Origin of the sequence: Leptolyngbya sp. GB1-A1 (assembly GCF_039962475.1) — a bacterium.
Taxonomy (GTDB): Bacteria; Cyanobacteriota; Cyanobacteriia; order Elainellales; family Elainellaceae; genus Leptolyngbya_A.
The window spans coordinates 57,672-115,342 of record NZ_JAMPLI010000014.1 but is presented as its reverse complement, the minus strand read 5'-3'; the positions used below and the strand labels follow the sequence as shown (position 1 = coordinate 115,342).

Genomic DNA, 57,671 nt, shown 5'->3' with positions numbered 1-57,671 from the left:
GTCTCTGGAAGCTGCTCGCACTCTGACCAGCAACGCTCAACAGCTGGTCGACAGCGCAGCTAATGCAGTGTATCAAAAGTTCCCCTACACGACTCAAACTCAGGGATCTAACTTCGCTGCTGATGCTCGCGGTAAGGCTAAGTGCTCTCGCGATATCGGCTACTACCTCCGCATGGTAACCTACTGCCTCGTTGCAGGTGGTACGGGTCCCATGGATGAGTACCTGGTTGCTGGTTTGGACGAAATCAACCGCACCTTTGACCTGTCTCCGAGCTGGTATGTGGAAGCTCTGAAGCACATCAAGGCTAACCACGGTATCACAGGTCAAGCTGCTGTTGAAGCAAATGCCTACATCGACTACGCGATCAACGCTCTAAGCTAATTGATCGTGCAGCCCGGAAAGGTATGCGGTTGCTGGTTGTTTGCTAGCGATGGTTTATCTTTCCGGGCTTAGTGTATCTACAGGTATTCGAGTATTTGAGAATGTTCGTCTATCTGAAGATATTTAGGGGAAAGGGATGAGGAATGGAGGATGAAGGGCAAGCCTGCTCGGAACCCCAAACGATCGGCTCTATTTTCCTTCAATTAGAAAATGCTGTATTGCCTTTTTAAAATTTAACTCGCAATTTGTTTCATTTTCCTTTCCTTCTTCGTTCCTTAGCCTCGTCTTGCTTGTTGGCATTCTCGCTCTGTTAAGACAGAACAGATAAGTTGGAGGAGATAACCTATGGCTGTGACAACAGCAGCGTCCCGGTTGGGCACGTCGGCATTTAGCGATTCGGCACGGGTAGAACTGCGTCCTACTTCGACCAGGGAGGATGTAGAAAATGTGATTCGTGCCGTCTATCGGCAGGTGTTGGGCAACGATTATTTGATGAAGTCAGAGCGTCTGACCAGTGCAGAGTCTCTGCTGCGCGATCGCAAGATCTCAGTGCGAGAGTTTGTGCGCTGCGTGGCGAAGTCAGAACTGTATAAAGAGAAGTTCCTTTACCCCAACTTCCAGACGCGCGTGATCGAACTCAACTACAAGCATTTGTTGGGTCGCGCTCCTTACGATGAGAGCGAAGTGATCAATCACCTGGATCTTTACGAGAACCAGGGATTTGATGCTGAGATTGATTCCTACGTTGATTCGGAAGAGTACCAGTCGAACTTCGGCGAGAATATTGTGCCCTACTACCGGGGCTTCGATGTTCATACCGGGTCGAGAACGGTAGGTTTTAACCGGATGTTCCGTTTGTATCGTGGCTATGCCAACAGCGATCGTGCCCAAACCGAGCGCAACAACTCGCGTCTGGCACGGGAACTGGCGCAAAATAAAACTTCGTCGATTATGGCTCCTTCGAGCAGCAACGGCGGTTGGTCCCACTATCGGGCATCAAACGATGTTGCGCCTGCAAAGTGCCTAGGCGGCTCGGTTGCAGGTGACGAAGCCCGGATGTATCGCTTGGAAGTGGCGGGACTGCGAGGCTCTGGCTATCCCAGTGTTCGGCGTAGCAGCACAGCATACCTGGTTCCCTACAATCAGATGCTTCCCAAGATGCAGCAAATCCACCGTCAGGGCGGCAGGATTGTGAGCGTTTCGCCTGCGTAATCCGTCTGTCAGGCTAGCATAGCGTGTTGGGCGATGGGTTTTAGGGTCGCTTTTCCCATTGCTCTGGTTTATTCCTCAGGTGAGCCGCTGCTTTGGAGAAAAGGGGTTTAGCCTGTCGCTCTGCACGCACTTCAGCTTTTATTTCAACAGCTCATTCAGGAGGTATTCGACTCATGTTTGGACAAGCTGCGGTTGGTGGTTCAGCAAATAGCCCCTCTGGAAGCCGGATGTTCCGTTATGAGGTGGTCGGTCTGCGTCAAAACGAAGAAAACGATCGCAATAACTATTCGATTCGTCGGAGCGGCAGCGTGTTTATCACTGTGCCCTATAACCGGATGAACGAAGAAATGCAGCGCATTTTGCGAATGGGCGGCAAGATTGTCAATATCGAGCCTTTGTCGGCAGAAGAGTCGGCGCAGGCGTCGGCAAATTAATTGGGCAGCGGCAGTCAGCCTGCCGTTTCCCCAGTGGGGGAGGTGCTTTGCAACGATTCAGCTTTAAGGGTCTTGATCTCACTCGTTAAGCTAAATCGCTTCTAGGCGGGCAGTTTGCCTGCATATTGGTGCGTGTTTCATGCTGGAATCTTCAATCGATCGGAATAATCCTTCTGAGCCCGGCGGCTCCCCAGGCGACCTCACAATCGAACAGGCAATTGCTAATTTGACCCATCCTGACCTGAGCTTGCGGTACTACGCTGCCTGGTGGCTGGGCAAATTTCGCGTTAAAGAGCCTGCGGCAGTCGATGCGCTCGTTACAGCCTTACAGGACGAGTCCGATCGCACCGAGTTGGGCGGCTATCCGCTGCGACGAAATGCGGCAAGGGCATTGGGTAAGCTAGACGATCGACGGGCGGTTCCGGGGTTAGTAGCGTGTTTGTCCTGCGAAGATTTTTATGTTCGCGAGTCAGCCGCACAGTCTTTAGGAATGCTTGGCGATGCGTCGGCAGTTCCAGCTCTGTTGCCACTTTTGCAAGGCGGTCTGGAGGCGGCTCAGCCTGTTCCGGGTCGTCCTCACTTGGCAGAACCGATCGAGGCAGTCATGGAAGCTCTGGGGGCACTCGCGCCCGGAACCCCGTGGCAGCAAGAAGCAATCGACTTTATTCAGCCTTTCCTAGCTCATTCGCTGGGACGAGTACAGTATGCCGCTGCCCGCGCCATGTATCAGCTCACCGATGAGGCGCAGTATGGCGATCGATTGGTCGCTGCCCTTTCCGGAAGCGATATCAATTTGCGTCGCGCTGCGTTGTCTGACCTGGGAGCGGTAGGCTATCTGCCTGCGGCTGAAGCAATTGCCACGGCTGCCGCTGAAAATAGCTTCAAGCTGTTCTCGTTGAAAGGCTTGCTGGAACATCAGGTTCGATCGGGAGCTGCTCTGTCGCCGGACGCGCTGAAACTGATGGATTTGATGGACAGTTTGCTGTAGCAAGCGGGATATCCTCCCTACAACAAACCTGTCAAATTGGCTCACTCGTTTAAGTCTCTATTCCCGATTCCTCACCTTTTCTGATGTTTTCTTGCCCGATGACAATCTCTAACTCCGTTAATGTCCAGCCGCTGATTGATGCGATCGATCAGGCAGATTCGCCCGAACGATTGGTTGGTGCGGTGCAGGCATTGGCAGCAGCCCAGCAGGAGGCAGGCATTCCGACGCTGATTCGCGCTCTGGGATTTAATAATCCGGGGGCTGCGGCGATCGCAGTGCGGGGTCTGGTGCAAATGGGTGCGATCGCGGTTCAGCCCTTGCTCAATCTGGTGGACGACTACAACTATGGTGCAAGAGCCTGGACGATTCGGGCACTAGTAGGTATTGGCGATCCGCGTGCGCTAGAGGTATTGCTGGCGGCAGCTGAAGCAGATTTTGCGCCGAGTGTGCGGCGGGCTGCAACTAGGGGACTCGGTTCTCTTTGCTGGGACTGGCTCCCTGAAGACAACAGGGCATCGGTTCAAGAACAGGTGATGACCTCGCTGATAAAAATTAGCCAGGACTCCGACTGGTCTTTGCGCTATGCAGCAATCGGGGCACTAGAGGTACTGGCAGGTGCAGCCAATTCTTTGCATCCGGCGATCGAACAGCAGTTGCGGCAAATTGCGGAGCAGGATGCAGATTTAGCAGTACAGGCAAGAAGCCAGAAAGCACTCCAGGAACTGGTAGGCAAGTAGCTAATTTCCACTCCCTACTCCCCCTTTCCTACTCCCCCCTTTGTACACAAAACACTAGGTTAAACAATGTCGATCCCTCTTCTCAAAGTTACTCCTAAGACCCAAAATCAGCGCGTGGAGGGCTACGATGTCCCCGATGAGGACGACCCTACCCTTTACCGCCTGAGCTACGCCATCTCGGACACTGACGTAAACGAGATCATCTGGGCAGCTTATCGGCAGATTTTTAGCGAACATCTGGTTCTGGAAAGCTATCGCCAGCCTGCGCTGGAATCTCAGTTGCGGAACCGGGCGATTTCAGTGCGAGAGTTCATTCGAGGGCTGGGCAAGTCGGACGTATACCGCGATGAGATTGCCGACCTGAACTCGAACTATCGCATTGTCGATCTCACCTTCAAGCGGTTTTTAGGACGGGCATCCTACAGTAAAGATGAGCAGATTGCTTGGTCGATCGTGATTGCTACCAAAGGACTGCACGGCTTTATTGATGCAGTGGTGGACAGCGACGAGTACAGGCAAAACTTTGGCGATGATGTGGTTCCTTATCAGCGTCGCCGGATGGAAGGTCGCCCGTTTAACCTGACCAACCCGCGCTATAGCGACTACTGGCGGAACCGAATGCTGGAAATGGAGCTGCAAACTCGCTCCTACTACCAGGTACGGCAGTATCAATCCGGCAACCTCGATCGCAAAGTTATTCGTCAAGCAGTGTCGCCGATGTTCTTTAACATGGCGCAGTCGCTCCTGATTCCGCAGCAGGATTCGCAGCGGGACGTGGCGCGGGCAACTTCCAGCACGATTAAGGTTCCTGATTCGAGCCGCAGTGCAGGTGAAGTAAAGCCGACGGTGAAGGCAACCAATGTGGCATTGCCCTACCGCTATCTGTACAACATGCCAAAGGTTTAGAGGAGTTTGTAGGTGGGTGGCAAGACGGTTGAGATCCCTTAAATCCTGCTTAAAAAGGGAGAACTTTGAGCCGTACAGCCTCCTATTTGCTTAAGGGCTATCTGCATCAGGTAATTACCTCTTTATAAAAGGGGGACTAGAAGGGATCTTCAGCCCTTCTCACATCCACCCGCCTTTCCTCATCGGCTCTCATCATTTACTTTTATTCCTTTATTTCCTCTTTAGTAACACCATGACCATTCCTCTGCTTGAATACACCCCCTCCTCACGGAATCATCGAGTTCCGGGCTATGAGGTTCCTGGTGAAGACACGCCCTACGTCTATCGGCTTGAAGACTGCACAGATAACACGGATCTGGAAGCAATGATCTGGGCAGCTTATCGTCAGGTTTTTAGCGAGCACGTTATCCTGCGCAGCAGCCGTCAGAGTGATCTGGAGTCTCAGCTCAAGAATCGATCGATCACCGTACGCGACTTTGTACGAGGTCTGGCAAAGTCAGAAACCTTCCGCAGATTGGTAGTGGAAACAAACTCCAACTATCGGATTGTGGAAGTGTGCCTGAAGCGATTGCTGGGTCGTGCTCCCTATAACGAAGACGAGAAGCGTTCCTGGTCGATCAAAATTGCCACGCTTGGCTTTGATAGCTTTGTGGATGCGCTGGTAGACAGCGAAGAGTACAGCACCAACTTCGGCGACACGACCGTTCCCTATCAGCGTCGTCGCTACAAGGATCGTCCGTTTAACCTGGTGACACCCCGCTATGGCGACTACTGGCGCGATCGCCTGGAAACCGAGCGGTATAAGTGGGGCGATGTGAAAAACTTCCTGGACATGGCGCGATCGATCAAGATTACGCCGAAGCAAATGACTCCGGTGAGTACCAAGAATATTCAAATTCCTGATACCAGCCGCGACACCAAACTCCAGGACACGCGGGTTTCGATTAGCACCACAGCGGGCTTTCCGGTACGGTAAAGGGTGAAATAGAGCAGTTTGAGCACCAGTCAATTGATTCAATTCATCGATTAATTGAATTGATGGATAGGGTTGAAGACATGGAAAGCGGAACGATCGCATGAATCATTCTGCGAATCAAACACTCTGACCTTTTCCTGCTCCAAGTTACTCGTTTGCTGAATCAATTCTGTCAGGGTAGTTTGCGGACTGCCCCGACCTAAGGGATAAACGTCCCCGAATATCACACCTGCACTCAAGAACGTCTTTGACTGAATCTCTTGCCTGCTGCCTGGAGAAACTGAATTCGATCGCCGCAAGAGATTTCTACTGCTCCTCCGACATCGAACATTTAGACTCGTTCATTGCAGTTCATTAGGAGAATCGGTATGACTTTGCCTCTGCTTGAGTATAAGCCCACTACCCAGAACCAGAGAGTTTCCAGCTTTGGAACGGCTGACCTGAACGAGGACACTCCTTATGTTTTTCGCCTGGAAGCCGCAACCACACCTATTGAGCAAGAAGCTCTGATTCGCGCTGCCTATCGGCAGGTGTTTAATGAGCAGGAAATGCTCCAGTTTAACCGTCATGTTGCGCTGGAAACGCAGCTTAAGAATCGATCGATCAACGTGCGCGATTTCATTCGGGGACTGGCAAAATCTGAGCGGTTTTATCGGCTAGTGGTTGAACCAAACAATAACTATCGCCTGGTCGAAATCTGCCTGAAGCGATTGCTGGGACGTGCGCCCTACAATAGCGAGGAAGAAATCGCCTGGTCGATACAAATTGCGACGAAGGGCTGGCATCAGTTTGTTGATGCGCTAATTGACAGCGAGGAGTATACTCGCACCTTTGGCGATATGGTCGTTCCTTATCAGCGGAAACGCTTAAGCGATCGCCCCTTTAGCTTTACGCCTCGCTATGGAGCCGATTACCGGGACAAACTGCCCCAGCCAAAGCCATACGTGCCAACCCCTCGGTTTGAGCTGGATTTCGATCGACCCTTTGACCTGGCTCGATTCCTAGCAGGGATTAACTGGGGGCGTGTGAGTGGAGTGCTGCTGCTGCTGGTTCTGGTTTGTACGATCACGCTGCTCGCCTCCAGTCTGACAGGAGCAATTGGCTAAAGCCAGAGAAGCGGCTAAGGCTATTCATTTCGCGCCATTCCACGGGATAATAAGCCAAGGGAAGCTGCGCCGCACAGCCCCAAAATGAGATAACCCGATTTTGCACATCACGATTACACAAGGGAGATCTAGCATGGCATTGCCCTTGCTTAAATACAGACCAACCACACAAAATCACCGTGTTGAGAGCTTTGGCACGGCAGATCAAAACGAAGATACACCTTACATCTATCGCCTTGAGGATGCTGCCTCCGCTTCGGAGATGCAGGAAGTGATCTGGGCTTCCTACCGTCAGGTGTTTAGCGAGCATCAAACGCTCAAGTTCAACCGTCACTCTGCGCTGGAGTCTCAGCTCAAGAACCGGGCGATTACGACACGCGATTTTATTCGTGGCTTAGCCAAGTCTGAGCGGTTTTACAGCCAGGTCGTTGAGGTCAACGATAACTATCGTCTGGTCGATATCTGCCTGAAACGGCTGCTCGGTCGTTCTGCCTACAATGAGGACGAAAAAATCGCTTGGTCGATCAAAGTGGCAACGCTGGGCTTCTATGGCTTTATTGATGCACTGCTCGACAGCGAAGAATATACCCAGGCATTTGGCGACAACACCGTGCCTTACCAGCGCAAGCGGATGGAAGGTCGTCCGTTTAATCTAGTGACTCCCCGCTACGGTGAGGGCTTCCGCGAAACCGTAGGAACCGTCAAGACCGACTGGCGTTTTGTGGTGGAGAAGTTTTACAACCGCAAATTCCAGGAGCGTCAGTTGCAGGAAGGCGATCCGCGCAAGTATCGCGACATGGCATCTTCGATCGGTGCAAAAGGGAACTATTCCCAATCTTTGCGGGCATCGGATATCGACTACTTGAACAAAGTGCCCTACCGCGGTAAACGCTAAGGTGTTGCGTTGAACTGATCACTCGCCGATCGTTCTGATTATTTATTTGCTGGGTCTGGCTACTCTCTAGATTCGATCGCCTTTTGTAATCTACAGAAGGTTTTTGAGTCAGGGAGCAGCGAGACCCAGTTCTAGTTTTAGCTCTAGTTTAGAGATTTGCAGCAAATCACAAAAAGCAGCAGACCTAAAAAAGGGGCAGTTGCCCCATTCATAAATCACAAATTGCACGGATCAGTAGAAGGACAAAATCAAACCCAAACAAATTTATTCATTAGGACTGGTGGTGCATTTGCTGATCGATGTAAAAATTTAATGCTTCTCGTCCCATTTGTTTACCAATGCGTGACCAGAGGAATCCTCCAGCAAGCGGGGTTACGAGCAGCGTAATGATCCAGGCAAACACGGTTGATACCCCAACAGTCATGAGGGTGGCTGCCAGCCCAACCCCTATACCCAGCAAAACGCCCGCAAAGGGAAAAGCTACCTGAAGCCGAATCCAGCGCGAGAAAGACCCAACATTGGGGTTTTTGTACCAGCGTCCCATTTCGGCGCGAACCGATGCAGCGAAGGCTAAGCCGGATGTGAGGCAAATAAATAAACCGGCTGCCAGCAGAAAATAGGGAGGTTCGGAGAGTTTGGCACTAAAGAAGTTTTCAAGCTGATTAGGGTCAACAAAGGAATTCATAATGCAATACCAACACAGCAAAATAAGGTTGACAAAGGCAGAGTGAAAATTTCAATGGGGTGGGCAGCTGTTCACTAACCCACCCTGCTTAGACCCGTGAGCGATCGGTAATTGCTGGCTGTTCTACTTAGATCAGCACTTCAGATCAACCCACTGAACCAATCAACAAAACACAACAAGCGAAAGAATTAATCCTGAACCATCCGCTGTTTGTTTTGTTGTCTTTTTTAGAATCTGGAACCCGGTCGCGTGGATTCAGTTTCACGATGGACAGTTGCCTGACGAGATTTGCGCGTCAAGCCAATTAGTCCCAGCAGACCGAGTAAGCCTAACCAGCCCAGGTTGTTATTTCGATCGCCACGGACGTTTCGATAGGTCGTGGTCGTCGTGGTTGTCGTTGGACTTTCAGTTACAGGGCTGGGAGAAGCCGTCGGTGAAATAATCACCGTGGTCGAAGAATTGCCGGGCGTTGTGCTGGTCGTGCCGGAGCCGGAAGTGGTTCCAGAGGTTCCGGTCGTTTCGTTCGTTCCGGGTATTCCAGAGGTTCCGGTGGTTCCGGTGGTTCCGGTACCTGTTGTGCCAGTCGTTCCCGTGCCAGAGGTTCCTGTATCAGAAGTGCCAGAAGTCCCAGAAGTGCCAGACGAACCGGGAGAAGTCAGCGTTCCGGTGGATCCAGGTGCGATCGAGGGGCTATTGGTTGAGCCGCCCGTCCCGGTTCCGGTTGCCCCAGTCCCTGTTGAGCCAGAAGTGCCAGAAGTCCCAGTCGTTCCTGGTGAGCCATAGGTGCTACCTGCTGTCCCGGCTGAGCCAGAAGTGCCAGAAGTTCCGGTCGTTCCTGTTCCGGTCGTTCCTGTTCCAGTTCCAGAGGTTCCAGTCGTTCCTGTTCCAGTTCCAGAGGGTCCGGTGGTTCCCGTAGTGGTTGCCGTTCCAGAGGTTCCGGTGCTACCTGCACCACCTGAGGTTTGTGCCAGCCCAGTAGTTGTGAGCGGAAATGCGAGTAATCCGATCGCAAACGTACTGACCCAAACTTGATTTTTTAGATTCGTTCGATTCATTGCTGTCTTTTTCCTCTTGTCAATCTTCGTATCAATCGCCGGATTGATTGCGGTTTAGTTCAGCGATTTGATCGACGCACAAATTCCTGACTCAAGCTGAAAATTTGCCGATACCGCAGCTTTTTCACGTTGAATTAAAGTTCAACCTTTCTACGATTGCAATCAAAATAACAAAACCGATCGCCTCATACGTCTACCGAGAGAACTGCATGGTTAAGCGATCGGTTATATCAAAAGGAACACTACTGTACACCAGAGCGATGTACTGATAGTTGAGCAAGGGAATTTACATGTCTTCTACGGAACCCTCGACTCTAGAAGTATCTAGATTGCGCTCTTCGCTGCGAATGCGCTCACTGCCGCGGAACACCTGAGTTTGCAGTGCAGGCGGCATTTCTGTGCCCAGTGCTGCCGCAATTTGCTCAGGCGGCTTATTTCGACTGTCAGCTCGCAGGTAGTTGCCGTCGTGAATTGCTGAAATTGGCTTCATTTTATGGGTGGTGGTGTAGTAACGATGCGTTTGACCTTTCACCCCACGTTCCTGCACCGTTTCTGCCGAAATTTTCTTTCGCAGTTTGATGATCGCATCCATGATTGCTTCTGGGCGCGGCGGGCAACCGGGAATATAGACATCGATCGGCAAAATCTTGTCTGCTCCACGAATCGCTGTTGGCGAGTCTGCGCTAAACATCCCACCTGTGATCATGCAGGCTCCCATCGCGATCACGTATTTCGGATCGGGCATCTGCTCATACAGGCGCAGGGTCGGCTGTGCCATCTTCATATTTAGCGTACCTGCCAGAATGATCAGGTCTGCCTGTCTCGGAGAAGCTCTGGGGATCAGACCGTAGCGATCGAAGTCAAAACGCGAACCAATCAAGGCAGCGAACTCAATAAAGCAGCAGGCGGTTCCATACAGCAGAGGCCAAAGACTCGAAAGTCGCGCCCAGTTGTGCAAATCGTCTACGGTCGTCAGAATGACGTTTTCCGAAAGCTGCGTGGTGATACTTGGATAGGTGGCGGGATTCACAATCAGATCTGAGCCACTGGGTTCAGACGGTTGACCCGATCGAGACGGATTGGTCATCATAACTGCACTTATACGCAGAGAGAGGCGATCGAAAAAACGCAGATGACTTCCAGCAGTCGCTCGCTTCATCGCAAAACTAAAAAGCAAGACTTAACCACGGATAGGCAGCCGCCTCTCTACCCTATTTGCTATGTCCGGGTTTTACCTTCTATCCAAAGGGGTAGTTCCAGCCTCAGCACAATGCGAACCTGTTTCTCCATTAGGAGAATTGGACTGAAACTCAAACGCTTCAACCAGTTCCCAGGGTCCACCTTTGTAGTACCACAGCAACAGCCCTTCACCAAACCCGCTCAGCGGTTGCCACGCTCTTGCAGCCTGTTCGTATTGGAGTTTAGCCACCTCAGGCGAAACCTTGTTTTGAATCGTGACGTGCGGCTTGTACTTTTGCCGATCCTGCGGCGTTAACTCTGAGTGCCAGTCCGCCATAAGCTGGTGCTGCAACTGTATTAATTCGGGAGCCTCGATCTCAGCCGCAAAGCCCCTGCCAAGAAAGCGCAGCGTCGGAAAAGCCAGGGGAAATCGAGCCGTATTCGCACAGGCGATTTGCAGCGTCTCGCGGATGCTGGTTTCCTGATTCCCGGGGAGGGCATGAAACAGCGTTACGTGGGCAGGCAAAAAATTGCGATGGCTGGGGAAATATTTCTGTCGGAGTTGATTGAGCCGATCGAAGCTAGCGGAATCCAGTTTGAGCGTTAGCACGAGCGGCAAGGCATCGATCGCGCTGGCAGGGAAACTGCCTGGCATTGCCTGCTGATTAGAATCAGGGGCATAGAAGATAGGTTGATGAGCCATGTTGGGAGGAGCTTTTGCTGAAATTGGCTAGAGTGCTTGAACCTTGAGTGCCTGAACAGTAGTTGCTCAAATAGCTGCTGCGCTGTAAAGCTTTGAACCAGTGTTTTCCAGAGAAAAGGATGATCAATCACCCAATCCTTACTTCACCAGCAAACTTTATTTCTTCTTTATTTTTAACGTTGTTTTTTACATTAATTCTGACACCGACATCACACCAGCGCTAATGATTACTCCTTATTTACGCAGCAGTTCTATAAGAGTGAATAAGCCTGTTGGAAGATGAAGCAATGCCTCTATAACCAGGGCGACATTAAAGTAAAACTCCTCATTCTTTAGGCTTCTCGAAGACAAGCACAGGTTAGAACTCTAGACAGACTGCAAACATCAAAACGGTAAACTAGGATGAACTCATCAATCGTAATTCGATTGCACCCGATTTCAACAAGTACGAAGTTAACAAGCACAACCTAAGGAGCTTAATCATGGAAACTCGTTCTACCGATCTACCCCCCGTTGCTAAGGCTTACAACCAGGTCGACCGCAATGCTTTTGTCTTCGGCTGGAATCCCCAGGCAGAATTGTGGAATGGTCGTTTAGCAATGATCGGTTTCGCTGCATACCTGCTGTGGGATCTGGGCGGTTATAGCGTCGTGCGTGACCTGCTTCACCTGTCCTAATACTTTGATTCGGGACTCATCAGATAGGGTGATGAAAGGTACCAGTTCTTTCAATATTGTGAACTGAAAAAAGTAGATTTGCGAAGCAATCAAAGGAAGAAACAAGTCAGTCTAGCAGGGTTGGAACGCAACTTTAATCTGGCTAAAGACCAATGACTTGCTTTATTGCTCTATCGCCTTTTGCAATTAGCAAATCCTAAGAAAGAACTGGTACGTCCTGAAGCAGAGCTTTGGTTTTATTCAACCTACAAATTTTGCTTATCGATCGCGTCCTTCAAAAATCATTGCCTTGAGTCCCTGACTAGAGAGGCAGGAAACCAACAGAGAGATCGCTAGTTTGATTGATTGCGATTGGCTTAGGGCTATGCTTAACTATTTATGTTAAGTTTTGTAAATAAACTCAAGCGATCCTTACAAGCAACCCTTGATAGAGACGAAATCTCCCTGGTAGCTATTCCAGTAGAGATTATTTCAGTAGAAATTGATTTGGTAGAGATTCAGTAGAGAAAGGAGTAGAAGATTGACTGGCGCATCGTACAACTATCCGCATCCAAGTGAGATTGAGCAAAAAGCCGCTTCCGAGTCATCGCTGGCGCTCATAATCGCGCTTGGGGTTATTGGCATCTGGGCAGCCAGCCTCATCGGTCTGCTCTCGCTTAATCTGAATCAAATCCCCGGCTGGGTTATCCCGGCAATGATGCTCTGGCAGATGTTCCTCTACACGGGACTGTTTATTACTGCCCACGATGCGATGCACGGCGCGCTTTTCCCATCGAATATTAAAGTGAACAACACGATCGGAACGCTGTGCGTGTTGCTCTACGGCTTATTCTCCTATAAGAAGCTGCTGAAAAAGCACTGGATGCACCACCACCATCCGGCTAGCGAACTTGATCCCGATTTTCACGACGGCAAGCATAAAAACCCGATCGTCTGGTATCTGCACTTTATGCAGGGTTACTGGAGTTGGCGGCGGCTAGTTGGGCTGATGGTGATTTTTAACCTGGCAGAGTTCTGTCTGCACATTCCTGAGAAAAATTTGGTGCTGTTTTGGGTCATTCCGTCGATCGCAAGCTCGCTTCAGCTCTTCTTCTTCGGGACGTTTCTGCCGCATCGAGAACCCGAAGGCGGTTATCCCAGTGCCCATCGTGCCAAAACTTTCGCACTACCAACCCTGCTCTCGTTCCTAGCTTGCTACCACTTTGGCTATCACGAAGAGCATCATGAGTATCCGCGTGTTCCCTGGTGGAGGCTGCCGAAAGTCCATCATGCAAGACTGCAAAATGCCCTGTAGCCACTTGGCTCCAGCGGAGCAACTCTATCAAGTTTGCGTCGGGTTCAATGCTTGAAGCCTAGACAAAGCATGGATAGAGCATAAATATCGATTGATATTGATCGATTTCCTGCCTGAAGGTTTTCTTTATTTCTACTCCTGATTACGATTTGATTTAATGCAAGACTGCTTTCCTGAGTCCGCAACTGCGGGCTTTTTTATGTCTATGCTCAAGCCAGGGCGATCGGCAACGGTTCTGCCTTCCTGCTGAATCATCGGGTTAGAAGACTGCCAGAGCAGGCTCACTAATTTTCTCAATATTTCTCCGCAACCTTGATAGACTATTCCAAGTGTCGAAAGATTGATGAAAGCGAATGCGCTCATCGTCGGGATGGCTTGTCTGGAAACAAAAGCGTTTATCAAGAACGTTGAAGACGGGCATTGCGCTATCCCATCTAGTCATCTCCAAACCCTAGAAGTTTACCTCTAGAAACCTATGCCGCCCCTCATTGCCAACTACTATCTGACCTACCGCTGCAATGCTCGCTGCCACTTCTGCGACATTTGGGCACTGGAGCCAAAGCAGGAGGCAAGCCTGGAAACGATCGAGCATAATCTGCGCGACTTGAGGCGATTAGGCGTGAGGTATGTGGATTTTACCGGGGGTGAACCGCTGCTGCGTCATGATGTTGGGCAAATCTATCAGACTGCAAAACAGCTTGGCTTCACAACCAGCATGACCACTAATACGATCCTCTACCCCAAGAAGGCAAAGGAAATTCAGGGATTAGTAGATTTCCTCAACTTTTCGCTAGATGGCGCAGACGCAGAAACCCACGACCACTCCAGAGGCGTGAAAATCTTCGATACGCTAGTTGAGTCCGTTCAACTTGCCCTATCGCTCGGCGAATATCCGGTGCTGAATCACACGGTGACGGCTCAAAACTACGATCGCATCGGCGGGGTGGCAGAGCTGGGGCAAAAGCTGGGGGTGCGGGTCTGGCTCAACCCGGCATTTACGGCACACAGCAATTACAACAGCAAGAAAAATCCGACACCAGAGATTGCTCAGGCAATCGAGTCAACTGCCAGAAGGTATAGAAATGTTGGCTACAATAAGGCTGCTCTGGCATTTATCGAGGCGGGCGGCAACGATACGCAAAACCCACGCTGTAAAGCGGTGGATGCAGTCATCGCCATTTCGCCACACGATGAGCTATTGCTGCCTTGCTATCACTTTGCTCAAACCGGAGTGCCGATCGAGGGTCGGCTCTATGAGCTGTATCGGGAATCGGAAACGGTTGAGGAATATCGTCAGTCGCAGGGCAAGCTATCGGTATGCGAAGGCTGCACGGTCTGGTGTTACCTGATCCCCAGCTTTTTCAAGGGCGTTGACAAATACTGGTTTCTCAATCAAATGACCTATGCCGGCGAATTCCTGGCGCGAAAGCGATTCCTTCAGCGATCCAATAAGAATGAACTCACTCCTGTCTAATCTTCCTGAACCCCTAGATGACAATGACTTGGACGATTCTCTCACCAGCAGTCATTTATTCGATCGAGGCATGGAAGGACGAAGACAAAAAGCAGCCGTTGCAATCACGATGATTTGGGGCGGCACGATCGCTCTGCATCTGCTATCTTGGGGCATCTGGCTGGTTTGGGGTTTAACCACGCTTATGAGCATTCATGCGCTGCGAGTGCTGCTGGCGCGTCCGCTTCCCCCGGCGAAGCTGCTATCGAGCGACGATCCCGAAGCCTGTCCCTATGTCTCGATGCTGGTTGCTGCAAAAAATGAGGAAGCCGTGATTGGCTCTCTGGTTAAAGATTTATGCAGCCTGGATTATCCGAGTAGCCGCTACGACCTGTGGATCATTGACGACAACAGCACCGATCGCACCCCGCAGGTTCTAGAAAAACTGGCACAGGACTATCCGCAGCTTCATGTAGTTCGACGTTCTGCTAATGCGGGAGGGGGAAAATCGGGTGCGCTGAACGAAGTCTGGGAACTGACGCAGGGCGATATTATTGCCGTCTTTGATGCTGATGCCCAGGTTCCGAAGGAGCTTTTGCGACGGGTTGCGCCATTGTTCGATCGCGAAACGATTGGGGCAGTGCAAGTGCGGAAGGCGATCGTGAATGGATTGACCAATCTCTGGACACGCGGACAGACTGCAGAAATGGCATTTGATAGCTATGTGCAGCAGCAGCGGATCGCGATCGGCGGCATTGGCGAACTGCGGGGCAACGGTCAATTTGTGCGGCGAGCTGCCCTGGAACACTGCGGCGGCTGGAACGAGGAAACGATTACTGACGATCTCGATCTGACGCTGCGGCTGCACCTGAATCGCTGGGAAATTGATCTGCTGATGACTCCTCCCGTTGGTGAAGAAGGCGTCACCACGGCAACCGCGCTCTGGCATCAGCGCAACCGCTGGGCAGAAGGCGGCTATCAGCGATACCTGGACTACTGGCGACTGCTGGTTCGCAACCGCATGGGCACAACAAAATCGATCGACCTGCTGATGTTCATGATGTCGCAGTACCTTCTACCCACTGCCTCTGTACCGGATATGCTGATGGCGATCGTCCGCAGTACGCCTCCGGTGCTGGCTCCGATCACCAGTCTGATGATCACGTTCTCGCTGATCAATCTGTTCCTGGGCATTCGGGCAACACAAAAGGAAACGGTGCGATCGCAAAGCGCAGCGGGCACAGCCCGATCGAGAAGACTGCCGATCGGGGTAGCAAATGCAATGGCACAAACCCTGTTCGGAACGCTCTACATGCTGCACTGGATCCCAGTAATGGCAAGCACGACGCTGCGAATGGCTGTTCGTCCGAAGCAGCTCAAGTGGGTTAAAACAGTGCATCACGGCTCAAAGCAGGGCTAGATGTCCGCTGTTCGCTTAATTGTTAGCTCAATAGAAAAATTAAATTGGAGCGATTGGTTGCGATCGATCGCTTTTTTGTTGCGCTTTTGCTGATGTTCTGTCGCGGAGAAGACCGGGAAAAGCGAAAATCTGATTTACAGATGTTACAGAGGAAATACTGCCTGCTGTGAGGAGCGATTTAGGGCGATCGCCAGTCGGGAGGCAGCGTGGCAAAATCGAGGCGAGCATTCGTTAGATTCGTTCCGGTGAGGTCTGCTTCGGATAAATCAGCGTAGCGTAGATCGGCTCCAGTAAAATTTGCATCTCGCAGATTCGCATTGCGAAGGATGGCTCCATAAAGGCTGGCATTGGTAAAGTTAGCTTCCTGTAAGTTGGCATTGCTTAAGTCAGCGTCGCGGAGTTCTGCGTCCTGGAGCTGTGCCTCGGTGAGATTTGCTCTGGATAGGCTGCTGTGCAGCATCTGTGCCTCTTGAAGGTTAGCGTTTCGCAGGTCTGCTTCGCCTAGATCTGCCCCCTGCAACTGTGCCTCCTGAAAATTGGCATTTCGCAGCATTGCCCGCACCAGCATGGCATTGATCAAAATTGCTTTAGTGAACTTTGCCTGTCTGAGATTTGCACGAGTCAAATCAATCCGGCTCAGGTCACGGCCTTGCAGGTCAACTTGCTCCAGGATACAGTCTGGGCAACGATTGGTCTGATTAATGCGATCGATCGGCGGCAGCGTAGGGCGAATCGGCAGCGCGATCAGGGGTTTGTCTTCTGATGATTCTGTCCCCGACGGCTCCGGCGGCATGACTGTAAACCGAAGGGCGATCGGCACGATGGCAAGCAGAATTGCGGCGATCGGCAGGAGAATTTGAACGTTCATTACAGGTCTAATATCGGTTTTAATATCAATTACTTTCATGGCTTGTGCTTATCACGATCGTTCAATAGGGGAAGACGCAGGCAGGGATTCCCGCGAGGTTGCGCTTTGCAATAATCGAACCTCAAAAAGTTGCTCCAGGTTCAGGAAAAACATTGGCTCTGAGTCAGCGGGTGTGACCAGGGCACTGACACAGCGAATGCCGCTTTCGAGCAAATAGGTGGGCGGCACGGGGGCGAAGGCAGATCGGGGAACGCGACGCAAAACCGGAAGCGCATCCAGCCGAATTCCCATGAGTTCCCCTTCCCGGTAGTCAAGGATCAGCAGATGGGGCTGGGCGGCAGGCATTTCTTCTGAGTCGGCGGGTGGAAGAGTGGGGGAAAGATCGGTGAAAATCCGCGATCGAATGTCCATCACCACAATCTCTTGATTCTGATAGTGGGTCAGGCTGAGGCTCCCATTCGCCGACTGACCATACACCTGCTGAAGCGGAATGACGCGCTGCACCACCAGAATCGGCAGAGCAAACCACAATTGCTGAAGTTGAAAGGTGATCAGCGGCTGGATTGCATCTGAGCGACGGTGGAGAACGCGGCGGGAGAGGAAGGAGGACATTGGGGGGTGGAGGGGTGAGGAGATGAGGGAGTGGAGGGATATCGATCCATCAACCAGCGGGAGTAAGCTCAAGCAGACGTTCCAGAGTTTGGAGGAGGCTTTGCTCGTTGTAGGGTTTGGAGAAGTAGGCGGATGCGCCGAGGTTGATCGCAAGTTGGCGGTGTTTGGTTCCGCTGCGAGAGGTGAGCATGGCGATCGGAATTTGTTCGAGGTGGGGGTCTGACTTAATGCGTGCCAGGAAGCCGTAGCCGTCGAGACGGGGCATTTCGATGTCGCAGATGACGGCTTCGACGTGCAGCCCAGAAGAAAGTTGGTCGAGGGCATCTTGTCCGTCTCTGGCTTGGGCGACGCTATATCCGGCTTTTTCGAGGGTGAGTGCCAGGTATTTGCGAACGTTGATTGAGTCGTCTACGATCAGCACGGTTGGCTGAGTTCTCGGCAGCATTCTCCCTGGGGTTCCAGGCAACATTCCCGCGACCATTCCCGGAATCATTCCTGGGAGCATTCCCGCAGACGACAAATTGATTGATTGCTCGGCAGTTCCTCCCAGGGGCAATCTGCCATTCATGCCATTCACAGGGGACAGGGCGGGATAGGCAGATTGAGCATCGACGACCGATCGTTCGCAGCTTGCGATCCAGTGCAGCAGTTCGGGCAGGTTCACCAGAGGCACAATCCGTCCGTCTCCCAGAATCGTACAGTTGCTCATACCGGGCGGCATTGGAAAACCGCCTTCGACCTGACGAATGGCAACTTCCTGTTCTCCCCAAGAGCGATCGATCTGAATTCCAGCGGGCTGATTGCCCTGATTCACAAGCAAGACGGTGGGGACGGTAATCGCAGGCGGGGTTTCCAGGTCGTCCTGATAGCGAGGATGGTTGAACATAAGCCACTGAGAGAGGCGTACCAATTGAACCATCGTGTTTTCCCAGGTGAAGGCTTCGCTGCCTGCTGTCTTGATAATTTGTTCGGGTTGCAGCAAGATCATTTCCTGGATCGAGTCGGTGGGGAACGCCAGCAGCATTCCGTTGCTTTCCACAATCAAAACCCGCGTCACCGACAGAGTATAGGGAACGGACAGAATAAACGTTGTGCCCCTGCCAGCCTGCGTGTTGACCTTAATTTCGCCCTGAATCTGCCGCAGCCGATCACGCACGACATCCATGCCTACACCGCGACCGGAAAGGGCGGTGACCCGATCGCTCGTGCTGAATCCTGGCTCAAAAATCAAGGACAATAATTCTTCATCGCTGGCAGCTGCAAGCAGAGTTTCATCCAAGCCCATTTGCTGCGCCTTTGCACGGATTTTCTCGATCGGAATGCCGCCGCCGTCGTCGTGAATCGTGATAATCGTGCGGCTATTGCGGTGGCTCGCAGTAATTTCGATCGTGCCTTGCTCTGGTTTACCGTTTGCCCGTCGGGCTTCTGGCGTTTCAATGCCGTGATCAAAGGCATTGCGAAGCAGGTGCATCAGCGGATCGCTCAACGCTTCGAGAATATTGCGCTCGATCAGCGTCCCTTCTCCATGCAGCACCAGCTCAACGGACTTACCGTATTGCAGCGATAGCTCTCGCAGTGCCTTCGGAAAACGGTTCGTAATATCCGACAGCGGACGCATCCTCACCTGGGTCATGCGAGTGCGGAGCTGACGCGATGTTTTATTGAGTTCTCGCGCCGTTTGCTCGGTATCTTCCAGGCTGAGATCAATATCGCTGGCGACTTCCTGAATTTGCACGATCGTTTCCATCACTTCCTGCGACAGCAAATGCACATCGCTGTAGCGATCCATTTCCAGACTGTCGAAACCGTTCAGTCTTGTATTCAGTGCACTGGCTGCTGAGGGCAGGAGCGGAGTTTGATAAGGAATTAGATTCAAGGTTGAGTCGGACGATCGCAGGGCAGGCGGCAGGCTGGATTCGGTTTGAACCCCAACGCGATCGTATTCATCTCTTAAGTGTGTATTTGACTGTTCTAAAACTTGAACACGCTCGTTCAAAATTTGAATTAAACCGCGTAAACGCTTCAGGTGTAAATCAAGCCCGTTTCGTTCGATCGTCAGCTCACCAAACAAATCGCTTAATTGGTCGAGCTGCTTCACCGGAACTCTCACCGTGTTCTCTCCGGTATCTTTCGCAGCCGTGGGAGAAGACGTATCTACGCTAATTTCTGCAAATCGTGCTTCCGATCGAACTCCGGCTTTACTCGAAGCTGGTGCGTTTGCTGTAACTTCAGGAATCGTTGGGGAAACGATCGCGGAGTTCTCTGGCTGGGTTGCCGTAACCTCAACGGTGGCAGGGCGTGAGTCTGAAGCCGCTTCGTTCAGCACAGAGTCCTTCACAGAGTCGAAAATCGGATCATCGATCGCAAATCCCTCGAGCAGTGCAGCATCAGCTTCAGCAACTGCGGCAGCGTCCGTTACTGTAAAATCTGATTTATCCCAATGATGTGCTTCCGCTGCAAAGGGTTCAGCTTCAAAAGGCTCAGCTTCAAATTGATGAACTGAAACCTCAAAACCTGCCGCTTGATCCAGGTTCCAGATTGAATCCGGCATCGAATCTGTTAAATCGGGCACTTCAATCGCCGTTGGCAGTGCTTCTCTTTGACCGATCATGACCAGAGCTTGCGATCGTCGCCAAGCCTGTAATGCGATCGGGGCGATGTCCTCAATGCGATCGGGGGCGGCGGCAATGTGAGCGGCAATCGACCCACAAAGCTGAGTAAAGTTTTCAAGCTGAAGCATTTCGCCCAGTCCGCCCAGTTCTTGCGCCAGAATTTCTAGCTCCTCGCGCAGACAGGGATTGTTTTCGCTCAAAACGGCTTCGAGGCGGGTCAAACAGCCCTCTACCTCGGTTTCAAACAAGAGCGGGACAATGTCATGCCCATCCTCTGGCGACAGCATCGACTGAGCATCTTCGTCTTCTGGATCGCCCAAGCGATCGTGAAGCTGCTCAAAAATGGGCATCGCCTCTCGCTCTAGCCAGGCGGGATCAAGCACGATTTGCTGTCTGTCGCAGTCAATGACGTGCCGCATACAGTCCACCCCAGACAACAGCAGTCCCTCTAGCTCTGCATCGAGGGCGATCGTCTGCCGCTGAATTTTGAGCACCTTGAGCGAGTCTTCGAGCCGATGCGCGAGCTGACTCAGGGCGGTAAAGCCCATCATGCCCGCTCCCCCCTTGATCGAATGAGCCGATCGGAGGGCTGCATTGACTTTTTCAACATGAACCCCGTAATGGGCAAGTCCGAGCAGGGCTTCATCCAGCGTATTCAAATATTCTCGCGCTTCGTCAAGAAACTGAAGTTGGATTGCGAGTTCCTTATCCTGTGACATAGGGGAGGGGTGGGGAGTGGAGGGATGAGGGAATGGGGTGGGAATGAGAGGCTAGGGGGCGATTTAGGGAACGGTTCAGGGACACTTTAGGGGGCACTTTGGGGGCGATCGTTTCTCAAACCTCCTCTGGTCAATAATTTGGGGGTTGTAGGGTAAGCAGTGCCTACCCCACAGGTTCGCCAACAACAGGGTTACTCGACTTCAAATGCACCCACAGACGCCTGCAATTCCTGGGCGATCGTCACGGTTTCGCGGATCGCGTCGGAGACTTGAATTGAGGATTTTGAGGTCTGCTTGGAGACTTGTGCCACCTGTTCAATCAAGCGAGACACGGCAGAAGAGGTTTCTACCTGCGAAACGGTGGCTTCTGAGATCGACTGCACTAGATTGTCGATTTCGCGGGAAACTGCCAGAATTTGACCGAGGCTCTGCTTGGCGTTTTCGACCAGATGGGTTCCCTCGACCACCTGGGCGGTGCTTTGCTCCATGGCTTCCACCACCTGGCTAGTTTCGCGCTGAATGGTCGCGACGATTTTTTCAATCTCCTGGGTGGCGTTGGCAGAGCGGGCTGCCAGTTCTCCGACTTCTTCGGCAACCACGGCAAAGCCCTGTCCTTCTTCGCCTGCGCGGGCTGCTTCGATTCCGGCGTTGATGGCGAGCAGGTTGGTTTGCAGTGCGATCTGGTTAATCAGCGACACCACTTTGGAGATTTGCTGAGAGGATTCGCCCAGTCGCTTTACTTTCTTAGCGGTTTCGCCGATCGTCTCCCGCAGGCTGAGAATGTTTTGCACAGTCAGATCCATTGCGCTGCCGCTGGTTTCTGCGGTGCTGGAGGCGGTGCGGGCAACTTCGGCGGCTTGGCGGGCACTGGTTGCCACCTGACGAATCGAGACGGTCATTTGCTCAACCGATTGGATGATTTGCGTTGTTTCGTCTGCCTGCTTCAGGGCTTCTTCTGCCAGACGGCGAACCGCGCCTTCGTTTTCACCCAGCGAACTGTTAACCTGCTCAACGGACTGTTTGACTTTAGTGACAATCTGCCGCAGGTTTTCCACGATCGAGTTAAAGAAGTCTGCAACCGTGCCAATTTCTCCCGCTGTGACGTTTGCCCGCACGGTCAGATTGCCTCTGGCGGCTCCTTCGACTTCGCTCAGCAGTTCGATGAGCTGCATTTGCAGAGCTTCTTTCTGCCGCCGCTGCTCCTCGGAAAGCACTTCGGCTGCCTGACGGGCCTCTTCTTTTTGCTGGAACAGGTCTGCCTGCTCGAGCGCAAATCCCAGCTCTTTGCTGCTCTTCTTCATCAGCGTGATTTCGCTTTCCTTCCAGCAGTGCGGTTCGCTGCAATGATGGGCAATCAGCAATCCGATCAATTCGTTTTTGATCAAAATGGGCGCGACCAGATTTGCCTTGACCTTAAACTGCTCAAGCTGCCCGATATGGCAAGGGGTAAGCCCAGCTTCATAGATATTATTGGTTGCCTGAACCCGACCGAGTCGATATTTTTCCACGTAGCGATCGGCAAAGCAGGGGTCCGCAATCCGCGCCCCTAATGCAGGCGGAAATTCTCGCACAACGGACTCTGCCACAAAGGTTCCTGCCCAGTTTGCATCAAACAAATACACGCCCACGCGATCGGCTTCCAGGGCTTCCCGCATTTCCCGGACGACGACATCGAAAATGTCTTGACGGTGAATAAACTGCCGCATTCGAGAAACGATCGTATTCACAAGCTGCTCTTGCTGAGCCGTTGTTTCCTGTTGTCGCAGCAGCATTGCCTGAGTCAGGGCATAGCCAATTTGCGTCGTGATTTGCTGCATCAGATCAATGTCTCCTGGCTGCCACAGACGCGGACCCGAACACTGATGCACACACAGCAAGCCAACCAGAGTTTCCCCTGCCAGAACGGGCGCAACGAGATTTGCCTTGACTTCCAACCGCTCTAAAATTTCGCAGTGGCAGCGCGAGAGCTTTGTCTCGTCGACATTGTCCATTTGCGAAATCTTGCCTGTTTTGTATCGCTGCACCGTTCCGGGGGTTAGAGGGTCATAGATTTCCTGTCCCAGCGATTTGATCCAGCGATCGCCTACGGATTCTGAGACGATTTTGCCGCTGGTCATGTCTTCGTTAAACCGATACATCACAATCCGATCGGCTTTGAGCAGTTCTCGAATCGCGTCGAGCGGCGCAGACAAAATGTAATCAACATTAAGCGACTGACGAATCTGGGTGGTGATGCGGCTGAGCAACTGGATTCGCTCGGTCGTGTTTTGCTGATCGGTGTATTGCTGTTTGAGCAGCGATTCTGATGCGGTCACGCTATCTGCCAGCGTATTAAACGTCTGCATCAGTTGACCGACTTCATCGTTCGATTCCACCCGGGCCCGTGCCGATCGATCGCCTGCCGCAAATCGCCGGGTGACTTCTCGCAGTGACTCGATCGGTCGAGCAATCGAGCGTCCAAGCAGCGTTCCCAGTGCCACATCTGCTGCAATTGCCACGACTGCCACCCCAAGCTGAAGCAGCAGAATTTGCCACAGCAATCGGTTCAACGCTGACTCAGACGTGCCGCGCACCAGAATCGCGATCGGTTCACCCTTAGGATTGGGTAACGCTTTTGCCGCAACGGTGTAGGTTTGTCCGTTGACCCGGATGCGATCGGTCACCGCCTCACCGACAGTCTGTTTGGGTTGCAGGGCATCTGCAGCTCGCTGCAAAATTTGGGGATCTGAAAGCGGGACATTTGCCTGCGCTGCTTCGAGATCGGTTGAATTGCCCAGATCAAGGCTGGTTGCCAGCTTAAATTCTCCGTTAGGCTGCCGCGCATAAACGGCACTATAGCCATTCTCAAAGGCAGCAATCGACTCTTCGACGATCGGCTGTTTTACCACATCTCCGGCAACCAGTGCACCAATAGTCGTGTCTCGCTCCGGGTCACGCACAGGCGTCACCACATAGCGAATCAGCCTGTCCTGTTCTTTCAGCTCAGCCGGAAGCGGCGGATTCTCTTTCTTTAATTCTTCGGCACTGACCAACGCATTTGCGCTGACCTGACGCGGTGAAGCGAGAACCTGACTCACCAATCCCTGCGGGTCAAATTTTTCGCCCTGACGATCGGCATTTGCGCTGGCAATGATCCGTCCATCGATGCCAACCAGCGTCGCGTACTCAATGTTGCGGGCTGCAATCTCATTGCTCAGAGTGCGCTTGAGTTCTTCTTCCTGTTCCCCAGAGAGCGATCGTCCGTTTACCCTGTCCCTCGCTGCATTAATAATCAGCGGGTTGTCTGACTGCCCCCGAAACCCAAATCCCATTTGATTGGTTTTGACTTCGTAGGACAGCCGCTCGACCGTCGCCTCCGATTTTGCCTGGTTTGCGAGCTGAGCTCGTCCGCCTGCAATCAGCAGCAGCGCTCCCACTCCCACCAGCCCAAGCACTGCAATTAGCTCGGATGTCAGCAGTGCAAACCTCTGCTTGCGCCGCACGGGTAAATTGCGAAACCAATGATCCGCCTGAACCCGGTTCATCTCAAGCGGAAGACTGACCTGCGATCGCCCCGAATTCAACGATGGTAGTTTTCGGTTGGTTTCAGCAGAAACAGCAGGAACAGACTCAATTTCCGATGGCTCTGACCCGATCGGTTCCAGATCATCTTTGTCAGGCGGAAACTGTCCGTTGGAAAGGGGACGGGGCTGGATGGTCATGAGCGCGATACCTCAGGAATGGAATGGGGAGAACAGAATAGAGAGAATGGGGAGATCAAGAGGTGGGCGATCGGGGGATGGGCAGACGAGGGGAGACAGTAAAGGGGAAAACAGTGAATTAGGCGCGATCGATTTGGAGATTGGGAAATAAACGGAGAATAAACGGGAAATAAATTAGGAAACAGGAGCGAATTTATAAATCAGTGAACAGACTTTTAACAAACAGGCAACAACACTGACAGAAAATAACACCTATAAATGGCTCCTAATGCCTTTCACCCCTTCACATCCCTAGCTCCCCATCTCCCCCATCTCCTCATCCCCTCACCCACTCATCCCTCTACGCCACCCGCAGCACAGACGCCTGCACGATCGCCTCTGCCTCTAGCACTAGCAGCACTTCCTGTCGATCTGAAAGCTGCTGAAGGGCACAGCCGCGCAGGTAGGGAACAAGCGATGCGGCAATTTGCCCAAGGGGAGATTGAATTTGATCGGATTGCAGGCGAACTGATCCTTCGACCCGGTGAACTGCCACACCTAAGGGAATATTGCCGACCTGCAACAGGACGATCGTGTATTGCTGAGTCGAAACATCCAGCAGGGAAACGCCGAGAAGCTGCGCCAGATCGATCGTCCAGCTAATTCGGCTGCGTCGATTGAGTAAGCCCAGCATTACCGGGTGCATATTAGGCATTGGAGTAAGCCGACGCGCAGGCAGCACCAAAGCTTCCTGGATCGACTGCATTGAAATGACGGCTGGAATTTCCGGGGTGAGCCAGAATTTGAGATAGGCATCGCCCGTTTGTTTTTGCGATCGACTTTCGGTCAGCGCAAGCTTTGCAATTTCCATGAGTGAAAAGAGCTGAAAAGGAAGGAGAAGAGAAACTGCGGAGAGATTGTTTGAGAAGTCTCAAAGGAACTACATCGCCCCCTAAATTCCCCAACTTTTGACTTGCCGCTCTAAAAGAGCGAGGGGGAACCTTGAGCCGCTAAACGTTCTGGTGGCAGGTGACAAATGCCTGGTGACAAATGAAAGCTTGCAAGGCTTGGTTCCATCCAGAATTGACTCGTTAGGGAGGCGGTTCGGAAGATTACTCAAATAGCCGCTTAGCCAGAAACCGATTTAATTGCACGAATGAACTGTTCACGGGTAAAGGGTTTGGTGATGTAGGCATCTGCGCCTTGTTTCATGCCCCATAGCCGATCGATTTCCTGGTCTTTTGAGCTGCAAATCACGATCGGAACTCGTTCGGTGACAGGATGCTTTCGCAAGGTCCGGCAGAGTTCAAAGCCGCTCATTCCCGGCATCACCACATCGGTGACAATGACATCGGGCTTTTGTTCGATCGCTTTATCCAGAGCTTCTTTTGCGGTTCCTGCACCAATGACGGAATAGCCGCCTTCTCGCAGGTAATGGCTCATTAACTCCATTTCTGAATGAGTATCTTCAACGATTAGAATCGTTCCCATGATCGTGTTATTCATGCGTTCTCAGATATGAATTTGTTGGATGGCAGTTCTGGCTTCAGGTCAGATGCTTAAACACCATCTTCATCAGGTCAGACTGAGTAAAGGGTTTCGTGAGATAGCCTGAAGCACCAACTAGACGAGCTTTGGCGCGATCGATAAATCCGGTATTACCCGTGACCATAATGATGGGCGTGGCTCGAAAGGTCGGATGCTTTCGCAACAGAGAACATAACTCATAGCCGTCTAAGCTAGGCATGGTTACGTCTAGCAAAATCAAATCCGGTTTACTGCGGATGATCTGCATCAGTGCCCGCACCGGATCACTAATCAACACAACAGAGAACATCTTGTCGTCCAGAAACGCATTAATTGCCTGAAGCACCGTGGGGCTATCGTCAATGCAGGCAATCGTATAAGTCGTTTTGGCAGAGTTTGGGCGAGGCTGTGCTGCCCCGTAGTTTGGAGCGGGTAATCCGTTTGGCGCAATCTTTTGGGCAAAGGGCGATGACCCGTTGCGATCCAGTGGTGCTGCGGTGAGCGCCTCCGATCGCGGTTCGGGCTGCCTGGATTCAAGCGGTCTTGCCTCAGATTGTCTTGCCTCAGACGGTCTTGCCTCAGGCGATCGAGACGGTTCGCTAAACCGATTTTCAGCAGGAGCCGATCGCGGCTTTTGCTGCTGCACCGATTCCACGATCGCTTTCAGATCGAGCTGGCAAAACTGCGGCAGTTGGGCAGGCAATTGATCGGCTTCGATGAGTTCATAGCTTCCAGTCTGCACTGCCAGCAAAGAATCAAGCACTTCTCGTGCCAGTCCCTCGATCAGCTCTGCGGCTTGTTCCGGCAGGAGAAACTGCTGTTCGATCAGCCAGGTAATTGCCTGATAGTCAGGGAGGACTTTCTCGTCTCGATCGCGCACAGACTCAAACAGTAGCCGCACTTGGACGCGAATAGCACTGACCAAACTGGGAACCTTGAGACTGAGACGACGCAAATGGCGATCGAGACGGATAAACGGTTCGGCAGAGCTGGATGCGTAAACCAGTTTGCCCTGCTCTAAGTAGAGTGACCAGATGGTGGAATTGCTCACAACTTGCAAACAGCCGCTTGCCTGACGGCTAATCATTTGAGCCAGGAGACTGAGTGGATGGAGCGTTTGGGGCGATCGATAGGTTCCCATACGGATGGTCTGCATTGAATACTCCGTTCGTCAAAGGGGGCAGAAATCACAAACTGTTGAAAAGAACCAAACATTGGAGACAAACCGAATGGAAGGCAATTTCAAACAGCTAGGGTGACGAGAATGCACACCGCTTAAGAGAAATGAGGGTGAGGAACTGCGTAATCTGTGAGTGACTAGCAGATGCCTGATTGCAAATACAGATCTGCGAAACCAGATCTATAGAACAAGATCTGCGAAACCAGATCTAAAAATGACACTTGAATAAAGCTTGGTAAGATGCAGTGGTTTCGGCAGCGCTGAATTGGCGGTAGTGTTTCCCCTGTTTCCTGCACTCCAGTAACCGATTAGGAGGCAAGAGCCGAACCTGATGTGCAAATCTCTTTCATACCCATTAAGCGTATCAGCTTTCGATGTAAGAGTTATTGACGCTTGATAAAGATAGCCAGAAAAAAGATAAAGAAGATATAAGATTGCAAGGGAGAATCTGCCTGAATACAAGCACTTGAACGATCCGCATTAACTTCGACAATCCAACTAGAATCCATTTGATCAGGATAAAAGTTTCCTGTTTTTACTCCATTTTATGAACTCCTAACCAATCAAAAATGAACTCAGCAAGACATTTGTAAGATATCCGCAAGGCAATGACCTCGATCGAATCAATACACGCGATCGAGGTTATCGATGATACAAAAATAAATTCACAGCAGAATGCAATTGGATTTGATCGGGGGTTAGGGATGGTTGAGGGGTCGCAGGAGTATTCCATTGCCCCCCTGAATCTCCCAACTTTTGACTTGTCGCTCTAAAAAAGCAAAGGGAAACTTTGAACGTGAGCAAAGCTAGCTCGGTTCTGCCACTTACCTATCCCACTAACTCAACAACCTCAAAATCCGCCGAATCTTCTCCCGTTGCTGGCGATCGAGCGACTCTGGGAAGGAAAGCTCCATAATAATGTGCTGCGAGGCAACAGCGACGGCTTGCTGTCCTTCGGAATGAATTGTTTCGGGGTCAGGGAGCAGGCTGGGCAGCACTTCGATACTTTGCACCTGTGCCAGCACGGTTTGCGGCAGCGGGTCGTATCCTTCGCGGCTGATCATAAGCGAGAGAATTGGCTGCTCAGTGCCAAGGGTTTCCAGTTTGGGCAGGGTGCGATCGACAAACTCAAGCCGCAGATCGCGTGTGCCGATTTCGGTTACTTTTGCCGTATAAATTTCATCTTCCCAGCCTTCCCAGAAAATTTGCGCCCAGCCGCGCACCTGTTTTCGCACTTTCATGCCCACTTCGGGCTTCAGATCGCGAAAGGCACGGATAAGACTGGTGGCAATGAACTTGAGCGATTGAATCGGTTTATCAATTTGCGATCGCTGCTGCGAATACCATTCCCGCACGTCGGCATATAGGACGATCGTGAGATCATCTTGCTGCTCCCGGGTGGGGCTGACAAAATCAACGGACAGCAGAGTTTGCAGAGCATCGGTCGCAATACCGCGCACAATTCTGGCATCGAGCAGTGCCCTTGCACCGTAGTCGCCGATCAGTTCGACGCGCACCTCGTCCGAGACGTTGGGCCACTCATCAAGCAGGATTTGTGCGCCCGTTTCGCTGACGTTGGTGGTTCTGCCAATCCATCGCTGTCCGTCGCTGTGAATAATCGCGATCAGGCGGCGGGGCATCCGGTGGGAACGGCGAAGCTGGGGTTGCTCAAAGGCGGCAATGCAGGCAGCCATCACCAGCAGCAGGTTAAACAGACACCAGAGCGAGTTGATCAGCACTGCCTGGGTTTCCTGCGGACTGAGGATCAGCCAGAAGGGGATCGCCAGCAGCGAAGCTCCGGTAATTCCGCCCAGCATTACCAGATAGCGGATCGAATCGAGGTCAAAGCTCCGCTCGTTGACGGTTAATCCTTTGCTAGTAACGTTAAAGCTGCCCAGCTTGGGATTGATTAATGCCAGCAGCGTCACAATACCTGCCTGAAACGACATGGCAAACTCGTAGATCTCATTCCAGAAGGAAAAGCGAACGTGCTTATAGGGAATGTGATTTGTTTGCATTGACAAAATAATATGCGGCAGCGCGTACGCCAGCGTTTCCAGCCCCAGTCCTTTTACCGAGTTGATGCCAAACAGCAAAAAGAACGTGGGAGCGATCGCATACATCACCCTGGGAAAGCCAAAAAAGAAGTGCATTGTCGCGCTGAAATAGCAGAGTCGCTGTGACATTCTGAGTTTGAGTTTGCGGTTGAACAAAGGATTTTCGAGCCGCAAAATTTGCGCCATGCCCCGCGCCCAGCGCACCTGCTGTCCCACAAACGAGGAAAAGGTTTCAGGAGCCAGCCCTGCGACCATAATCTTGTCGTAGTAAACGCTCTTATAGCCGATCGAATGCAGCCGCAGTGAAGTGTGACAGTCTTCAGTTACAGTCTCAGTGGCAATGCCGCCCACTTCCAAAATCGCTTCCCGCCGAATCACAGCTGCCGAGCCACAAAAGAAAGCTGCATTCCAGAAATCATTGCCTTTTTGCAGCACTTTATAAAACAGCTCGTTGCCCACAGGAACCTGACCGTTCGTGTACAGATTGCGCTCAAACGGATCGGGGTTATAAAACCAGTGCGGCGTTTGCACCAGGGCAACCTGCGGATCAAAAAAGAAGCCGACTGTTTTCTGTAAAAAACCGCGAATCGGGATGTGATCGCAGTCGAGAATCATGACCAGATCGCCTTTTGTTTTATGCAGTGCCGTGTTGATGTTTCCGGCTTTGGCGTGATCGTTGTTGTCGCGGGTGAGCATTGTGCAGCCCAGTTCCTCGCACATTTGTTGCAGTTCTGCCCGTCGCTGCCGAAACTTTTCTGCCCGTCCGTCATCCAAAACGTACACTCGCTTTTTATCTGCGGGGTAATCGACCCCTAATGCCGCTAAAGCCGTTTTCCGCACGATTTCCACATCTTCGTTGTAAGTGGGAATGTAGATATCAACGGTAAACCATTCTTCTTGCGGAAAGAGGGAGAGATCGATCGGTTTACGATCGCGAATTTTCAGCGTTTGGAAATAGGCAAGAAACAGCGTCAGAATGCCGTATAGCTCGGCGGCAAACAGCAGCAGCGAGAATACCGTATCGACCCAGGAGTCGAAGTTGAGCGTATAGCTGACTCGGTAATAAAAATACCGCAGCGTGGTCAGAATGCTCAGCAGCATCAGCAGCAGGTGCAGCGCGTCGTCTGATTTGTTTTGCGGACGTTCTGCCAGATAAAGAAACCAGCGTCCCACCGTGACCACACAAGCTCCTAACAAAGCCTGCTGCCAGAAATTAGGGCGAATGGTAATAAACGGCATGAAAAACAGAATCAGACAAATCAGCAGCAGCACCAACTGCGATCGACCGAGCCATTTCAACACGCTGTTCACCGAATCCGGCAGCCGATCGACCAGCAGCGTCGTAAACCGATCATTGACTTGCTCCAGTTGCCGATCAGCGCGACGAGAAGCCTCCGCATTCCTGAACTTATGTTTGGGTTTCATCCAGCGAATCATGCGTTAACGCTCCTGCCCGATTACTTTCTTGAGATAAACCTGCGTCACCGCATACAGAATCAGCGTAGCTGCTACAAACCCCGGAGCCAGCACATACCAGTTGCTCTGAAACACCTTGAACCACTCCTGCCAGCCGCCCTCGGTAATGATTTCGCGCTGTGGAGACTGCCGCAAGAACTCCAGTCGATAATCCGACGGATCAAAGGGTGAAGGGTTCTCGGTATTCCTGCTGATCAGCACCGTGTCGCCTTCGATCTGGCTAAACAGAAAATCGCGCTGCATCACCGACTGCACCTGCTGAAGCCCAGTGTCTGTTTGTCCGGTGAGAGCCACCACGACGCGCTCTGAGTTCCAGGGCGACAAAATCGATCGAATCAATCCTTCGGCATCGGGGGCGGTCTGCGTTTGATTGCCTGCCCACTGGCGCGTCAACTGTCCTTGCAGCGCAAAGCCCTGAGACTGGAACACCTCCGGTAAGGGAAACCGTGCCTGGGTTCCGATGCCAATCAAGTGACGATCGCGCTGGATCTCCTTGGGCAACTGGGTTTTACGGTACACCTGAAACTGAATTGCATCGGCACGGGTGAGCCGTCCCAGACGTTCGCTGGTTTCCAGCAGCAGATCCAGATCTTTTTGGTTCGGCTGTTCGGGCAGGACGATCGCGAGCTTTGACATATCCTGCGGAGCCGCAAACGGATATCCTGATTGCATTAGCTTCAGATCAGGCAGGCGCGTCACATTTTCCCGCCGCAAATCAAACGACGTATCGCTGTGAATTGTGCCCCAGAGCTGCTGATCCGTTACCCGACTGCACGATCGCCGCTCACGCGGATCGAGCCGGAAGTTGACCTGCATTTTCGAGGTGGGTTTCACCGAGCCTTCGGGCAGATCAATTTTCAGGATTTGGCGATTTGCCCCGTCTACCGAAGTGAGTCGATCGCCGCCCAAGGGCACTCCGTCGAGCTGAACTTCCACCTGTGACGTCAGCGGATTCACCTGCGGACCATAGCTATACACCAGCGTCATGCTGCTGCCTGTGAGAATCTGCTCGTCCGGCAGGGCGCGGAAGTCAAACTCTAACGCCGGGGCATGGGAGCCGCGCACCGTCACATCACCATAGGGCTGATCGTTATAGGTGCGAAGATCGCTCAGCTTGAACTGCTCTTGAGTCGGCAAATAGCCCTGCCATTCCCGCAACGGTGGAGCCGTGATCGACTGAGTTTCCTCAATCAGCATGACGCTGCCTGTCGCAATGGCGCGATCGGGACGCTGCACCAATGCCTGCACAGCCTTCGCCACACCCACATCCCCGTTTCCAGTTGCCACCAGCACGGGCACGCGATCGCTATCGGTTGTCGTCAGCATCAGCACCCCCACATCCGGCGGGAGCACCTTGCCCTGACCATCCCGAAGCTGATTTTGCTGAATCGCCAGCGGCAAATCCAGATCGGCGATCGCGGGCTGGCTTTCCGGTGTGCCAATCATGATCAGCCGCTCGTTTTTCTTAATCTGATCGATCGCCTCGATCGTGCGGCTATCTACTTCTCGATAGCGGGCATATTGTCCGATCGCGGTCTGAAGCCGAGCCGTGGGAGTGAGCCAGCTTTCGTCGATCGTTCTGGGCAACAAAAAGGCAATTTGCGGCGCATCCAGACTCAGAACATCCAGGAACGGATAGGGATAACGGCTGAAATTGAGCGGAACCGACTGCGGATCGACGGCAAAGACCAGCTTGGAGTCAGGCAAGATCTCTGTCCACAGCGACGGATCGTAGGGGTCTTGGGTACAGGTGGGCGAATTGTTTTGCAGCGCGGCGATCGTCACCTCGTTATAGTCTTGCAGCAGGCTCACGGGCACGTTAAACAGACTGGTGGTAATCTTGTTTTCCGGCTGATTCAGCGGCACACTGCCCACACTGGTTCCGTTGACCAATACCGTGAGATTCGATCGCGTCGCATACAGGGCGGGCGAATGACGATAGCGCAATTGCAGCTTCACGCTTTTCGTTTCCCAATCACGCGGACGGGTAAAACGCAGCCTTGCCTCGCTGTAAATGCTTTCTAACCGCAGCCGATTGCCCACGATCGGACTCCGGCTAAACTCCAGCACGTATTCGCTCAAATCCGCAGGGGCGACGATCGGATCAGGAGCATTCTTGGGCAGCGCAAAGGCGGAAGATTTTACAGGTTGGCTAGCAGGCGCGTTGCCAGACGGTGCAGGGGATTTTGTTTCGGTTGCCGTCGCAGTCAAACTGAGAACACTCAGCGTCAAACTACAGCTAAACAGACCGACATAAAGGAGCGATCGTCGCCAGAAACGCTTCAGGAAATGTTTTGGAAGATGGATGAATGAATGCGATCGATGATGAGCCGAAGATGCAGAGGATGCACAAGACTCGATGCAGTTTCCCTGGTGGGGTAGACGGTGACGGAAATCTCTCATGATGGGAGAAGGAAATCAGTAAAGGAAAGACGGACAAGAAACACGCACAGAAAACACAAGAAACACATAGGAAACACACAAAACACGCAAAACCAAATCAGAGGGGCATCAGCCGCTAATATCGCTCCCAGCTCGGCTGAAATCCGCGTCGCCGCAGCAAATCAACTTGAAGCTGATCCAGGCGTTGAGAAGCACTTCCCCGTTGGGGGTAATCCTCGATCGGTGAACCGGTTGCTTCATCGGACTGATTCATTTCGCGAAGCTGATTCAGGGCAGAAACGGGCCGATCTTGCGCCAAACTCAATTCCACCAGTAGGCGACGAACCTCTGGATCATTGGGTCTGAGGGCAAGGACGCGATCGAATAAAGTTTGGGCTTCGCCAAGCTGTCGCTGTTCAAACCGCACACCCCCCAGAGCCAGCAGCGCGTCGGAGTTGTTAGGCTGTTGGGTCACAATCGTTTCGTATGCCCGTCCTGCCTGGTTCAGGTTGCCAAGCTGCTGTGCCAGTTCGCCCTGCAAAAAGTAAAGGTTAATATCGTTGGGATTCGCGGCAAGTAGCTCATTGACTCTGGCAGTGGCGCGATCGGCATCCCGGTTTGCCCAGAGCTGTATCCAGCGACGATTGATGCCCCGATTATTCGGATCGATCGTCAGCAGCTCGTCGTATAGCAGTTCGCGATTGGCTTCTGCAGGCAGCGTACTCACCAGCATGAATAGCTCTGGCGGAACCTGGGTCGATTGCGCAGTAGACCATTGATTTAAAACCGCTTCGGCATCGGCTTTGGAAATTTGCTTCAGGGAATAGGCAATGCTGGCGCGTCCGAGTTGGCTGGCCAGGTCATCGGGATTTCGGGCAAGGAGCTGATCGTAAATTTTCAGCGCGTCTTCCGATCGCCCCTGCATTAGCCGCACCCCTGCCAAACCACGCATCGCATCTTCATAGATTTTGAGCTGGAGCGGTTGTGCTTCGGTAGTAGCAATCAGCTTGCCATAGCGGTTCGCGCTGCCGTCCAGGTTGCCTTCCTGTCGCTCCAGTTCTGCCAGCAGCAGTTCCACACCCAAATCTGCCTCGCCTTTTGGCGTTGCCCGATAGTCTGCCACTGCCGATCGCGTTCCGTCGAAATTCCCTTGCTCTAGCGCAATCTGCGCCAAGCGGAAATAGAGAAACGGTACGTTCCCCGCCACATCCCGCAGCGATTGATAAATGGGCAGCAGCACCGGAGCGGGAGGAGTGAGTCGATTTAGCCCGATTGCAATGGCGTGACGTTCGACCGTCGAAGTGGGAAGCGTTGTGAGAATCGTTTGCAGCTTTTGTTCAAGCTGAGTACGCGAAATCTGGCGCAAATCATAGGCGGCAATTTCTCGCTTCACCTGCAAGCTCACTCGCTGGGGCTGCTGGGCAATCAGGCGATCGTACAGGGCGATTCCCTCCGATAAGGCAAGCTGCGACTCGCTCATCACATCGGCGACTTCCAGCAACAGTCCAGGTGCAGGATTCGTCGTTTCGCTGAGTGCCTGCCGATACAGGGCAACGGCTGCCTCGTAGGGTTCTGCATCTGCCACCGTTCGTCCGATCGCACTCAAAGCTCTGGCAAGGGGTAATCGGGCAGCTTTTTGGTCGCGCAGCGGTTCCAGTACGCCAAATGCCTGCTCCATCTGCTGATTCATCGCATAAGACACTGCCAGAGCCGATCGCATTTCCATTGCCGCTTGATCCAGTGATCGAATTGACCTGAGCCGAGCTTCAAGAACTTGGAGCGCCTGAGGCACTTCTCCGGTTGCCTGAAGCGTTTGGGCGTAGGCAGCGATCGCTTGATTTGGAACGGTTGCCCCACTTGCCAGATAGCGATCGAACAAGCTGCGCCCGGTGGTGTAATTGCCGCTGTAGGTGTAAATTTGCGCTGCTTGCAAAACGGTTTCCGGCTGCACGGATTCTGCCAGCAAAATTTCATAGTCGCCGATCGCCGCTTCAAACTGTCCCTGATAGCCATACAGCAAGGCACGTTGCGCCCGGCGGGAACGATCGTTTGGATTCAGGCTGAGCAGCGTCGTCAGGGCATTAATGCCAGCCTGGTTCCACTCTGAACGATAGCTCCCCAGCAAGCCGATCGCTGCCAGTGCCTGCCCATTATTGGGGTCTTGCTGAATCACCTGCTGATAGGCGTTCCAGGCGTTGCTGTCTTGTCCGGCACGTTGGTAGGCAATGGCTAAGCCCAAGCGAGCTTCCAGCGATCGAGGATTGCGCTGAAGTGCCTGCCGAAAGGCGGTAATAGCATCGTTCACCCAGCCGCGATCGAGCAGCACATAGCCCTGACGAGTCACCGGATCAGCCGATTGTGCCAGAGCAGGCAGCGTAACGGTGAACGGGAAAATCAAAGCAGGCAGAATGCCCAGCAGCCAGATCAGACGAATATTGCTGAATTTATTGCTGAATTGATGCTTCACCGATCGCTTCATTGAAAAGCCCTCCTCAGATCGCTCAGCGTGAAGTCTGCCCGCACCCGAAATCCCAGAATTGTTTCTGAGAAACTATTCCTGGCTTGTGCAGTAAATCCGGCACGTAAATAAGGCAGCAGCCGCGCATCGTAAAATAGCTCCACCACGTCAGGCAGGTCGTCGTTCCGCCGTTTCCGCAGTCCCTCGTTGGAAAGATCACGTCCATAAGCCAGACCGAGGCGATCGTCTGGCAAAAACAAATCAAGCAAATTAAACCCAAAGCTGTAGGTTTCGCCGCCGCGCTCCAGATCGAGGTTGTCATACCAGCCGTATCGGGCAAATAGCCCTAAGCGAATCGACGGCACAAAATACTCGGCGTTGATGCCGTATGCCTGCTCTCGATCGCCCGATCGCAATCCAAAGTCATTGTCGCCGCGATCGAACTGAAAAATTTCGCGAAAGCCGCTATCGTCTCCGGCATCTTCCGCCGTTAAATAAGTGCCGCGCAAAATCAAGTTTTGAATCCGCACCGCTGCCTCAGCTGCAAAGCCATCGAGCGCAAAATCTCCCAGATCGCGACGCGAAGAAAATCCGGCAGCGCGAAGCTCCAAGTGATCGGTCACAGTCCAATTCACCAACACCCCTGGACGCGACGACAATCCTGCGGCTGCCAGAGCGGGATTCGTTTGAAAAATCGGATTAAAAAACTGCGTGACGCCATCTTTCGCAAAGCTGTTGCGATCGAAATAGGAAGTGTAGTCGAGCAAGCCAACCGCAAACCGCAGCGTCGGGATTTCGCTGGGCGACACCGCAACATACAGTTCATTCAAATTCAGCCCGGATTCTGGCGAATCGGTAAAAGTGTCCCCCGTCACCAGATCCACCGTTCCCCCTACCAGCAGATTAGGCGTAATAGCATAGCTTGCCGTGGTTCTTGCCCGTGCCGAAAATTCATCGCCCTGAACCACGATCGCTCCCTGAAGATGAACAAACGGCGCGCCCAACAAAGCACTGCCGCCCTGAGCAATTGACTCGCCATCCGCAGGGGAAAGGTTTGGGTCGCTGTACTGAGCTTCCGTATTAGATTGAGCGATATTAGCTTGAGCGATCGAGATCGTATTCGGTTGATTCGTGGTTTCTGTCTCTGCCGCAATTCTCTCTTCGTTAAACTCGGATGAATCTGAATCAGATTGATCTGGCTCCGATCGATTCAAACTTAATTCTTCGAATTCATCGATCGCTTCATTACCAAATTCATTACCTTTTTCTTCATAACTAACTAAATTAGCATCAAGGTATATTCCTAGCGGATCGATCGCAGAATACTCTCCAGCATCATTACTATGATTTGTGGACTGATTTACAGCTTCGTTCAATAATTCTAAAGCGTCTGATTCAGTCACTTCTGCAATTTCACTCAACTGATCATTGGCATTATTCACAGGTTGAGCATTCGCAGCCGGAAGATTTAATTGGACGATCGCAGTTTGAGCATTCGCGTTCTGAACATTCCAAGCATTCTGAGCATTAATAATCTGGGCATTTGCAGTCTGGGCATTCACAGCTTGGGCATTCGCAGTCTGGGAGACTACGGCTTCTAGTCCGAGCAGAGCCAGAGTACTCAGGGCAGTGATGCCTGTCCAAAACACTGGATGCCAGCCACCTGCCAATGGAATGACTTGATGTGCAGCCTGACGGGAACCATCAACCCTCGCTTTTAAGAAGTGAGTTGGATTGGAATCAGAAGATAAAGTCATGATTTTCAACAAAACGTTCATGGCAAATTCAGCCCAGGATGAAGGAGCAAAAGGGCAAACGACCCTTATTCCTGGAGCTAGAGTGCGATAGCCAGTTCACGCTGCGCTGATGCACACCCGATGCTCAGTCAGCGATATCAACCATCACTTAAAACCATCATTTAAGATGAGACGATCGAATTAGGAACACGCGATCAAAGAGATCCGAAGCTTGAAGTTCAGCAGAAATGGCGATCGAGAAGTCTGTACTGCAAATCTCAGTAGATAGATGCTTTAGCCGCAGTACAGCCGATGTGAAACAGTCTGCCGGGGAGATGCCACCACTTCCTCCCGATCGGGTCAACCGGATAAATCAGCAAAGGATTCAATCCGTGAACCAGCATGGGAAAAATACTGAGGACACAGTTCTAGAGAGGAATTGGGCGATAATTACACCCGTATAAGAACTGAACCTAAAGTAAATATTAATCGCTTATGCAGCGTTCCCTCTGAAGAGGATGTGAAAAAAGCGCCATCCTCAATGAAGATGCCGCGAACTAGAACTTTATAAAGACGTAGACTTCCCTAGGTTCCCTTAAAAATTAAGGTTTAAACCTGCTATAGATCGTCTGCCACTTTGCCGCGGAGTGCCTTGATGTGCGATCGTTTGCTTTTGCTCTCCAAACGTTTTTGTTTTGCGCTAAACGTTGGTCTGCTGGCTTTGCGCGGTTTTGGCAAGACGATCGCGCTTTTAATCAGCTCTTGCAGCCGTTCGAGTGCCTCTTCGCGGTTTTGCTCCTGGGTGCGGTGCTGCTGCGCCTTGATCACGATCACACCATCTTTGGTAATGCGCTGATCGCTGAGCTGCAATAGCCGTTCCTTGTACGATTCCGGCAGCGAAGAAGCCCCAATATCAAAGCGGAGATGAATCGCAGTGGCGACTTTATTCACGTTTTGCCCGCCCGCGCCCTGGGAGCGAACCGCACTCATGTCAATCTCGTCTTCGGGGATGCTAACGCTGTTGGTGATCTGGAGCATGACTTGCGAATAGGTTGAGACTATCGATCGACGGCTTGCGCTAAAGGAGACTCTTCATAGTGTTGCAGCAAATCTGCCGGATCATCATAAATCGCGATCGCCCCCGACAGATCCTCATCGCTGAAGCCGCCCGTCCGAAAGGCAATCACGCCCACGCCTGCCTTCGCCGCCGATTCCACATCATAGGGTGTATCGCCTAGCATAATCACGCGATCGGCTTTGAGATCCGCTTTTTCCAGAGCCACTTCCACAATATCCGGGGCAGGCTTCGAGGCTTCCGCATCGCTGGAGGTGGTGAACTCGTCCAGCAAATCCTCCACACAAGCCGCTTTGAGCAACACACCCATTTCCTGCTCGGAGGCAGAGCTGGCAATAATCAGGTGCAAATCGGCTGCCTGCATTCGCTGCACCAGTTCTCGCGCTCCGGGCGTTGCGGTTAAATGGGAGCCAAACTTGTCGAGAATCAGCTCTTTGCGGCGATCGGCGATCTCTTTGCCCACGCCTTCCTCAGCGTCTAGCCCGGGAACTAAACGTGGCACAACCTGATCGCCCCCCATGCCAATCAGCGGACGCACTCGATCAAAGGACACCTCGTAGCCATAAGCCGCAAACGCCTCAACCCAAGCTTGAGCATGAGCATCGTTGCTTAACACCAGCGTTCCGTCCACATCCAAAATTACTCCGTCTAACGGCATCAGCTTCACCCTTTATGCATCACTTTAGGCATTACTATTTGATGTTGCCAAAAGGACTGCGACTTGACCTCTTTCGGAGTAGAGAAGGATCAAACGATTCGGGCGATCGTCTCTCTGTCACTTTGCAGAGCAATACTTTAGCTTAAACCTGCCCCTGACACTGCTGCCAGAGCCGATCGATCGTCACAAACTGATAGCCGCGATCAAGCAGTTGCGGAATGAAATAATCCACAGTGGCGGCTGCATCTTCTCCACCTGTATAGCCATCGTGCAGCACAATCACAGACCCATTGCGGCTCTGGGTTAAAACTCGCTGAGCAGCGATCGACACTCCGGGTCTTGTCCAATCTTCGGGAACCACGCTCCACATCACCGGGCGATAGTTCCACTGCTGCAACGCGCTTAAGATTTTAGGCGTGAACACTCCATTCGGCGGGCGTACATCGCGAATTTGGGCAGTGGCGCTCGGATCAAGCCCACAAGTTTCGCCGATGATTTGCTGAGTGCAATCGAGCGACTGCTTGAGCTGAGGCAGCCTCATTTGGGTAAACATCGTATGATCGTAGCCGTGAATTGCTACCCCGTGTCCCGCTTGCCAAACAGTTCGCGCCACTTCAGGAAACCGCTCGACCAGCAGCCCCAGCCAAAAGAAGCTCGCTTTGATCTGATAGCGATCGAGCACTTCCAGCACTTGAAGCGTATGTTGTGGGTGAGGACCATCATCAAACGTGAGAGCAATCCAGGGCGAATCGGTGCTGCCCTGCCACAAACAGGCGGGAAAAGCAGGGTACAAAACTTTGTGCAGGATGGGATAAAGCGGAGCGAACTGCATAACTGAAGCGGTATGAATCAAATTTTGGTGGCAGAACGACTGAAACTGCCTTGCTTCTTTTCATCCTAACGAATTCAGCCTAACGAATTTAGCAATTTACCTACTACCCTCAACACGCAGTACACCAGTTTTGACGCACCCGAGCAGAATGCACCAGCGATTTCAGCACATCCTGATCGATCGGCTTGACGAGAAACCCATCCACGCCGGGATTGTCTTCCTGACGCAGCCAGCTTGGAGCATGGGAATCGGTTAGTCCCACGATCGTCATACTGCACTGATCGTTCATAGTGCGAAATCGATGCACCATAGGGCGTGACCAGTCGTAGGGGCTTCCTGCCAGAATCACAAGACAGGGAGAAATTTGCTGTGCCTTCCACATTGCCTGCTCCGGGGAATGGGTCCACTCCACCGGACATCGGAGCTGAGCCAAGAGGGTATCGAGTCGCTGAAGATTGTCCGAGCCTTGGTTTAAAACCAGGACGTGGTTTTGAGTTACGCTCTTTTCTGTTGCAATCATTTTTCTGTTGCAATCATGTTCTATTGCAATCATAGTGTGAACAAATTGTTGACAAATTGGCAGATATCAATAGCACAGGTGGCTCTCGGCTAATATAGCTCGCCACCCAACCCGCACTTTCTACCAAAAGTCACCAAGATCATTGAACTGATTAGATTTAACGCCTATCTTTCTGATAAATCAGTTTTCGTTTTTCTTAGCTATTCAGGATAGAAACTTATCAATCGATCGGGAAGTGAGATCGAAGTTTTGTAAAAGAGTTTATCAATAAGGAAAGGGGGTTAATTTCTATCTCTCAGAATAGAAACTAATTAAAACTTTTTCCTCAAAGTCTGTTTGAGGCATTGCTCATGTTTTACATCCATGTTTTACATCGCCCCTGAATTTTCGATCCTGCAATACAGCGTCCCCTCTTCTAAACGTCCCCTTTTCTAAGGGAAGTTGAGGAGATCTAAGCCGATCGAGCCACAGGTTCCAGCCCCTTCCGTGCGCTACCTCACCCTGTTGTTCGGTCGTGCGGATTTGAGGCAAGCTCCGATTCTAAGGGGGATTACGGCTTCAAGGGGAATTACGGCTTCAAGGAGGATTACAGTAAGTCTGACAGATCAGACTGTTCCTGGACCTTTTTCAAGACCTGCTTAATATCCTGAGTTCGGTCTTTGCGGGCGATCAGCGTTACTTTGCCTTCTCGCACAATAACCAGATCTTCTAAGCCGATCGTCACAATCAGATCCTCTGGATTGCTGGCATAAAGCAGAGTATCGCTAGTATCCAAACCAACGTGTCGCGCCAGCTCTACATTGGGCTGATCAGTCTGGTGCAGCAGCCGATCGATCGCGTTCCAGTCGCCCAGGTCATCCCACTCAAAAGTGACTGGAAGCACATAAGCACGATCGGTTTTTTCCATCACAGCATAGTCAATGCTGAGCTTGGGCAGGTTGGGATAGACCGCTGAGCCTTCCTGTTCCAGCAGATTCATCATTTCGGGCGCGTGGGTTCGCAGTTCTGCCAGCATTACGCCTGCCGGAAAAATAAACATTCCGCCGTTCCAGCTATAGCGCCTGGTCGCAAGAAAAGATTCTGCTGTTGCCAAATTTGGCTTTTCGGTAAAGCGGCTCACCTTGAAGCCAGGACAGTTCTGAAATAGCCCGACTTTTTCACCCTGCTCGATGTAGCCGTATCCGGTGGAAGGATGGGTGGGGGTAATGCCGAGGGTAGCGATCGCCTGATGAGTGGTTGCCAGTTCTTCTGCGGCTGCCAGCGTTTGATAAAAAGTGTCCTGGTTACCAATCCAGTGGTCTGCCGGGAAAAAGCCGATCGTTTCCTGTTCGCCATAGCGTTTGGCAATTTCGAGCGTTGCCCAGGCAACCGCAGGAGCCGTATCGCGCCCTTCGACTTCTGCCAGCAGGTTTTCAGCGGGCAGGTCGGGCAATTGTTCCCTAACGCCGTCTGCGAGATGGGCTGCAGTGATAACCCATAATCCTTCCCAGCCGTTAGCCAGATCCAGAAGGCGATCGGCAGTGGTTTGCAGGAGACTTTTGCCGCTTCCGTCCAGGCTCAAGAACTGCTTGGGACGCGCTTTGCGGCTCAGGGGCCAGAATCGCTCTCCTTTTCCGCCAGCCAAAATTACGGGAATCATGACAGTCCGACCAACGCTTTGAGGTTTCGCCCCATCCTATCAAGGATTGCTCAACGAGGCGAATTCTCTTGCCGATCGCTTTATCGCATCTTCATCGATCGCTGATTTTCCCTCTGTAGATAGACTCAGAAATCCTGAAAGATGGCTCGGCTTGCCGCTGATGAAGGAAGGCGATCGATCTGGCTTCAGGGTATAATCTGCTCGATTAGTAATAAAAATACATAGTTCAGAATCAAAGCATCATTCAAAACGTGAATCAATCAGAACACGAAGCAACCAGAACACAAAGCAACATGCAAATTTATCTTGCCAAATTCGAGTAAGTTTCTGGAATTGAGAGCTGAGGCAGTGATTCTATTTGATTGTCTCTCTTGTATCTGTTCATCGTTCCTGAAGTGAGCGGTTTGAAATGAACAGTCTGAAATGAGTAGTTTAGCCATTCTTTAAACAGCGATTTACCAGGTGGCGTTGGAGTTAAGGGTCAAAGCAGTCGAGTGTCAAAAACCTACAGGTATCAAACTGACATGGGTGATGGAGTAAGCAAGCCGGAACAGGTATTACAGCGGACAAGCGAAGCAAACACCCTTGAGGCAAAGCCCCCAGCGGTGGACACTTTCCAGGAACACAGTCAGGCACAAGCCCGACCCACTCTCTCTGCTGAGGATGCCCAGCCGCCCGCCGAGCTGAGCCAACGATCGCCTTTTTGGCGGCACCTGAGACGGGGAGCACTTTTGGGTCTAACCGCAGTGACTTCAGCGGCGATCGGGGCAATGGCAGCGTTCACCGTTCCCCTGAGCCCGAGCGTTGCGCCTGCCCCGGAAAAAACGATAGACTCCCCCTGGAAATCAGCCTTGCGCTACCAGATCACGCAGCCAGTCAATATTCTGGTAATGGGAATTGATTTGCCGCTCGATCTACCCGACAATCGCTCCTCCAGCAATGTCTTTGCCGGGCGCAGCGATACGATGCTGCTGGTGCGAATTGATCCCGCGCAAAACACCGTCAATCTGCTCTCAATTCCTAGAGATACCCAGGCTTATATTCCGGGCGAGGGCACGGAGAAAATTAACTATGCGAATGCGCTGGGTGGTCCAGAAACGGCGGCAAAGGTGGTCAGCAGTACGCTCAACGGGGTGACGATCGATCGCTATGTGCGCGTGAGTACGGGCGCGTTTCGAGAACTGGTCGATCTGCTGGGCGGCGTTCGCGTCTTTGTGCCGGAGCGAATGGAATATAAAGATGACACTCAAAAGCTCAAGATCGATCTGCAACCGGGGTGGCAAACCCTGAACGGCAGCCAGGCAGAAGGCTTTGCCCGATTCCGTCAAGATAGCAATGGCGACATTGGGCGAGTGCAGCGACAGCAGCAGCTCATTCGTGCCCTGCGAGAACGGCTGACCAATCCCACGTTGGTCACTCGCATCCCGCAAATCGTCCAGCTTTTCCAGAAATACATCGACACCAACCTTTCGCTGGAAGAGATGATGGCACTTGCCTCAACGGGGCTGAACCTGGAGCAGGAAAATCTGCACATGGTAATGTTGCCAGGTCGCTTTAGTACGCCAGACGAGTACGCTGCAAGCTACTGGCTAATGGATGCTGCTGGACGAGACCAGGTGATGCAGGAATACTTTAACGTGGGCGCATACACGGTCACCAATCCCCAGACCGATCGCGCCGATCTGCGAATTGCCATTCAAAATGCCTCTAGTGATTCTAATCTGGGCAGCAAAGTTGCCGCCTATCTTCAGTCCAAGGGCTTTAATCAGGTTTATGTGGTCGAAGACTGGCCCGATCGCCTAGAGCAGACCCAGATTATTGCTCAGCGCGGCGACCTTCGCAGTGCCTCAGACCTGGAAACCGTGATGGGGACGGGTCAGGTAGTGGCTGCATCAACGGGTGACCTGCAATCGGATCTCACGATTCGGGTGGGCGACGATTGGGCAAAGCGATCAGGCATTTAGGAATGGTTGGGTCGCGATAGGAGCAAAAAGATATGAAAAAACTGCTGCAATGTTTACTGAGTCTGGTGCTGGTTGTAGGACTCGCTTGTCTGTGGGTGCTGCTGAACGCGACTCCGGCAATTGCCCTTACCGATACAGTGAACTACAACAACGCCAATCTCAACCAGGAGAACTTTGCCCGCGCCGATTTTCCCGGTAAAGCGTTTGTCTCCGCCGAGATGCGCGCAGCGAACTTTGAGGGCGCCGACCTTTCAGACGCAATTTTAACCAAGGGGGTGCTGCTCGATGCCAACCTGCGGGAAGCTAACCTGACTGGAGCACTGCTCGATCGCGTCTTCCTGGTAGGGGCAGATTTAACCAATGCGCTGCTGATTGGCGTAACGGCAACCCGCACTAGCTTTCAGAATGTGACAGTGACCGGGGCGGATTTTACCGATGCGATTCTCGATCGCTTTGAAATCTCAGAACTCTGCAAGCGAGCAGACGGCGTGAACCCGGTGACTGGGGTTTCAACACGAGACAGTTTAGGCTGTCGTTAGGAAGGTTAGGGGTGGTTTGAGGCGTGTTCTCGGTGCTCCATCGCCCCAGAAATTTCCCAGTGCTAGGGGACTCTGAGAAGAACCATCTTTTAAGCTGAACCTTTTAGCCAGCGCATCAACGGCTCCCAGGCTAGGACATCCTCCAGAATTGATCGGTAGCCTTCGCTGTTCGGATGCAGACCGTCAGAGCAAAGGCGCGACTTCCACCAGGCTTCTCCCCGATTGATCCAGCAATCAAAGATATCCAGATAGGGAATCTCTCGTTCCAGGCAGGCGAGGCGAGTCGCTTCTTTGTAGCGGTGCTGGTCGGCGCGGTTGTAATAAAGGCAGTTGGCAAAGGGCATTTGCGCTTCGTCTACGGGAGTCATGCCGATAAAAAAGACCGGACAGAGTGGATTGGCGCAATCGAGCAGAACTGCAAGCTCAGTCTGAAACTGCTCGAAATCGGTCAGGTTTTTTCCGGTTAACCGCTGCACTCGCGAGGAGTCGTTTGTGCCGACTGAGAGAATAATGCCGTCGGGGAGGCGATGTCGTAGTTCACCACGCTGCCGAAACTCGGATTCGAGACGCTGGGACACCTGCCGCACTCCGTCCCCTCGAACGCCGAGATTATAAAGTGCGTGATCAGGTCCTTCAGGAGACATCCACTGTCGCCGCAATCGCTCGACCCAGCCCCCGCCTTCCGGGTCACCAAAGCCGTAGATCACGCTGTCACCCAGCGCAACAATCCGCAGAGTAGGGCTGACAATCTGAACCGCAGGGCGAATGACTGTTTGCATCTTGGGATTGAAACAGGGGGGTGAAACGGGCAGAGGGGCTAACCGCTAAACAGAACCGGGTAGGACGACCCGAACACTTCAGCAAGTTGCGTGTTGTTTATAACACTTCATGAATTTTAACCCCGTTGCTGTAAGTTGGATTGCGATCGATAACTTTTCTGTATCGATCGCCTGACTCCCTATTCTGGAAGTTAGCTCACAACTTCGGGGTATCTTAGACACTTTTCCTGATACAGGCTGACAATCCGGGCAGTCACCTCAGCCACTGTCAGATGGTCGGTGTTGATCTCGATCGCATCAACGGCTTTTCGCAAGGGGGCAAGCTTGCGGGTACTGTCTTTTCGATCGCGATCGGCGATAGCGTGTTCCAGTTCCGGCAGGCTAACGAGGGGCTGTCCTTGTCGCTTCAGGTCTTCGAGGCGGCGGCGTGCCCGTTCCTGAACTGAAGCGGTGAGGAAAATCTTCAGTTCGGCATTGGGGAAAACATAAGTGCCAATGTCGCGGCCGTCCATCACAATGCCGCCCCGTCGTCCATAAGCCTGCTGACGCTTGACCAGTTCGTGGCGGACAGTGGGCAGAGCAGCAATGGCAGAAACCTGAGCAGTGACTTCCAGAGTACGGATTGCCTGGGTCACTTCTTCGCTGTTAAACCAGACCCGCAGGGCATAGGGGGCATTGGCTGAACCCTGAGGAACTGCCTGTTCAAGCTGGATTTCAGACTGGCTCACCAGTTCCGCGATCGCAGGTTCATCGTCGATCGCAATATCCGATCGCAGCACTGACCAGGTTACAGCACGATACATTGCCCCGGTATCAAGGTAGAGCAAGTTCAATTGCTGTGCCACAAGACGCGCCACGGTGGATTTTCCGGCTCCGGCGGGTCCATCAAGAGCGACGATCGGCTGACGGTTTCGCAGCAGCACATTATCAATCAGGCGAGTCGAGCCAAGCCGGGCAGCAATGGCGAGGAGGGCGGTGTCTTCAACTTGCTCTAAAGGTTTCATGGTGTCGGGGTGAACGAGTTCAATATATTCTGGCTGAACGGAGGGAACGATGGAGAGGTGTGCCTGCACTGCCCGGATCAAATCTTCACGCAACTGCCTGCCTTCTTCAAAAACCTGCTCTGCTTTTTGCAAACTTCGATACAAAATACTGGCTTGCGATCGTTCCTCTGGAGAAAGATACCGATTTCGGGAACTTAGGGCAAGCCCATCCGCTTCGCGCACGATCGGACAGGCGACGATCTCCACAGGCAGGTTTAAGTCTTCTCGAATGCGGCGAATAATGGCGACCTGCTGCGCGTCTTTCTGCCCGAAATAGGCGCGATCGGGCTGCACAATATTTAACAGTTTCGTCACCACTGTTGCCACCCCCTGAAAATGACCCGGACGCGATGCCCCACACAGCCCTGTCATCATTACCGCTGGGGGAATCACCTGCGTCACCGCACTGGCAATCGGTGGAAATGAAGTTCCGTACAGCTCGCTGGCGGAGGGCGCAAAAATCACGTCCACACCCGCTTCCTGGCAAAGTCGCCCATCCTGCTCCAGCGTTCGGGGATATCGCTGAAAGTCCTCGTTTGGACCAAACTGAAGCGGATTCACAAAAATGCTGACCACAACGCGATCGTTTTCCTGCCTTGCCTGGCGAATCAGGCTCAGGTGCCCAGCATGAAGTGCGCCCATTGTCGGTACGAGTCCGAAAGTTAAGGAATGACCCGGACGATCGACTCCATTCTGCGGGAGCAGCGTCGATTGCTTCGCAGTTCCCTGAAGGGGTAATCGCTGTGCTTCTAGATAGCAGCGTAATCCGGCGATGGTGGTGAACAGGCGCACCGATCGATTCTCCCCGCGAAAGTCTCCGCCTTGTAGTGTACAAAATTACGGGCAGGAACCGCTTGGGCGGGGAAGTAGATGGGGAAGTAGGGGAATGGGGGGATGAAGGGGTGGAGTGGGATTATTTGTAAAGGGTGTTTGTAAAGGGAGCCGAGGGAGTTGGGGGAATCGAGGGAGGGAAACGGTTGGGACGTTAGGGTTTGACCATGCCGTCAGGTAGGATGGCTCCGGTAAGGTTTGCACCTTCTAGTTTTGCCTGGTCGAGTTTGGCTTCGCTGAGGTCGGCGTTTTGCAGGTTTGCGCCTGTAAGGTTTGCGTTGGTGAGGTCAGCGTTTCGGAGATAGGCTCCTTGCAGGTTTGCACCTTGCAGATTAGCGTTGCTGAAGTTGGCAGCGGAAAGTCCAGCACTGCTCAGATTTGCGCCTTGCAGGTTTGCGCTACTGAGATTGCCGCTATCGAGAAATGCTCCGCTCAGATCTGCTTGGCTGAGATTGGCACTGCTAAGGTTTGCGCCGTTGAGCTGGGCTTTTTTCAGGTCTGCCTGAGTCAAATCGATATTTTGCAGATCGCATTTTGCACATTTTTTCTCGCTCCTGAGCTGCTCTTGCGGAGAAGGTTTAGCACAGCTTGCAAGCAGAAGCAGGAGAGCGATCGAGAAAGGAAAGAATCGAAAATTACGTTTCATATCAGCTAATTCAACTTTTGAAAACTTCACGACACAGGAACATCCTTAAAATTGTTTGGGAAGTACCGAAAAATTGCTTGGGAAGTATCGAAGGTGCTGCATTGCCCCTAAATCCCTTATCTCCCTATCTCCCCATTCCCCTATCTCCTCACCTCCTCATCCACTCATCCCCCTATCCACCCCTTTCCCCACCTGCCAACTCAGCAGCACCACCGGAATCACCCCCACCAGCACGATCGCTAGAGCCGGAGCAGCCGCTTCTGCCAGTCGTTCATCGGAAGCAAGCTTGTACACCTCCACAGCGAGCGTATCAAAGTTAAAGGGACGCACAATCAGCGTAGCGGGGAGTTCTTTCATCACGTCTACAAACACCAGCAGTGCGGCGGTAAGCAATCCGCTTCCCATCAAAGGGGCGTGGATTTTCAGCAAGGTTTGGGTGGGGCTGTAGCCAAGCGATCGACTGGCTTCATCGAGATTCGGCTTAATTCGGCCCAGGTTAGACTCGACGGAATTAAAGGCAACGGTGAGAAACCGCACCAAATAGGCAAACACCAGCGCGGCGATCGTCCCACTCAGCAGTAGCCCAGTCGAGATGCCAAAGGTGGCTTGCATCCAGGCATCGATCCGGTTATCAAACTGACCGAGTGGAATCAGCACCCCGACTGCAATCACCGTGCCCGGAACCGCATAGCCGATCGCCGCCGTTCGCACTGCCAAATTCATGCCCCAACTCGGACGCAGCCGCAGCCCATACGCCAGAATCAACGCCAGCACTACCCCAATCGCCGCCGTAATCATCGACGCGAGAAAACTGTGACTCGCCAACTGCCAGAACCGATCGCTGAAATTCTTCGTGACGTTGCTCAACGCCATTTGCAGCAGCACGATCGCAGGCAGCAGAAAGCCCAATAACACCGGAAGCCCACAAATCGTCAGCGCAAGTATCGATCGCCAGCCCTGCAAAACGAAAGGGGACGATCGCTGATAGCGGCTAGAAGTCTGGTAATAGCGCGTTTGGCGGCGCGACAGTTGCTCTAAAATCAGCAGCAGCAGCACCACCCCCAGCAGCAGAGCCGAAAGCTGGGAAGCCGCAATTCGTTCGCCCATGCCAAACCAGGTGCGGTAAATGCCCACCGTAAAGGTATTGACGCCGAAATACTGTACTGCGCCAAAATCACTCAGGGTTTCCATCAAAGCCAGAGCTAAGCCTGCGACGATCGCCGGACGCGCCAGGGGCAAAGCGACCTTCCAAAAACTGCGCCAGGGGGAACAGCCAAGCAACCGACTGGCTTCCAGCGTGCAAACCGACTGTTCCAGAAACGCCACCCGCGCCAGCAGATAAACGTAGGGATACAGCACCAGACTGAAGAGGACGATCGCGCCACCCACCGAGCGAATGGGCGGAAACCAGTAATCCCCTACTTCAGTCCAGCCAAACAAGCCGCGCAGAGTCATCTGCACCGGACCGTAAAATTCCAGCAGTTCTGTATAAACATAGGCCATCAGATACGCCGGAACCGCCAGCGGCAACAGCAGTAGCCATTCCAGCGATCGGCTTCCGGGAAAGCGGCACATCGTTACACACCACGCTGTACTCACCCCGATCGCCAGCACCCCCGCCCCCACACCCAGCATCAGCCAGAGGGAATTCATGAGGTAGCTTACCAGCACGGTCTCCGCAAGATGCTGCCAGACCTGACGCGCATCGACAAACACACTGCTCAGCACCACCAGAATCGGCGTGGCAATCAGCAGTGCAATCAGGCAAACCGCGATCGTCCAGCCGTTCCAGAAGCGGGCAAAACTTCGCAGCGTAGAGGAGGAAATGAAAGAAGACTCAGGAGAAACCGTCACAACAATCGACTCTTAATGTCTTAATGAGAATTACTTGCATTGACCCTTTAAACTATAAAAGCTAGTGCTGTTTCCGCAAACGCCTAGTTTACGATTTGTCGCTTCGCTCTGCCGTTTTATCTATGATTCCAGCCTCGGTTTCTCCAGCTTCTGTTTTGCAGCTCGATCGCGTCAGCCGTCAGTTTGCCCTTAATGTACCGCCTGCGGTGTCGTCGGTGAGCCTGAGCCTGCCCACCGGGGAACTGCTGGCACTGCTGGGTCCATCTGGCTGCGGCAAAACGACTTTGCTCAGGCTGATTGCCGGATTTGAAACGCCCCAAAGCGGGACGATCGAGATTGCGAATCAAACCGTTGCAGGTGCCGGCAAATGGCTACCCCCAGAAAAGCGCAGCGTTGGCATGGTGTTTCAGGACTACGCTCTGTTTCCTCACCTGACCGTGCAGCAAAATGTCGCCTTCGGGCTGCAAAACCACGCCAAACCCACCGAACTGGTGCAGCAGCGCGTCAAAGAGTCGATCGCCTTAGTTGGGCTAGAGGGCATGGAGCAGCGATTTCCCCATCAGCTTTCGGGCGGTCAGCAGCAGCGAGTCGCTCTGGCGCGGGCACTGGCTCCCTATCCGTCGCTAGTTTTGCTCGATGAGCCGTTGAGCAACTTAGATATTCAGGTGCGGCTGCGGCTGCGGCAGGAACTCCGCGACATTCTCAAAACGGCAGGCACGACCGCAATTTTTGTCACGCACGATCAGGAAGAAGCCCTCTCGATCGCCGATCGCGTTGCTGTGATGCGGCAGGGACACCTGGAGCAAATCGGCACACCGGAAGAACTGTATCGCGAACCCACGTCTCGTTTTGTTGCAGAGTTTGTCACCCAGGCAAATTTTCTCACCGCCCAGCGTCAGGGACAGGTTTGGCAAACGGCGATCGGCTTGATTCCCCTCACTCAAACCATTTCTGCGGATTCCAGTGATATCACAGCGATCGATCGAGCTGCCCTGATGATTCGCCAGGAAGATGTGCAAATTCAGCTGCACCCCCAGGGAGACTGGATTATTCGCGATCGGCAGTTTCTCGGTCGGGAATACCGCTACTCACTGCAAACGGTGTCAGGAGAGACGCTGATCGTTCGCACGGCTGCCGATGCACCTTTCGCGATTGGGTCTGCGGTAAAGGCTGAAGTAATTCCAGGTCTGCTGTGTGGGTTTGCGATCGCCCCTGCAAAACCCTGAGGCTTTGCCACCCCTCAAACAGCCCCTCCAAACAAAAAATTCCCTACCCTTCCGGCACTCCACCAACATTCCCAGTCTGTAAATCCTCGATCGTCATCGGCTCCGCAGCCAGCACATACACCGTTCGTCCCAGGTCCAGACCAGAAAGAACGCTAAGATACTGGGTTTCATCATCTTTTGAAACTTCATACACCTTCCGCCCGGTATCATCTGCTAGATCGTCTCTCAGGCGCACCGTGTAGCCCTTTGCTTCAAGCTGTGCCATCATTGTGCGTCCGACCTCCCGGAAACTGACTTCGCCTTCGATTTGACGACAGGTTTCTAAGCCGAAACAGCCCGCCTGGGCATTTTCAAAGTGGGGAAAATTGGCGGTAAACGCATCGGGGCTGGGCGTAGGACTAGGAGAAAGTTCGGGGGAAGGAGTCGGGCTGGGCGTCGGGGAAGGGCTGACAACAATGGGAGTTGCAGCAGGACTGGGAACCGGAGAGGGTGAAGGCGCGATCGCAGGAACAGGAGCAGCCTGAGGCACAGGACGGACGATTACCCCTGCGGGGAACTGCGGAGCAACCGCTTGCGGTGCAGGCTTCGGGGTTGCCTTCGGTGCCGATTGCGGTGTGGGAGAAATGGTCGGCTTCGGTGCAGCAACGGGCAAAACGGCAGCGCGAATTGCGATCGGCTCTAACGACTCAGATGCTTCAGGCTCTGTTTGTTCGGAAACAACATCTCGCTCCGGCAGAGGCAAGCCCAACAGCAGGCCATGTAGCCCGATCGATAGAACCAGGGCGATCGTTCCAACGGGCACAGTTTTTAGCAGGTTTAAACGCACAGCTCTTCCGCGATAACTCAATCCTAGACAGCAACAAAGACCGCAATCTGACCTAGACCGATTAAACCCTGTCAGGTCTTTAATTGCAAATCATTCTTAACTGAGTTTAGATTCTTTTACCGGCTTCAGGGAAGGCTGCACCGTTCACAAGTTTTCTGCCCGATCGCGCCTGCGGCATCAGTGGCATCAAGAGAGTCAAAAAAAGTCAAAAGATTAGAAATAAATTAAAAATTATTTAAAGTTGCTGTACATTCAAGCGACAATAATGGTAGGAGAACTGGCTTGTCAGTCAGGACATCGGTCAGTACAAGGATATCAGTGCTAGGATTTCTTCGAGAAGAAGAAATGAGGACACCAAGAAGGAAAAACGCTTCATGTTGAAAGAAGTAGATAAGTCAATATCCATCGATGGTAGGGATATTCGACTCAAAGTAGGTCTGCTAGCTCCGCAGGCAGGCGGTTCGGTATTAATTCAGTTAGAAGATACAGCCGTTTTTGTTGCAGCAACGCGGGCTGCGGGAAGAGAAGGAATCGATTTTTTGCCGCTGATTGTGGATTACGAAGAGCGGCTTTATGCAGCCGGGCGCATTCCCGGCGGGTTTTTGCGACGAGAGGGTCGTCCTCCTGAGCGAGCCACCCTAATTAGTCGCTTGATCGATCGCCCGATGCGTCCTTTGTTTCCGGGCTGGCTGCGCGATGATATTCAGATTGTCGCTACCACGATGTCTCTAGATGAGCGAGTGCCGCCGGATGTGCTGGCAGTCACCGGAGCCTCGATCGCCACGCTGCTGGCAGGCATTCCGTTTAATGGTCCGATGGCAGCAGTACGAGTTGGCTTGGTCGGTGATGATTTTATCATTAACCCCACCTATGACGAGATCGAGCGCGGCGATCTGGATCTGGTGGTGGCAGGCTCTCCTGACGGCGTGATCATGGTGGAAGCGGGAGCCAATCAGTTGCCCGAACAGGATGTGATCGAGGCGATCGATTTTGGCTATGAGGTGATTCGCGACCTGATTCAGGCACAGCGCGACCTGATGGCAGAGTTGGGCATCGAACCTGCCCTGATAACGCCGCCGGAAGTAGACACAACACTGGAGAATTTCATTACTGAACGGGCAAAAGACCCGGTCAAGCAAATTCTCTCGCAGTTTGAACTCACCAAAACCGATCGGGATACTGAGCTGGATGCGGTGAAAGCGTCGCTCGTAACTGAGATTGAAGCCCTGCCCGAAGACGATCCGGTGCGGGTGGCAGCAATGGCAGACGGCAAGGCGATCGGCAACACCTTTAAGGACATTACGAAAAAGCTGATGCGCCGCCAGATCGTCGAAGACAATGTGCGCGTAGACGGTCGCAAACTCGATGAAGTCCGTCCCATTAGCTGCCGTACCCATTTGCTGCCTGAGCGAGTCCATGGCAGTGCCCTGTTTCAGCGCGGCTTAACGCAGGTGCTGTCGGTCGTGACGCTGGGAACGCCGGGAGAAGAGCAGGAGATGGACGACCTGCATCCCGACGAAGAAAAGCGGTATATGCACCACTACAACTTCCCGCCTTACTCGGTGGGTGAAACCAAGCCAATGCGCTCTCCAGGACGACGGGAAATTGGACATGGCGCACTGGCAGAACGGGCAATTATTCCCGTGCTTCCGCCAAAAGACAAGTTTCCCTATGTGGTTCGGGTGGTGTCTGAGGTGCTGTCTTCGAACGGTTCGACTTCGATGGGGTCGGTCTGTGGCTCAACGCTGGCACTAATGGATGCGGGTGTGCCGATCGTTAAACCCGTGAGCGGTGCCGCAATGGGTCTGATCAAGGAAGGCGAAGAAGTTCGCATCCTCACCGACATTCAGGGCATTGAAGACTTCCTCGGCGATATGGACTTCAAAGTTGCCGGAACTGACGACGGCATTACTGCCCTGCAAATGGACATGAAGATTACTGGACTGCCGATCGAGGTGGTCGCTCAGTCGATCGGTCAGGCTCGCTCAGCGCGTCTGCACATTCTGAACAAAATGTTGGAGGCGATCGACCAGCCCCGTACCGAACTGTCGCCCTTTGCGCCGCGCCTGCTTACGATCAAGATTGACTCCGAATTTATTGGGATGATCATTGGTCCGGGCGGCAAGACGATCAAGGGCATCACCGAGCAAACCGGAGCCAAGATCGATATCCAGGACGATGGAACCGTCACCATTTCTGCCGTCGATCGCGACAAGGCAAAACAGGCACGTGCCATCATCGAAGGCATGACGCGCAAGCTGAGCGCAGGCGATGTTTATGTCGGCAAAGTGACGCGGATTATCCCGATCGGCGCATTCGTCGAATTTCTTCCCGGCAAAGAAGGCATGATCCACATCTCCCAGCTTGCAGACTATCGCGTCGGCAAAGTCGAAGACGAAGTGACAGTTGGCGATGAAGTGATCATCAAAATCCGCGAAATTGACAACCGGGGACGGGTCAACCTGACTCGTTTGGGCATCCACCCTGATGAGGCAGCCGCCGCACGGGAAACATCAGCGAAGTAGTTTGCTTTAAGCGGTTGGTTAAAGCTCATTAGTTAAAGCTCAGTAGAGAAGAGGATGGGTCGAGTGCCCGTCCTTTTTTGTCGCTGAAGTTATCAGTTAATGAGAAGCTCAAAAATTATAAGTCAGGCGATCGTTCACTTCAGTAACTTTCTTTTGTATAAATAGAGTTTCGACAAGGGTTTCGATCGCCTTATCGCTTAGTTTCTTCTGTAGCACTGATTTGACGTGCTGATGCAAACTTCTTCGGGTCTTTGGGCGACTGTTGTTTGCTATCTTTGACAAAACATTTATCACCCTGGTTATAGAATCTGTATCTTGAGCAATTACGGTTTCTTTTGCTTTAGCCTTCTCTTTAGAAATTTGAGCCAGACTTTCTATTCTTTGGCACTTAATCTTGTTTTTATTGATGTACTTGATTAATGGATCAAATCCCTTGTCCTTAGACAGAACGAGAAACGATATACCTTTAATCTCCTTGCTCAATTTGCCAAGATAGAAAGCAATGTAAAAATCTAGTGCGTTACTGCCTGCTCCATCGATTTTGATCCATTCAACTCTCTGCCCTAATTGCTGAGTCGCTTGAACTAGTTCGATCGGAATCTTACTTTGAACCTGCCCCACAAATATTTTGATGTCAATGTCCTGATCTTGAATAACAGACAAATCTATGTTCTGAACATTTTCGTAATCAACCAGCAGAACAGTCTTCTTCGGCTTTTGACTCATTGGAGATCGTGGGCAGAGATATAAGCCAATTATTCCCTTATGGATACGTGATGTTTTCGCTCCTTTCCAGAAATGAGTTCCAGCAGATACCAGTGAAGTCCCAGCAAGCGTTCACGAGACGAGTATCCTTTGTTACAAGTTCGCTCGCAAAAGGCATCTGATCTGAAGCAACCCTCCAACATTGGCAGGATTTCTAGCAGTCAATGCCTCACCGCAAGTTATTTTTTTGCAAATTTTAAGCCCAGAACCCGATCGCTTAAGCCATTTACTAATGATGTAAATCACTTCGATCGTCGGGCTTCTGAGCCTCAAGTTTTAAACTGATTTGACCTTGAACAGGAAAGGGACTAGGCGATTGACTTTGTTTAAGCAGATTAGTCCAGAACTTAGTCCAAAAGTTAGTCCAGAACCAATTCCCGAACTTAGTCCAGGGCGCGTTCTGCTTTGCGGGTCAAGTCACGAGCATTGCTCTTTGTGTCTTCAGCAACTCCCTTCACGGCTTCGCTGGCATTGCTTTCTGCACGCTTGGTGTTCACTTTCACATTCTGAGTGCCGCGATCGGTTCCGCCTTTGACGCGATCGGTTAGATCTTCAGCAGACTCGCCAACGCTGTCAGTAATGTTGCGAACTCGTTCACCCAACGGTGCACCGCTCGTATAGTTATCCACGTAGTCTCCAACGCTCTCGATCGATTTATCGAGATTTTTCTCGGCTTTATCCACCCGTCGTTCGATCTGGGCACCGAGGTTTTTGCGCTGATAGCGAGGGTCGGTGTCGCTGTACACATTCATGCCGCCCTCAGGCTCCTGGATCGGGTCATACAACTCAGTGGGCTGATTGGCTCCTGTCTTAGCATGGTAAGAGCCTTCGCCCGAAGATCTTGGCGTGGGCGGATTAGACGACATCGGGCTTGCCGGACTGCTATTTGACGACACAGGCGGAGCCGCATTGCCGCAAGCCGTGCTAACTAGCATCAGCACCCCTGCAACCAGAACTACAGCGATACGGGCGAACGGAAACCGCTTCACAGCAGCAACAAGATTTGAAAAACGATCGAACAGTAAATCCTTCATATTTACACTCCGTTATATTTTAAGCCGATCAAATGGGATTCAGGATTATTTCGATTGACCTTCCGCTTGACCTTCGAGCGCATCTTTGATGAAATCAGTTGATTGCTGGAATTGATCGCCAATCTTTTCTAGAATTTTTTCGTTAGGATTTGAGCGTTGGATAATCGGCTGTTTCTCAGGGGTTGCAGTTTCCGTATTCTTGATTATCTTCTCGCGATAATCCTGTCCGACTGGACCTACATCAGGATTTTTGCTTCTTTCAGCGTCATCACCGGGATAGAGAATATCCTGTGCTGAATTACTTTTTACGTCACTGCTTGCAATCAATTCTCCATTACCGATTAGCGAAGAACGCATCATCGGTTTTGTATTACGATTTCCGTGTTCGCCGCTCACTTTCGGATCGGTAGACATCTTGTAATCGGTATAGCCGTCACCGCCTCCCTTGTAGGGATTGTTTTGTCCTCCCATCTGCACGGGGGGAACTTCCGGGCGTGCTCCTTGAATGTTTCCACTGTTGCAGGAGGTGAGCAACAGCGTAAATCCAGCGACCAGAACAATAGCGAGACGGGCAATCCGTAGCTGTTTAAGCCAGGAAACAACTTGCTTCACAAAAGTACTCCGTGCTTTCGCAATTTTATAAAAGGCTTGAGACGCTACTCACATTACTTGAGACGCTGGCGTAACTTCCTCTAGCCAAAGTTATATTCAGTTCAGCATGAACATATTGTGAACTTATTTGAAGCGCTGCGGCAGGGTAGGAAAGCGGTGACTGAAAGCAGGACTTTGTTTGCAAATTAACCATAAATTAGAGGGTTAGTAGAGCATTGATCCTCTGTCTTTTGATAGTGATCAAGCCATGAGCGCAAATCTTCTGAGGTAGGGCAGGCTGTTGCGAAAGTTACCTCATGGCGGATGTAGAGAATCTTCTAAATCTGAGATTGTAGAACCAACAGAATTTGAGCGATGGGAGAGGTCTCCTCCCCGATCTCTATGTTTGGCAGCTCTACTGCACAGCTTTTTCGGAATAGCTTTTTCGAAACCGGAGGTTTGCTAGCGATGGGTTTGTTCTCCAGGGTTGAATTACCAGAACTTTTAGCCCCTTCGGAGCTGCCTTGCGTTTCAATCTATTTATCTGCTTGCATTCACAGGAAATCTGGAGCGGCTCAGAAGCAATTTCAACAGGCAATTCATCTCGTTCAGCAACAGCTTAATCAAGCAGGCGATCGGGCAAATGATCCTGATTTCGCAGCCAGAGTCGCGACTGACTTTCGGGACACGATGCAAACCCTGGAACAGCAGGTGATCAATACGCTGACTGCCGAAAGTGTGGTGATTTTCTACAAGCCTCGGTTTTTACGCTGTTATCAACTGCCAGGGTGTTTTATCGAAACCGCGAGCGTTGGGCAATGTTTTGATTTGAAGCCGCTGATGCCCTTATTAACCCAGGGAGAACTGTTCTATGTGCTGGCATTTGGGCAGAGTCGGGTGCGACTGCTGCAAGGT

47 protein-coding genes (2 of these 47 cut by a window edge) are annotated in these 57,671 nt (G+C 52.3%); 18 read left to right on the top strand and 29 right to left on the bottom strand.

The window, feature by feature from the left end; genetic code table 11:
• From cpcA to NDI45_RS15415, 9 genes are all read left to right on the top strand, one after another.
• Positions 1–382 carry the 3' portion of a phycocyanin subunit alpha gene (gene cpcA / locus NDI45_RS15455; protein ID WP_190790087.1) on the top strand. 107 nt of this gene lie to the left of the window's left edge, so 382 of the gene's 489 nt are visible here — the last part of the coding sequence; its start codon lies beyond the left edge, outside the window; the stop codon is at positions 380–382.
• Positions 383–727: 345 nt separating this feature from the next.
• Positions 728–1,594 (top strand): phycobilisome linker polypeptide, encoded by an 867-nt coding sequence (locus NDI45_RS15450; protein ID WP_348247862.1) that lies wholly within the window; start codon positions 728–730, stop codon positions 1,592–1,594.
• A gap of 173 nt (positions 1,595–1,767) precedes the next feature.
• Positions 1,768–2,028, top strand: a complete 261-nt coding sequence (locus NDI45_RS15445; RefSeq protein ID WP_190790819.1) for a phycobilisome linker polypeptide — start codon at positions 1,768–1,770, stop codon at positions 2,026–2,028.
• Positions 2,029–2,167: 139 nt separating this feature from the next.
• Entirely contained in the window at positions 2,168–3,016 is an 849-nt protein-coding gene (locus NDI45_RS15440) for a HEAT repeat domain-containing protein (protein WP_190790818.1), read from the top strand.
• A 98-nt stretch (positions 3,017–3,114) separates the two neighbouring features.
• Complete coding sequence (locus NDI45_RS15435; RefSeq protein WP_348247861.1) at positions 3,115–3,753, top strand: HEAT repeat domain-containing protein; 639 nt, start codon at positions 3,115–3,117, stop codon at positions 3,751–3,753.
• 66 nt (positions 3,754–3,819) lie between these two features.
• The gene (locus tag NDI45_RS15430; RefSeq protein ID WP_348247860.1) at positions 3,820–4,659 is read left to right on the top strand and encodes a phycobilisome rod-core linker polypeptide; all 840 of its coding nucleotides are present in this window, start codon (positions 3,820–3,822) and stop codon (positions 4,657–4,659) included.
• A gap of 232 nt (positions 4,660–4,891) precedes the next feature.
• Complete coding sequence (locus tag NDI45_RS15425; RefSeq protein ID WP_348247859.1) at positions 4,892–5,635, top strand: phycobilisome rod-core linker polypeptide; 744 nt, start codon at positions 4,892–4,894, stop codon at positions 5,633–5,635.
• A 368-nt stretch (positions 5,636–6,003) separates the two neighbouring features.
• On the top strand, positions 6,004–6,741 hold the full coding sequence (locus tag NDI45_RS15420) for a phycobilisome rod-core linker polypeptide (protein ID WP_348247858.1): 738 nt from the start codon (positions 6,004–6,006) through the stop codon (positions 6,739–6,741).
• Between the two features lie 133 nt (positions 6,742–6,874).
• Positions 6,875–7,636 carry a phycobilisome rod-core linker polypeptide gene (locus tag NDI45_RS15415; protein ID WP_190790074.1) on the top strand — a complete coding sequence of 254 codons (762 nt, stop codon included), beginning with the start codon at positions 6,875–6,877 and terminating at the stop codon, positions 7,634–7,636.
• A gap of 271 nt (positions 7,637–7,907) precedes the next feature.
• Here the strand turns inward: NDI45_RS15415 and NDI45_RS15410 are convergent, their stop codons facing one another.
• From NDI45_RS15410 to NDI45_RS15395, 4 genes are all read right to left on the bottom strand, one after another.
• Positions 7,908–8,321, bottom strand: a complete 414-nt coding sequence (locus NDI45_RS15410) for a hypothetical protein (RefSeq protein WP_190790073.1) — start codon at positions 8,319–8,321, stop codon at positions 7,908–7,910.
• A gap of 227 nt (positions 8,322–8,548) precedes the next feature.
• The gene (locus NDI45_RS15405) at positions 8,549–9,376 is read right to left on the bottom strand and encodes a hypothetical protein (RefSeq protein ID WP_190790072.1); all 828 of its coding nucleotides are present in this window, start codon (positions 9,374–9,376) and stop codon (positions 8,549–8,551) included.
• 286 nt (positions 9,377–9,662) lie between these two features.
• Positions 9,663–10,466, bottom strand: coding sequence for an NADH-quinone oxidoreductase subunit NuoB (nuoB, locus tag NDI45_RS15400; protein ID WP_347277817.1), 804 nt, complete (start codon positions 10,464–10,466; stop codon positions 9,663–9,665).
• Positions 10,467–10,607: 141 nt separating this feature from the next.
• Entirely contained in the window at positions 10,608–11,258 is a 651-nt protein-coding gene (locus NDI45_RS15395) for a 2'-5' RNA ligase family protein (RefSeq protein ID WP_348247857.1), read from the bottom strand.
• Between the two features lie 482 nt (positions 11,259–11,740).
• On the opposite strand from NDI45_RS15395, the gene NDI45_RS15390 reads away from it, so the two are divergent.
• The 4 genes from NDI45_RS15390 to NDI45_RS15375 all read left to right on the top strand — a co-directional run bounded on the left by NDI45_RS15390 (position 11,741) and on the right by NDI45_RS15375 (position 16,102).
• Positions 11,741–11,935, top strand: coding sequence for a chlorophyll a/b-binding protein (locus NDI45_RS15390; protein ID WP_190790070.1), 195 nt, complete (start codon positions 11,741–11,743; stop codon positions 11,933–11,935).
• Between the two features lie 520 nt (positions 11,936–12,455).
• Positions 12,456–13,229: a beta-carotene ketolase CrtW gene (crtW, locus tag NDI45_RS15385; protein ID WP_348247856.1), complete on the top strand. Its 774-nt coding sequence runs from the start codon at positions 12,456–12,458 to the stop codon at positions 13,227–13,229.
• Positions 13,230–13,704: 475 nt separating this feature from the next.
• The gene (locus tag NDI45_RS15380; RefSeq protein ID WP_190791363.1) at positions 13,705–14,703 is read left to right on the top strand and encodes a radical SAM protein; all 999 of its coding nucleotides are present in this window, start codon (positions 13,705–13,707) and stop codon (positions 14,701–14,703) included.
• Positions 14,633–16,102, top strand: coding sequence for a glycosyltransferase family 2 protein (locus NDI45_RS15375; protein WP_348247855.1), 1,470 nt, complete (start codon positions 14,633–14,635; stop codon positions 16,100–16,102). The genes NDI45_RS15380 and NDI45_RS15375 overlap by 71 nt, the downstream gene beginning before the upstream one ends.
• A 178-nt stretch (positions 16,103–16,280) precedes the next feature.
• On the opposite strand, the gene NDI45_RS15370 is transcribed toward NDI45_RS15375, so the two are convergent.
• The 17 genes from NDI45_RS15370 to NDI45_RS15290 form a co-directional block, all read right to left on the bottom strand.
• Entirely contained in the window at positions 16,281–16,970 is a 690-nt protein-coding gene (locus tag NDI45_RS15370) for a pentapeptide repeat-containing protein (RefSeq protein ID WP_348247854.1), read from the bottom strand.
• Between the two features lie 51 nt (positions 16,971–17,021).
• Complete coding sequence (locus NDI45_RS15365) at positions 17,022–17,582, bottom strand: chemotaxis protein CheW (protein ID WP_348247853.1); 561 nt, start codon at positions 17,580–17,582, stop codon at positions 17,022–17,024.
• A 49-nt stretch (positions 17,583–17,631) separates the two neighbouring features.
• Complete coding sequence (locus NDI45_RS15360) at positions 17,632–20,913, bottom strand: response regulator (RefSeq protein WP_348247852.1); 3,282 nt, start codon at positions 20,911–20,913, stop codon at positions 17,632–17,634.
• Positions 20,914–21,104: 191 nt separating this feature from the next.
• Positions 21,105–24,614, bottom strand: coding sequence for a methyl-accepting chemotaxis protein (locus tag NDI45_RS15355; RefSeq protein ID WP_348247851.1), 3,510 nt, complete (start codon positions 24,612–24,614; stop codon positions 21,105–21,107).
• A gap of 340 nt (positions 24,615–24,954) precedes the next feature.
• Positions 24,955–25,464 (bottom strand): chemotaxis protein CheW, encoded by a 510-nt coding sequence (locus NDI45_RS15350; protein WP_190789819.1) that lies wholly within the window; start codon positions 25,462–25,464, stop codon positions 24,955–24,957.
• 257 nt (positions 25,465–25,721) lie between these two features.
• Positions 25,722–26,099, bottom strand: a complete 378-nt coding sequence (locus tag NDI45_RS15345; protein ID WP_190789818.1) for a response regulator — start codon at positions 26,097–26,099, stop codon at positions 25,722–25,724.
• Between the two features lie 40 nt (positions 26,100–26,139).
• Positions 26,140–27,276 carry a response regulator gene (locus NDI45_RS15340; RefSeq protein ID WP_348247850.1) on the bottom strand — a complete coding sequence of 379 codons (1,137 nt, stop codon included), beginning with the start codon at positions 27,274–27,276 and terminating at the stop codon, positions 26,140–26,142.
• Positions 27,277–28,136: 860 nt separating this feature from the next.
• The gene (gene bcsA, locus NDI45_RS15335) at positions 28,137–30,794 is read right to left on the bottom strand and encodes a UDP-forming cellulose synthase catalytic subunit (protein ID WP_348247849.1); all 2,658 of its coding nucleotides are present in this window, start codon (positions 30,792–30,794) and stop codon (positions 28,137–28,139) included.
• A gap of 3 nt (positions 30,795–30,797) precedes the next feature.
• Positions 30,798–33,236 carry a cellulose biosynthesis cyclic di-GMP-binding regulatory protein BcsB gene (locus NDI45_RS15330; protein ID WP_348247848.1) on the bottom strand — a complete coding sequence of 813 codons (2,439 nt, stop codon included), beginning with the start codon at positions 33,234–33,236 and terminating at the stop codon, positions 30,798–30,800.
• 115 nt (positions 33,237–33,351) lie between these two features.
• A complete protein-coding gene (locus NDI45_RS15325) occupies positions 33,352–35,694 on the bottom strand; it encodes a tetratricopeptide repeat protein (RefSeq protein WP_348247847.1) in 2,343 nt (780 codons plus the stop codon).
• Positions 35,691–37,430 carry a porin gene (locus NDI45_RS15320; protein ID WP_348247846.1) on the bottom strand — a complete coding sequence of 580 codons (1,740 nt, stop codon included), beginning with the start codon at positions 37,428–37,430 and terminating at the stop codon, positions 35,691–35,693. The genes NDI45_RS15325 and NDI45_RS15320 overlap by 4 nt, the downstream gene beginning before the upstream one ends.
• 257 nt (positions 37,431–37,687) lie before the next feature.
• Entirely contained in the window at positions 37,688–37,813 is a 126-nt protein-coding gene (locus tag NDI45_RS15315) for a hypothetical protein (protein ID WP_277879004.1), read from the bottom strand.
• Between the two features lie 214 nt (positions 37,814–38,027).
• Positions 38,028–38,447, bottom strand: a complete 420-nt coding sequence (gene arfB, locus NDI45_RS15310) for an alternative ribosome rescue aminoacyl-tRNA hydrolase ArfB (protein WP_190794690.1) — start codon at positions 38,445–38,447, stop codon at positions 38,028–38,030.
• A gap of 20 nt (positions 38,448–38,467) precedes the next feature.
• Entirely contained in the window at positions 38,468–39,142 is a 675-nt protein-coding gene (locus NDI45_RS15305; RefSeq protein WP_190794692.1) for an HAD family hydrolase, read from the bottom strand.
• 142 nt (positions 39,143–39,284) lie between these two features.
• The gene (locus NDI45_RS15300) at positions 39,285–39,974 is read right to left on the bottom strand and encodes a polysaccharide deacetylase family protein (RefSeq protein WP_190794689.1); all 690 of its coding nucleotides are present in this window, start codon (positions 39,972–39,974) and stop codon (positions 39,285–39,287) included.
• 109 nt (positions 39,975–40,083) lie between these two features.
• Entirely contained in the window at positions 40,084–40,494 is a 411-nt protein-coding gene (locus NDI45_RS15295) for a hypothetical protein (RefSeq protein ID WP_190794688.1), read from the bottom strand.
• Between the two features lie 586 nt (positions 40,495–41,080).
• On the bottom strand, positions 41,081–42,133 hold the full coding sequence (locus NDI45_RS15290; RefSeq protein ID WP_190794687.1) for a mannose-1-phosphate guanylyltransferase: 1,053 nt from the start codon (positions 42,131–42,133) through the stop codon (positions 41,081–41,083).
• A gap of 524 nt (positions 42,134–42,657) precedes the next feature.
• Here NDI45_RS15290 and NDI45_RS15285 point away from each other — a divergent pair.
• On the top strand, positions 42,658–44,097 hold the full coding sequence (locus NDI45_RS15285) for an LCP family protein (protein WP_348247845.1): 1,440 nt from the start codon (positions 42,658–42,660) through the stop codon (positions 44,095–44,097).
• A 32-nt stretch (positions 44,098–44,129) separates the two neighbouring features.
• Positions 44,130–44,636: a pentapeptide repeat-containing protein gene (locus NDI45_RS15280; RefSeq protein WP_348247844.1), complete on the top strand. Its 507-nt coding sequence runs from the start codon at positions 44,130–44,132 to the stop codon at positions 44,634–44,636.
• 89 nt (positions 44,637–44,725) lie between these two features.
• On the opposite strand, the gene NDI45_RS15275 is transcribed toward NDI45_RS15280, so the two are convergent.
• From NDI45_RS15275 to NDI45_RS15260, 4 genes are all read right to left on the bottom strand, one after another.
• Positions 44,726–45,415, bottom strand: a complete 690-nt coding sequence (locus NDI45_RS15275; RefSeq protein WP_348247843.1) for a GDSL-type esterase/lipase family protein — start codon at positions 45,413–45,415, stop codon at positions 44,726–44,728.
• Positions 45,416–45,606: 191 nt separating this feature from the next.
• A complete protein-coding gene (locus NDI45_RS15270) occupies positions 45,607–47,250 on the bottom strand; it encodes a bifunctional pantoate--beta-alanine ligase/(d)CMP kinase (protein ID WP_348247842.1) in 1,644 nt (547 codons plus the stop codon).
• A 193-nt stretch (positions 47,251–47,443) separates the two neighbouring features.
• A complete protein-coding gene (locus tag NDI45_RS15265) occupies positions 47,444–47,935 on the bottom strand; it encodes a pentapeptide repeat-containing protein (RefSeq protein WP_190790243.1) in 492 nt (163 codons plus the stop codon).
• A gap of 156 nt (positions 47,936–48,091) precedes the next feature.
• Complete coding sequence (locus NDI45_RS15260; protein WP_190790247.1) at positions 48,092–49,762, bottom strand: ABC transporter permease subunit; 1,671 nt, start codon at positions 49,760–49,762, stop codon at positions 48,092–48,094.
• A 149-nt stretch (positions 49,763–49,911) separates the two neighbouring features.
• Between NDI45_RS15260 and NDI45_RS15255 the strand changes: the two genes are divergently transcribed.
• On the top strand, positions 49,912–51,015 hold the full coding sequence (locus NDI45_RS15255; protein ID WP_190790242.1) for an ABC transporter ATP-binding protein: 1,104 nt from the start codon (positions 49,912–49,914) through the stop codon (positions 51,013–51,015).
• Between the two features lie 43 nt (positions 51,016–51,058).
• On the opposite strand, the gene NDI45_RS15250 is transcribed toward NDI45_RS15255, so the two are convergent.
• Positions 51,059–51,841 carry a hypothetical protein gene (locus tag NDI45_RS15250; RefSeq protein ID WP_348247841.1) on the bottom strand — a complete coding sequence of 261 codons (783 nt, stop codon included), beginning with the start codon at positions 51,839–51,841 and terminating at the stop codon, positions 51,059–51,061.
• A 377-nt stretch (positions 51,842–52,218) separates the two neighbouring features.
• On the opposite strand from NDI45_RS15250, the gene NDI45_RS15245 reads away from it, so the two are divergent.
• Positions 52,219–54,366, top strand: coding sequence for a polyribonucleotide nucleotidyltransferase (locus NDI45_RS15245; RefSeq protein ID WP_190790246.1), 2,148 nt, complete (start codon positions 52,219–52,221; stop codon positions 54,364–54,366).
• 108 nt (positions 54,367–54,474) lie between these two features.
• Here NDI45_RS15245 and NDI45_RS15240 read toward each other — a convergent pair whose 3' ends face one another.
• From NDI45_RS15240 to NDI45_RS15230, 3 genes are all read right to left on the bottom strand, one after another.
• Positions 54,475–55,092 (bottom strand): PIN domain-containing protein, encoded by a 618-nt coding sequence (locus NDI45_RS15240; protein ID WP_348247840.1) that lies wholly within the window; start codon positions 55,090–55,092, stop codon positions 54,475–54,477.
• A 422-nt stretch (positions 55,093–55,514) separates the two neighbouring features.
• Positions 55,515–56,165 carry a hypothetical protein gene (locus NDI45_RS15235; protein ID WP_190790237.1) on the bottom strand — a complete coding sequence of 217 codons (651 nt, stop codon included), beginning with the start codon at positions 56,163–56,165 and terminating at the stop codon, positions 55,515–55,517.
• A 45-nt stretch (positions 56,166–56,210) separates the two neighbouring features.
• Entirely contained in the window at positions 56,211–56,777 is a 567-nt protein-coding gene (locus NDI45_RS15230; RefSeq protein WP_190790236.1) for a DUF6658 family protein, read from the bottom strand.
• A 381-nt stretch (positions 56,778–57,158) separates the two neighbouring features.
• Between NDI45_RS15230 and NDI45_RS15225 the strand changes: the two genes are divergently transcribed.
• A protein-coding gene (locus NDI45_RS15225; protein WP_348247839.1) for a hypothetical protein crosses the window boundary here: on the top strand, positions 57,159–57,671 show its 5' end (the start). It continues 774 nt past the right edge of the window; only the first 513 of its 1,287 coding nucleotides appear in the window; it begins with the start codon at positions 57,159–57,161; its stop codon lies off the right edge, out of view.

Coding starts and splice junctions, on each gene's coding strand:
- NDI45_RS15365 (WP_348247853.1), bottom strand. CDS start 17,582: ATGTCCTCCTTCCTCTCCCGCCGCGTTCTCCACCGTCGCTCAGATGCA.
- NDI45_RS15450 (WP_348247862.1), top strand. CDS start 728: ATGGCTGTGACAACAGCAGCGTCCCGGTTGGGCACGTCGGCATTTAGC.
- NDI45_RS15425 (WP_348247859.1), top strand. CDS start 4,892: ATGACCATTCCTCTGCTTGAATACACCCCCTCCTCACGGAATCATCGA.
- bcsA (WP_348247849.1), bottom strand. CDS start 30,794: ATGATTCGCTGGATGAAACCCAAACATAAGTTCAGGAATGCGGAGGCT.
- NDI45_RS15360 (WP_348247852.1), bottom strand. CDS start 20,913: ATGTCACAGGATAAGGAACTCGCAATCCAACTTCAGTTTCTTGACGAA.
- NDI45_RS15280 (WP_348247844.1), top strand. CDS start 44,130: ATGAAAAAACTGCTGCAATGTTTACTGAGTCTGGTGCTGGTTGTAGGA.
- NDI45_RS15380 (WP_190791363.1), top strand. CDS start 13,705: ATGCCGCCCCTCATTGCCAACTACTATCTGACCTACCGCTGCAATGCT.
- NDI45_RS15320 (WP_348247846.1), bottom strand. CDS start 37,430: ATGACTTTATCTTCTGATTCCAATCCAACTCACTTCTTAAAAGCGAGG.
- NDI45_RS15295 (WP_190794688.1), bottom strand. CDS start 40,494: ATGATTGCAACAGAAAAGAGCGTAACTCAAAACCACGTCCTGGTTTTA.
- NDI45_RS15430 (WP_348247860.1), top strand. CDS start 3,820: ATGTCGATCCCTCTTCTCAAAGTTACTCCTAAGACCCAAAATCAGCGC.
- NDI45_RS15405 (WP_190790072.1), bottom strand. CDS start 9,376: ATGAATCGAACGAATCTAAAAAATCAAGTTTGGGTCAGTACGTTTGCG.
- NDI45_RS15290 (WP_190794687.1), bottom strand. CDS start 42,133: ATGATTCCCGTAATTTTGGCTGGCGGAAAAGGAGAGCGATTCTGGCCC.
- NDI45_RS15375 (WP_348247855.1), top strand. CDS start 14,633: ATGCCGGCGAATTCCTGGCGCGAAAGCGATTCCTTCAGCGATCCAATA.
- NDI45_RS15440 (WP_190790818.1), top strand. CDS start 2,168: ATGCTGGAATCTTCAATCGATCGGAATAATCCTTCTGAGCCCGGCGGC.
- NDI45_RS15255 (WP_190790242.1), top strand. CDS start 49,912: ATGATTCCAGCCTCGGTTTCTCCAGCTTCTGTTTTGCAGCTCGATCGC.
- NDI45_RS15285 (WP_348247845.1), top strand. CDS start 42,658: ATGGGTGATGGAGTAAGCAAGCCGGAACAGGTATTACAGCGGACAAGC.
- NDI45_RS15370 (WP_348247854.1), bottom strand. CDS start 16,970: ATGAACGTTCAAATTCTCCTGCCGATCGCCGCAATTCTGCTTGCCATC.
- NDI45_RS15315 (WP_277879004.1), bottom strand. CDS start 37,813: ATGCTGGTTCACGGATTGAATCCTTTGCTGATTTATCCGGTTGACCCG.
- NDI45_RS15445 (WP_190790819.1), top strand. CDS start 1,768: ATGTTTGGACAAGCTGCGGTTGGTGGTTCAGCAAATAGCCCCTCTGGA.
- NDI45_RS15350 (WP_190789819.1), bottom strand. CDS start 25,464: ATGGAAATTGCAAAGCTTGCGCTGACCGAAAGTCGATCGCAAAAACAA.
- NDI45_RS15410 (WP_190790073.1), bottom strand. CDS start 8,321: ATGAATTCCTTTGTTGACCCTAATCAGCTTGAAAACTTCTTTAGTGCC.
- nuoB (WP_347277817.1), bottom strand. CDS start 10,466: ATGATGACCAATCCGTCTCGATCGGGTCAACCGTCTGAACCCAGTGGC.
- NDI45_RS15390 (WP_190790070.1), top strand. CDS start 11,741: ATGGAAACTCGTTCTACCGATCTACCCCCCGTTGCTAAGGCTTACAAC.
- NDI45_RS15305 (WP_190794692.1), bottom strand. CDS start 39,142: ATGCCGTTAGACGGAGTAATTTTGGATGTGGACGGAACGCTGGTGTTA.
- NDI45_RS15240 (WP_348247840.1), bottom strand. CDS start 55,092: ATGAGTCAAAAGCCGAAGAAGACTGTTCTGCTGGTTGATTACGAAAAT.
- arfB (WP_190794690.1), bottom strand. CDS start 38,447: ATGCTCCAGATCACCAACAGCGTTAGCATCCCCGAAGACGAGATTGAC.
- NDI45_RS15300 (WP_190794689.1), bottom strand. CDS start 39,974: ATGCAGTTCGCTCCGCTTTATCCCATCCTGCACAAAGTTTTGTACCCT.
- NDI45_RS15435 (WP_348247861.1), top strand. CDS start 3,115: ATGACAATCTCTAACTCCGTTAATGTCCAGCCGCTGATTGATGCGATC.
- NDI45_RS15275 (WP_348247843.1), bottom strand. CDS start 45,415: ATGCAAACAGTCATTCGCCCTGCGGTTCAGATTGTCAGCCCTACTCTG.
- NDI45_RS15325 (WP_348247847.1), bottom strand. CDS start 35,694: ATGAAGCGATCGGTGAAGCATCAATTCAGCAATAAATTCAGCAATATT.
- NDI45_RS15330 (WP_348247848.1), bottom strand. CDS start 33,236: ATGAGAGATTTCCGTCACCGTCTACCCCACCAGGGAAACTGCATCGAG.
- NDI45_RS15345 (WP_190789818.1), bottom strand. CDS start 26,099: ATGAATAACACGATCATGGGAACGATTCTAATCGTTGAAGATACTCAT.
- NDI45_RS15340 (WP_348247850.1), bottom strand. CDS start 27,276: ATGCAGACCATCCGTATGGGAACCTATCGATCGCCCCAAACGCTCCAT.
- NDI45_RS15420 (WP_348247858.1), top strand. CDS start 6,004: ATGACTTTGCCTCTGCTTGAGTATAAGCCCACTACCCAGAACCAGAGA.
- NDI45_RS15355 (WP_348247851.1), bottom strand. CDS start 24,614: ATGACCATCCAGCCCCGTCCCCTTTCCAACGGACAGTTTCCGCCTGAC.
- NDI45_RS15395 (WP_348247857.1), bottom strand. CDS start 11,258: ATGGCTCATCAACCTATCTTCTATGCCCCTGATTCTAATCAGCAGGCA.
- NDI45_RS15415 (WP_190790074.1), top strand. CDS start 6,875: ATGGCATTGCCCTTGCTTAAATACAGACCAACCACACAAAATCACCGT.
- NDI45_RS15265 (WP_190790243.1), bottom strand. CDS start 47,935: ATGAAACGTAATTTTCGATTCTTTCCTTTCTCGATCGCTCTCCTGCTT.
- NDI45_RS15235 (WP_190790237.1), bottom strand. CDS start 56,165: ATGAAGGATTTACTGTTCGATCGTTTTTCAAATCTTGTTGCTGCTGTG.